The sequence below is a fragment of the Bacillus sp. FSL E2-8900 genome, assembly GCF_037966225.1.
In the GTDB taxonomy this organism is placed as follows: Bacteria; Bacillota; Bacilli; order Bacillales; family Bacillaceae_G; genus Bacillus_A; species Bacillus_A cereus.
In genome coordinates this window covers 360,172-417,842 of the sequence record NZ_CP150193.1, presented here as the reverse complement: position 1 = coordinate 417,842, position 57,671 = coordinate 360,172, and the positions used below count along the sequence as shown (strand labels likewise).

The following is a 57,671-nucleotide window of genomic DNA, read 5'->3' as shown; positions in this document are numbered from 1 at the left end:
TAAGTCTACACTGTAATTAAAATCACCAGTTTTCATGTATGTATCCCATTGATCTACCGCTAATTCTAACGGGATACCAATTGTAGAAATAAAATGGAATGTAGCACCTTTCTCCGCTAATGTTAGCATACGGCTAGTTCCTTGGACATTTATATTTTCAAATTGTTTTACATCTCCAAAATGTCTTACATCTGCACCGCAATGAATTATCGTATCCATCTTAGAACTGATGAACATAAATTCTTCTTCGCTCATCCCAAGATACTCTTCTCCCAGATCACCAGCTACGGCCTGTATACGCTGTAACCATTCTTCACATACATCATTAAAGTAGCCTGTTAATGTATCTATAATTCTTTGCTGCACATCTTTAGTTGGTCTTACTAAACAATAAATAGTAGCAGATGTATCTCTCAACAATTCATATAATATGTGTGATCCTAAATAACCAGTAGCTCCTGTTAAAAAGACATTTGAAATCTGGTTTTCTTCCAAAACGTTTGCATACGTGATAGTATCTGGTTCGTGAATCACTTTATATTCACGAAATACTTCTTCTTTCTCTACTTTTACTTCTCGCTCAATTCGAGCTAATCCATATATCGTTCTTTCTTTAAAGAAATCTTGAATTGTTAAATGTGAGAAATCTTCTTTTAACAATGTTAAGACTCGTAATACTTTTAATGAATGTCCACCAATTGTAAAGAAATCATCATGCACTCCAACTTTTGAAATTCCTAATACTTCCGCCCAGGCGTTCGCTATTTGTTTTTCTGCTTTATTAGAAGGTGCAACATATTCTTGTAGACGAACCGGTTCATACTTTTCTTCTAACTGAGCTAACTTCTTAACATCAATCTTTTTATTAGGTGTAAGTGGTAATTCATTAATATAAATTAGTTTAGATGGCACCATATAATCTGGTAATTGCTCTTGTAACTGATAAACTAATTCTGGTATTTCTTTTTTATTTAAAGTTGTATAGAACGCGATTAAATATTGGCTACCTTCCTTACTCTTCTTAGCAAAAACAGCATTTTCTTTTATATTATGATTTTGAGAAATTTTACTTTGGATTTCGCCTAGTTCAATACGATGTCCTCTAATTTTTACTTGATCATCTTTCCGATGTAAAAACTCTATATTTCCATCCTCTAGCAACTTAACGATATCACCTGTTTTATATATATTAACTATAGGATTAAACGGGTTCGGAATAAAAGCTTCAATTGTTTTATTAGGCTTATTAAAATACCCTTTTGCTAATCCCACTGAATCTATATATAATTCACCAGGTACACCAATTGGACAAAGATTCATATTCTCATCCAAAATCATAACTTGATAATTAGCACATGGTTTACCAATGGGAATACTCGCAACATCCTCATTTAACTGACTAGGTATTTTATAGGTTGTCGTCACTACAGTACATTCTGTCGGTCCGTATACATTATGAATTTCAACATTTGTACCTATTCTTTCTCTCCACAATTTAATAACCTCTACAGGCAACATTTCACCGCCAATCGCAATTCTTTTTAGGGAAGCTAGCTTATATATATCTTCTTCTGCTAAATAAGTTGCTACTTGTCGAACAAAAATTGTTGCTAATGCCAAGATCGAAGTTGCTTTCACTTTATAGATTGCATTTGCAAATGCTTCTACAGACAATCGCTCTTCCTCTAATAGTACATATAAGTTTCCTCCACAGAATAAAGAAGCAAATGACTCCCATACAGAAGCATCGAAACTAAAGGAAGGAAATTGGGCAAATACATCCTCTTCTGTCAATTCATATTGCTTTTTCATCCAAGTATACAGATTAACAACGCCTCTATGTGCTAACATCGTTCCCTTTGGATTCCCTGTTGAACCAGATGTATAAATCATATAAGCTACATCATCACAATGAATAGACAACTTTACATCTGTATCTTCATAAGTTTCACTATCATACATTGAAACTGTTTGAACCCCATCACATGTTATAGGCGTCTCTTTCATCAATATAACTTTCGCTTGGCTATCTTGAATAATGTACTGTATTCTACTTTCCGGATAATCTGGATCAATCGGAACATACGCTGCACCAGCTTTTAATATAGCTACCATACTTACTACTGTGTCTATGCTACGTTTCATAAATATTCCAACATAGTCTCCTAATTGGACGCCGTTTTTAATTAACATATGAGCTATTTGATTACTTTTTTTATTTAGCTCCTCATAAGTTAAAGTACCTTCCCTTGAAGATAAAGCTATACGATTTGGAAATTGAGTAACAGTATTATAGAACATATCGACGATACTTTTCTCAGGATATACTGCTGTCGTATCATTCACTTGACTATAAAGTGCCATCTCGGCCTCTGTAATAATATTAAAATCATTTATATGATTATTCTTATTTTGTGATTTATTAATTAAAACACCTTGTATTTGTTGTGCATAACGAGTAATTGTTGTCTCTTTCCAATTAACACTATTAAATATTATTTCTACACTTTGCATATTTTTACTAAATACAAATTGTAATGTATTCGTGTCTTGTAGCTCATAATATGTTTCGCCAATAATAATAGGTGACATTTCATATAATGTATTACCGTTTTGAAACTCTTCTATTTCTTCCTCATTCATTTCTTTAATTTGCTCCAGTTGCTCTTCAATCTGTAAATTCAAACTTTCATAGGAGAGAAAATTAGAAACTTCAATAATAATCGGAAATAAACTTCCTCTTACATGATAAAGCACGACAATATGTTTTTCTTTAGAAATATGATATAACCACGTTGCAGTCGCTCCTATTAAATCTACAATGTGAGTCAAATTTGGAAACAGTTCCGTTTTCCTTTTTACCCCAAGTTCTGTTCCTTGCACATCTTTAGGTATTTTAATACTCCCTTCTACTTTTCCTAAAAATTCTTTTACCATCTTATTATAAGAAATTGCTAATTTCATATTTATGTAAATTCCTCTCTTAAATATAATAAAGGTGTGAAAATTCACACCTTTTTCATCCCTTATTAACGGGCAGATTCGTTCAATTCTAATCAAGGGGGGATCCCCCTTGATTAGAATTGAACTTTCTCCTTATTCGCTTTTAAACTCACCAATAAGCTCTTGTAATTCCTGAGAAAGCCAACTTAAAGAAGTCGCTAATTCTGCAATATCTTGTACTGATATTTCTTGCTCTTTCATGCTTTCTTCAACATTACTACTGCTGTTGGCATAAGTGTTTGCAATATGTGATAATTCATTTACGACTTGAACGATATTCTGGCTATTTTGTAAAATGTCACTCGAATTACCCGAAACAGCTTTTACTTGATCTGTAACAGATTGCGCTGATTTGGAGATTTTTTCAAAGAAATTCCCACTACTTTGAACAAGTGAAATTCCAGTTTCTACTTCTTTTGAACCTTTTTGCATTGAAACTACAGCATCTTCTGTCTCAGCTTGTGTTTCACCAATTAATTTCGCTATATCTTTAGCAGACGCTTCCGTTTGTTCTGCTAATTTTCGTACTTCATCAGCAACAACTGCAAACCCTCTCCCCGCTGCTCCAGCACGTGAAGCCTCAATAGAAGCATTTAAAGCTAATAAATTTGTTTGATTTGAAATACCTGTAATTACAGTTACGATATCACTAATTTCTTTTGACCTTGTTTCTAACGAATAAATGATGGAAGATAAATCTTGTACTGCATTTTGAATTAAACTCATTTGATTAATAATTTGTCCAATCACTTCATTACCTTCAATTGAATGTTGCTCCATACCTTCAGAAGCAACCGCAACTTGTTTCGCAGCCCCAGTTATCTCTTCTACCTTATCTTCCATTCCATGTACAATCCCTAAACATTGTTGTACTGAAGTTTTTTGAGACTGTGCCCCCACTCTTAAACCTTCAATAGAACTTGCAATCTCTTGAACTGCCATGCTGTTTTCCTCTGTACTCGCCGACAATTCTTGTGAAGAAGAAGAAACTTGCTCAGCAGTTTGCCTTACTTTATCTATAATCCCTTTAAACTTTTCAATCGTGTTATTGAAATAAACATTAATAATTCCAATATCATCTGGTCTTTCTTTTAATTTAATACTCAAGTCACCTTCACCAATTTTACGTAACCCTTCTCGTAAATCTTTTAATGGCGCTAACGAGTGACGCACGATAAAGAATTGAGTAATAGTCGCAATCGCTAATGAAATAATGATAAAGAGTAAGCCCTGTATCATAAACTTCTCTTTTGTAATAGGAACAATGGAAGCATCTAAGTCAGCCGCAATAATTGCAACAATATTATTTTCTCCATCTGTAATTGGTTCTAATATTGTCACCCACGAACCTATTTCATCTTCATATACTTCTGTCATTTGGGCCTTTTTCGTATCAATGACTTTATCGTATGCCTTCATCCAATGAGCGGGTTGTTCATAATAATCTCCCGGCTTTATAGGGAACGCTTTTGTTAACTCTGTAGTCAAACCAACGAGTTGTAATTCTCGCTTTTCATTCGGCTTTGCTCCTGTAACATACGTTTGTCCAACGCTTTTCAATTCTTTTGATACTTCATCTAATTTCTCTGTTAACTTTTCTTTTTTCACTTTTTCGGCTGTAGGATCTTTCGCCATGTCTCTAACTAATTCTACATCCAGTTTTTTCAATACTATTTCTCCTGTTTCAATAGACTGCCTTTCAAATAAAGACATCATACTATTTTGAAACATATTGAAACTTAATGCACCCATACTTCCAACAAGTGTCAAAATAACTAATACGGTTAATAAGACGTTCTTTTGAAGGAACGATAACTTATGCCAATATTTTTTCATTAATATCCACCTTCCTTAATCAACACAAACAAAAAAACAAAATATATGGATATTTTGTTTGAAAATGTTTCTCAATATGTTCGAGAATAAAAAAAAGCCAATGTAAAAGCATTGGCCAAGACCAACCCTATCCGTCCGGTAACTGGCTAGCGTAGCCTTTCGACCTTAGCTCCTGTAGTTTTGCGTCCTCATGTTTCCATCAGTTTGCCTTTCTCGCTGAACGAGTTGAACGATATGGGAGTTCTATGAGAATTAATTTATTCTCTTTCAAAGATTACAACATATAAATCAAAATGTCTACTTATTTAGAGATATAAATACAAATTTTTAACGCATTGCTTTTTCGAAATAATTTCAAAAAGTACGTGAATGTTACTTTTTTTGTGTTATATAATAAAAAATGTATAAATAACAAGGATTTCTTCGGGTATTTATTTAATTTTCATTCAAATTAAACTATTCGAATATATCTTAACTAATGAATTTCGGAGGTAGTTTATCATGTTTTGGCTACAATTTCTTACCTTGTTACTCTGTATTTTTATTGGTGCACGCCTAGGCGGAGTTGGTTTAGGAGTAATGGGTGGAGTTGGTATGGCAATACTCGTTTTTGTCTTCCGCCTACAACCAACCGCGCCTCCTATCGATGTAATGCTTATGATTTTGGCAGTAATTACAGCTGCTGGTGCTTTGCAAGCTGCTGGAGGAATGGACTATCTTGTTCATCTAGCTGAAAAGGCATTACGAAAAAATCCAAAGCGTATTACTTTTTTTGCTCCAATTGTTACTTATTTATTCACACTATGTGCAGGTACTGGTCACGTTGCCTATTCTGTACTTCCTGTTATTGCAGAAGTCTCTCGTGAATCAGGGATTAGACCGGAACGCCCAATGTCGATTGCCGTAATCGCTTCTCAACAAGCAATTACAGCTAGTCCAATTTCAGCTGCCACAGTTGCTCTTTTAGCAATGTTAGCTGACTATAAAATCACTTTATTAGATATTTTAAAAGTGAGTATTCCTTCCACTTTCATTGCTTGTATGTTAGCAGCATTCGTTGCTAGTAAGATGGGAAAAGAATTAAATGAAGACCCTGAATACTTAAAACGATTAAAAGAAGGAATGATTCCTAAGCTTGAAGAGAAAAAAGAATTTGTAGGTGTAAAGGGCGCAAAATTATCAGTTATCCTTTTCCTTGTAGGAACCTTCCTTGTTGTACTTCTTGGTTCATTTGAAGCACTTCGTCCAGGATGGATAGTTGATGGGAAGTTAGCTCGTCTTTCCATGCCGAATACAATTGAGATGGTTATGTTAACTATCGCGGCTCTTATTATTATTTTCTGTAAACCAAATGTAGAAAGCATTGTGTCTGGTAACGTCTTTAAAGCGGGGGCAACAGCAGTTGTTGCTATTTTCGGTATCGCTTGGATGGGAGATACTTTCTTTAATGGAAACTTAAATATGATTCAAGGATCCATTCAGCATTTAGTAACAAGTGCACCTTGGCTATTTGCCATCGCACTATTCATTCTATCTATTTTACTGTACAGCCAAGCAGCAACTGTTCGTGCCTTAATGCCACTTGGACTATCTCTTGGCATTCCACCAGCGCTACTGATTGCTATGTTCCCTGCAGTAAATGGATATTTCTTCATTCCAAACTATGGAACAATCGTTGCTGCTATTAACTTTGACCGTACTGGTACAACAGGTATCGGTAAATACGTATTAAATCATAGTTTTATGATTCCTGGCCTAATTGCAACATTTACTTCTATCGGAATTGGAATGCTCTTAATTTCAATTATGTTTTAAAGAAAAAGCACAAACCTTTATTTAAAAAGGTTTGTGCTTTTTTAATCAAATGTTTGTTTAAATTTTGGGGCAGTCTATTTCTCCATGTAGCACTTAAAATACTACACGTCCTTCCCTACAAACTTCTCTTTACTTCTTCAGCTAATTTTCTCGTACTTTCATACGCAGATTCAGCTAAACTAATTGCTGAAATAACTGAAACACCGTCCGCACCCGCTTCTATAACTGCCGCTGTATTTTCAATTGTAATCCCACCAATACCAACGATTGGCACTGTAATTCCTTGTTCTCTAAAATAGGCTAATCCTTTCGTTCCTTGAACCGCTTTCGTATCTTTTTTCGTACTCGTTGGGAAAATAGGTCCAACGCCTAAATAATCTGCTCCATTTTCGATTGCAAAGCGTGCTTCTTCAATTGTATGAGCAGATACGCCGATAATTTTATCTCCCATTTTTTCACGAACAGATGTAATTCCTTCATCATCTTGTCCGACATGAACACCATCTGCATCTAATTCAATGGCTAATTCTACATCATCATTTACAATGAAAGGAACGCTATATTCCTTACAAAGCGTCTGCAATTCTTTTGCAAAGCGCACTCTATCTTCTCCGATTAAAGAACCTTCCCCCTTCTCGCGAAACTGAAAAATTGTCACTCCACCATCTAACGCCTCTTTCAATACAGCTAAAGGATCCCTCGTGCAGTTATTACTTCCCATAATAAAATACACTTGCAATAGCTTAGACATTTTATCTATTTCAATGCGTGCCATTTCTTTCACTCCCTCTTACTCTAACTCCTCAATCTTTCCATATTTCTCAATATCACTAGAAGTAGTATTCGCTAACTGATTTAAAAATTCAATTTGGAAACTACCAGGTCCTTTTTCTACCGTTTTAACCGCTGCTAGTTCCGCTGCTACTCCATAAAATGTTAATGCGGCTACTGCTGCTTTTACATAATCTTTTTCCACTGCTACAAATGCTCCTATTACAGAAGTTAGTAAACAACCTGTTCCCGTAACTTTCGTTAAAATAGGGTGACCGTTTCGAATAACAATAGTTCTCTCTCCATCTGTAACAACATCTTCTTTTCCAGTAATAACCGCAACTGTATTTAATTCGTCTGCTGCCTGCCTTGCAATACTTACAACATTGCCATTTCCAGTACCAGCGTCTACCCCTTTAATTTCCCATTTCTCATTAATAACGTTTGCTATTTCAGCCGCATTGCCGCGGATAATTGCTAAATCTATTTCGGCTGGAATATGTCTCGCAACTTCTGTTCGATACGAAGTTGCTCCTGCACCAACTGGATCAAATAGTACTGGCACATTGTTCACATTTGCTGATTTACCAGCAAGTAACATCGCTTCTACTTCCTCAGGACGAAGTGTTCCCATATTTAATACTAACGCTCCAGCAATGCTAGCCATTTCTGCTACTTCTTCTTTTGCATACGCCATTACAGGCGATGCCCCAAGTGCCAACAAACCGTTAGCAGTAAAATTTGTTACAACAACATTTGTAATATTATGAACGAGCGGATTAGATTCTCTCACCAAATCCACTACTTTACTAATTTCTTTCATATTCATCCTTTTCATCTCCTAACTATAATGATGGGAGATACACAAAAAGACACTTTGCGCGTACGCAAAGTGCCTGAATATGTGCTTTTACACTCTCCCTACGCTGGCATTATCCAACAGGTTCAAATGGTCAATGACGGACTAGTAGCCATACTCTCAGTTTGTATCCACAAACTCCCATGTGTTTCTTATTCATCTACTTCAAAGTCTACTCTTATTCTAGTAAAATAACAAGTTCTTTACTTTTTCTATTTAATATAGAAGCAACTGATAAAGTGAAACTTTAATTAGTTGGGATTTTGTTCCCTCCATTAAAAACCGATCAAATATGGAGCGAAACTGAATCTCAAGAAGATGTATGCTATAGTTAACGTATGGAAATTTGAAAGGATGTTTTTAATATGTCAAAAAGCGTTGTAATCGCTGAAAAACCTTCCGTTGCACGAGATATTGCTCGTGTACTGAAGTGTGATAAAAAAGGAAACGGCTATCTTGAGGGTAATAAATATATTGTAACTTGGGCTTTAGGTCATCTCGTTACATTAGCAGATCCAGAAAGTTATGATGTGAAATATAAAAAGTGGAATTTAGAAGATTTACCGATGCTACCTGAGCGTTTGAAATTAACGGTTATTAAACAAACTGGTAAACAATTTAATGCTGTAAAAAGTCAGCTACTTAGAAAAGATGTAAATGAAATTATTGTAGCAACAGACGCTGGACGTGAAGGGGAATTAGTCGCACGCTGGATTATCGATAAAGTTAAGCTAAATAAACCAATCAAACGTTTATGGATTTCTTCTGTAACCGATAAAGCAATTAAAGATGGTTTTGCAAATTTAAAACCAGGTAAAGCCTATGACAATTTATACGCTTCAGCAGTTGCACGTTCAGAAGCTGACTGGTATATCGGTCTTAATGCAACTCGCGCTTTAACAACTCGCTTTAATGCCCAGTTAAATTGCGGCCGTGTGCAAACTCCTACTGTTGCAATGATCGCTAGTCGTGAGGATGAAATAAAGAACTTCAAAGCACAAACTTACTACGGCATCGAAGCTCAAACAATGGAGAAACTCAAACTTACTTGGCAAGATACAAATGGCAATAGCCGTAGTTTTAATAAAGAAAAAATTGATGGTATTGTAAAAAGTTTAGATAAACAAAATGCTACCGTTGTGGAAATTGATAAGAAACAGAAGAAGTCATTCTCTCCTGGTCTTTATGATTTAACTGAATTGCAACGTGATGCAAATAAAAAGTTCGGTTACTCTGCTAAAGAAACATTAAATATTATGCAGAAATTGTATGAACAGCATAAAGTGCTAACGTACCCTCGTACAGATTCACGCTACATTTCATCTGATATCGTTGGAACACTTCCAGAACGTCTAAAAGCATGTGGTGTTGGAGAATACCGTCCCTTCGCACATAAAGTATTACAAAAGCCTATCAAACCTAACAAATCATTTGTTGATGATAGTAAAGTAAGCGATCATCATGCGATTATTCCAACAGAAGGATACGTTAACTTCTCAGCATTCACAGATAAAGAACGCAAAATTTATGATTTAGTTGTAAAACGTTTCTTAGCTGTTTTATTCCCAGCATTCGAATACGAGCAACTAACATTACGTACTAAAGTTGGTAGTGAAACGTTCATTGCACGCGGAAAAACGATTTTACATGCTGGTTGGAAGGAAGTATACGAAAATCGATTTGAAGACGATGATGTAACTGATGACGTAAAAGAGCAGCTTCTGCCTCACATTGAAAAGGGCGATACATTAACTGTAAAGTTACTTATGCAAACATCAGGCCAAACGAAAGCACCTGCACGCTTTAATGAAGCAACTTTACTTTCAGCAATGGAGAATCCTACAAAATATATGGATACGCAAAATAAACAACTTGCTGATACGTTAAAATCGACTGGTGGATTAGGTACTGTAGCGACACGTGCAGACATTATCGACAAGCTATTCAATTCATTCTTAATTGAAAAACGCGGTAAAGATATTCACATTACTTCAAAAGGTCGCCAGTTACTTGATTTAGTACCAGAAGAATTAAAATCTCCTACACTAACTGGTGAATGGGAACAAAAACTTGAGGCTATCGCAAAAGGTAAATTAAAAAAAGAAGTATTCATTTCTGAAATGAAGAACTATACGAAAGAAATTGTTTCTGAAATTAAATCGAGTGATAAAAAATATAAACATGACAACATTTCAACGAAGTCTTGTCCAGACTGCGGTAAACCAATGCTAGAAGTAAACGGCAAAAAGGGAAAAATGCTCGTATGCCAAGATCGTGAATGTGGTCATCGTAAAAATGTATCTCGTACAACAAACGCTCGCTGTCCGCAATGTAAGAAGAAACTAGAATTACGTGGTGAAGGCGCTGGCCAAATTTTCGCATGTAAATGTGGCTATCGCGAAAAACTTTCTACATTCCAAGAAAGACGTAAAAAAGAATCTGGAAACAAAGCTGATAAGCGCGACGTTCAAAAATATATGAAACAACAGAACAAAGAGGAAGAACCATTAAACAACCCATTTGCGGAAGCATTAAAAAAATTAAAATTTGATTAAACAAAAAGGTTCCTACCACTATCGGTAGGAACCTTTTATTTTAATGAATGATTTTACTTCCTTTTGCATTCTCAACAAATTTTTCACTTGATTTGTTAATTGGTGTTTTCAGTAATAACGCAGCAACAATCATAACTACTACGAAAGCACTTAACACAAGTAAATCTCGCGTTACGATATCCCATAGCATTCCGCCTACTGTTTCACGAATTGCGCTAATTGCATATGTGAACGGTAAGAACGGATAAATCGCTTGGAAGAACGCTGGTGTCATTTGGATTGGGAATGTTCCGCCCGATCCTGCTACTTGTAGTACAAGTAAAATGATCGCCATCGATTTCCCAACGTTTCCGAAAATAGAAACGAGTGAGTATACGATACAAACGAAGACTCCACCAATAAATAAACTAAATAACACAAACCAGAACTTATCGACTACGTACGTACCGAGTAAGAATATATCTCCCATCGATACGATAAACGCTTGTGAAAGACCTATCGTTAAGAATGTTAATAAACGTCCGAAGTAAATTTCATGGCTCTTATAATTTGCGCCCTCTTCATGTACTTCTACCGTTAATAATGAAACCATTAATAATGCGCCTACCCATAATGCAAGCACTGTATAGAATGGTGACATCGCTGAACCGTAGTTCGGCATCGCAAATAATTTATTCTCTTTTAAATTGACTGGATTCGCAAAGTAATCACTTTGCTTTTCAACATCGTTTTTCAATAAGCGTATGATGTCTTTTATATCTTCTTCAGATTCAAAATCACGAATTTTATTTGCTAAGTCTTTAATCTTTTTCTCAGTCTCCGGCATTTCAGCTTTAATGTCTACTAATTTCTTTCTACCGTCTACTAAGCCTTTTGATGAATCTTCTAGTAATTTTTTAACATCTGGAAGCTTTTTGTCTGCCTCTTTTAAAATTTGAGATGTGTTTTTAGACATACGTTTCGTACGTTCAATTGCTGTGTTAAAGTTTGGAACGATTTCTGAATCATATGTTGCTAAGAAATCGCCTAATTGAGCTGAAGCATTTTTAGTCGCTTCATTAATGCTTTCTACAACCTCTTTTGTAGGCTTCTGTCCATTATTAATTAGTGTAGTTGCTTTATTCGTTGCATCTATACCTTTTTGAACAGAATTTTGTATTTTGTTCAATTTTGCAATTCCGCCATTAAGGTTTTTTCCGCTATTTACATCTGCTAATACCTTATTTGTGCTTTCTAGAACCGGAATCGCATCACCAATTAGATTATTAGTAGCTTGTAGTTGACCATTTAAATCGTTTAAAGCCACTTTTGTACTATCTAATCCATTAACACCTCTATTATTTACGTCTGCTATAACACCTTCTAAATTATTTTTTGCCTTTTCATATTCATTTTTCACACTATCGTATGCTTCATTTGCATCAGCTTTAGCTTGATTGACTGTGCTGACTGCTTTTTTATAATCTGCTACAAACGTTTCATTATAATCTTTTTCCGCTTGATCAATTAATCCATTTGCTGCATCTAACTTTTGATTCGCTACATCTGTTACATCTTTCTTTACTTCTTGTCCTGTACCGATAACATTTACAATATCTTTAATACCCTTGTTTGCATTTTCCATACCGCTTTTTAGCTTAGTTAAGCGATCCACTCGCCCTTGGAAAAAGCTTTGACCAAAATCAGTCGTCGCTGACTTTTGAAGTTCAGTAAATACATTAATAAGATATGCAATACTATCTGTACGCCCTTGAAGATTTTCAGAAACCGCATTAAGGTCTTGTTTTGCCTTTTCTGGATCAAACTGACCATTTTGCAATCCATTCACAACACTTTTTCCGTATGCTGTTCCTGCACGTGCTGAGTTTAAAACGTTATTAACTGTTTGATTAATGTTTCTTGCAATGTTTTTATAACCTTCATCATTCATCTTTGAAAGATCAGGGCGTGCTGGGAACTCCGGTAATCCCTTCATACCAGAAAGGTCTATCCCTGGATTCATTAAAAAGTTCGTAAAAGCATTGGCCTTATCCATTACATCTTTTGCTACAGTTAAATTGTTTCTCATTGTTCCAGGTGCGTTCTTTAAAGTTTCATCATTATTTGCAAAGAACTTATCTAAATTCCCTAATGCTTCTTGCCCATCATTAATAACACTCTCTACAACCGGCAACTCTTTTTGCGCTACTTTTACAACATCTTCTGCTCGAGTTGCATCATCTAACGCCTTATCCATAAGTGTATTCATTTCTGGGAACTGCGCTTCTAACTTAAATACAAGATCTTTTACTTTTTCGATACTTGGTAAGTTTGTTTCTAAATCGATTCCAAGATCATTGAAAATTTTAAAAATCTCACCGTTTGCTGTTTTTACAAAGTTTTTACTAATTTCTTCTGTAATACCTGATGCACCTTTTGCTGTAATCTTCGGTGCAATCGCGTTTACTTTTTCATTCACATAGTAATCCAGTTCTGGTTTTTTAGGATTTTCATCCAGAACAGTTGCAATTTTTTCAGAGAAATCTTTTGGAATCGTAATACTTGCATAATAATCTCCACGCTCAACTCCGTAAATTGCTTGTTTTTCATCTACAAATTTCCAGCCAAGATTTTTGTTTTTCTTAAGGGAGTCTACAATCTCTTTCCCAATATTAATATCTTTCCCTCTTAAATTAGAACCTGCATCTTGGTTAGAAACTGCAATGGGAACCTCTTTTGTATTTCCATACGGATCCCAAGAAGCTTTAATGTTAAACCATGCATATAACGATGGTAAAATCATTAATCCTAAAACAATAACAATTGCAGCCCAATGTTTGGCTACATTCCGTAAATCTGTCTTATAAATACGCCAAATCTGTTTCATAGAAGTTATCACCTAATTATATATTTTTCCTTCTTTAGAAAATGATACATACATTTTGCAATTATATCACTTTCTACATCGTGTATTAACCAAAAACGTACTATTTTTTCCCATTAACTTTCACTTACTTCATTATATAACGAAGTGAGTCAAAGTATGAATACAAAATGACCAAATCGGTTTTACATTCAATAATAACAAATATATATGAAATGTCATAAAAAATACAAGTATTTTCTCTTGGAAATACTTGTATTCCTAAAAAAAATCCTCACAGCTTTTATTCTCTGTGAGGATTTCTTCTATTATATATCTAATTGAACCTCTACACCGAAATGATCTGAAATTACATTTCTGTTTGTACCATTAAAAATAACTTTTGAAGAATGAACTTTTTTACTTTGGTTACACAATATTAGATCGATTCGCAAATTATGTTTATTTTCATCCCAACCAGCAATCTCGCCTTGGACAGTCGTTCCTTCATCCTTCTCTATTGCTAATTCATATGTGTCATACAACCCTTTTTGCATCATATACTCATAACCTTCGCCTTCCAAGCGAGCATTGTTATTAAAATCTCCCATTAAGAAGGCGAGCTTATTACTATCTACACGCTCCATCAAACGATCGACTTGACCTTTGAATGACTCTTCTTCATCATTCCACCAACCGAGATGACAAGAGTAAAACGTTATATCCTTACCATTATAAGCAATTGTTGCACTTACAATTTTACGCGTTTTCCAATACGTTGTATCCTCGTTTTCTGAAATGAAGAACGTATCTTCTTTTATAATATTATGCTTCGTTATAATCGCTAATCCTTCTTCATACACGTCATAACCAATATGAGAGAAATCCCAAGTAATATTGTAATCTTTTACATGTAGCGCTTTTAACTCTTCAAATAGTAAAAGTCCAAAATTATCTTCTTTCTTGTTACCGCATACATTTTCAGCTTGTATGGACTGACTTACTTCTTGCAATGCGATGACATCGTACTCTTCTTCTTGAATTACTTTAGCAAGGTATTGTATCTTTTCTATTTGATTCTCTTCTTGCCAAGAATGACAGTTTAAAGTTAGCAATTTCATATTATTACGCACCTAACATATCTTGAATGTCTGACTTTAATACGTCAGCTTTCGGACCATATACCGCTTGTACACCTTTATCTTTTACAATAAGCCCTAAAGCACCATTTTGTTTCCACTGTGCTTCTGGTGCAACAACATCTAAATCTTTTACTGTTACACGTAAGCGTGTCATACAAGCATCTACGTCAGCAATATTTTCTTTTCCACCTAATAAATCGATAACTTTTGTTGCTAATGAACCGTCTTGTACATTTCCTGTTCCTTCTGATGCCTCATCTTCATTATCAATATAGTTACCTGCACGCCCTGGTGTTGGTAAATTGAATTTTTTAATTAAGAAATTAAATAGTGTAAAGTTAAGACCGAAGAACACTAATGAAACAATAACAAAGTTGATTAAGTCTCTTGTTAAACCTGCGTTAACCATCATTGGCGTACGAGTAATTAACTCAATAAATCCAAATGCATGAACACGTAAGTTAATTAAATCAGCTAGCGCGAATGCAAGTCCTGTTGTAATAGCATATACAACATATAATACTGGAGCAATAAACATGAACATGAATTCAATTGGTTCTGTTACACCTGTTAAGAATACTGCTAATGCTGCTGATAAAAACATTGGTTTATATTTTGCACGCTTTTCTTTATCAACGTTACGGAACATCGCAAATGCAATCCCCATTAACGCTGCTGTTGAGCCGATAACTTGTCCAGCTTTGAAACGAGCTGGTACAACGTTATTTAATAAATCGTTATATGCCTTCGTATCTCCATTTGCTAATAAATTATTTAAATCTGTAATCCATGCAAGCCATAATGGATCTTGTCCTGCTACAACTTGTCCAACTTTTGAACCAGTTAGCATCGTATATGTTCCGCCTAGCTCTGTATAGTTCATCGGAATCGTTAACATATGGTGTAAACCAAATGGTAATAATAAACGCTCTAACGTTCCATATACAAACGGTGCAACAACTGGTGCACTATCTTTTGAAGCTGCAATCCAGCGACCAAATTCATTTAACCCACTTTGGATGAATGGCCATAGAAGTGATAATACAATCGCAGTAACTGTAGACCAAAGAATTACAACGAATGGTACAAATCGTTTTCCATTAAAGAATGCTAATGCCTGTGGCAGTTTATTATAGTTATAATATTTGTTATATAAAGTAGCTCCTAAGAAACCTGTGATGATCCCTACGAACACTCCCATGTTTAATGCAGGTGCACCAAGTACAGAAGTAAAGTAATCTTTTACAATTAAATCTCCCGCTATTACTGAAGAAACTTTCGCTTTTGAATCCGCTAACATTTCAGCGTTTACCCCAAATATAGCTCCTGTAATTCGGTTTGTTAAGACGAATGCTAATAGCGCTGCAAATGCACCACCCGCGCGATCTTTCGCCCAAGATCCCCCAATTGCTACTGCGAATAAGATGTGTAGATTTGTAATGATTGCCCAACCGATGTCTTCCATTACGCGAGCGATTGTATGAACTGCGTTAACATCCCCAGCAGACATACCAATTAACTTACCGATGGAAATCATTAAACCAGCTGCTGGCATTACGGCTACAACAACTAATAACGCTTTCCCGAACTTTTGCCAAAAATCAAAAGACGTAATTTTCATCTGTTCTTCCTCCCCTTTATTTATAAAAACATAATGATTTAAATTATAATTTCTGTTCCCTTTATGAAAACGATTCCTTATGTTACTTTATTTTTATCCCCTTTACGCAACCGTTTTCATAAATCTATTTTAATAAAAGCGTTTTCACTTTGCAATAGAAATTTATTTTTTTTCATAAAAAAAGATGCTCAAAGAGCATCCTTTTTATTATGAAATGCGATAAACCCTTGTTTCATAAGGTTTTAAAGCAATTGTTGTTACTTCTTCATGTTCCGCAACTTCATAGTTACTTAAAAGCAAACGTTTGCGTTCTAGTGCAAATGAACCCTCATTATACACAGCTTCCTCTTTTGAGATATTACTAATTACAATGACTTTTTCATCCTGTAACGTACGTGTATATGCATAAATTTGTGGATCGTCTTCTAAAAGTAAATCGTACGTGCCATAGTTCAGTACATCGTGCTCTTTTTTCAGGGCAATCATTTTCTTATAGAAATTGAAAATAGACTTTTCTTCATTTTTTTGCTTCTCAACATTAATTTCTTTGTAATTTGGATTCATGCTAAACCAAGGTGTACTTGTTGTGAAACCAGCATTCATCTCATCATTCCACTGCATAGGTGTACGTGAATTATCGCGGCAAGAAGCCCATATAATCTCCATCATATCTTGATGTGGTACGCCCTCTGCAATTTTCTCGCGATATAAATTTTTAATTGCTACATCATCGTAATCTTCAATATTTGGTAACTGAACATTTGTCATACCAATTTCTTGGCCTTGATAAATAAACGGTGTACCATGCATAAAGAAATACATCGCCCCTAGAGCTGTTGCACTTTCACGCCAATATTGTTTATCATCTCCCCATGTTGAAACGATACGTGGTTTATCGTGATTCTCAATATATAAAGCGTTCCATCCTTTATTTTCTAATCCTTTTTGCCATTTCGTTAATACTTTTTTCAATCCTACAACATCAAGGTCTTTCTTCTTCTCTGCATCCCATAAACTTAAATGTTCAAATTGGAATACCATATTGAACTTACCTTGCTCTTCTCCAACCCAAAGCTCAGCATCTTCGATCTTAACACCATTTGCTTCACCAACAGTCATAATATCGTACTTAGAGAATGTATTTTCTTTTAGCTCTTCTAACAAAGGTTGAATACCTTTCACATTCATATGTTTATCAAAAGATGGCACATATTTTAACCCTTTTGGATTTGGCATATCCTTGAGGCCTTCTTCTTTTTTAATATGACTGATCGCATCAACGCGGAAACCATCAATACCTTTATCAAGCCACCAATTAACCGTATCGTATAGTACTTCGCGAACTTCTTTATTCTCCCAGTTTAAATCTGGTTGTTTACGTGAGAATAAATGTAAATAATATTGTTCTGTTTCTTCATCATATTCCCATGCCGAACCATTAAAAATACTTTCCCAGTTGTTTGGCTCCGCACCATCTTTACCATCATGCCAAATATACCAATCACGCTTCGGATTATCTTTAGATGAACGTGATTCAATAAACCATGGATGTTCATCACTCGTATGATTAATAACTAAATCAATAATAAGCTTCATATCACGCTTATGAACTTCATCTAGTAAAGCATCAAAGTCTGCCATTGTACCAAACTCATCCATAATATCTTGATAATCACTAATATCATAACCATTATCATCATTAGGCGACTTATACATTGGACAAATCCAAATTACATCTATACCTAAATCTTTTAAATAATCCAGTTTTGCAATAATACCTTGTAAATCTCCAATACCATCACCATTTGAATCCATAAAGCTTCGTGGATAAATTTGATAAGCAACCGCTTCTTTCCACCATGTCTTATTCATAGTCATTCTCTCCTTTTGCATCCCATCGGAAATTTTATGCAAACGTTTTCGTAACACTATCATAACAAAATATGAACAGTTTGCAACTGTTTTCATTGAACTCTATGTAGATTCTTTATTCTTATGCTTTATTTATTTCTCACAAAGGTAAATCTCATTCTTCACCTCTCCTTGAAACTGGTAGCCCCTCTCTCTTTATAGAAGAAGTTCCTTATATAAAGGCTGTTGAATTTTTTAATGGAGGTAACATCCCTGAAAATTTCAAGCGCTCTGGTTCCTATGTCTATAAACCTATTCCCCTTAAAGGCATTCAAATCATGCAATCCTTTCTTTCTCATGCACCAAATAAAGATGCTAGTATTTGGCATCAATCGCTCATAGGTGCTGTTGAAAATATTTCGCCGAATGAAACGGCTTATTTTCATCGTAAAGCAATTATTGCTCAAGAATACATTACCTCTTGGAAATGCGATGATGAAGAAAATCGAAATATACGCTGGGTTAAAGGTTTACGAGAAAGCTTAGATCCTTATACACTAGGTGACTATGTGAACTGGCCCGATATCGACATTAAAAATTGGCAAACTAGTTATTATGGCTCTAACTTTCACAGATTACGTAAAGTAAAAACCATGTATGATCCTTGTGATGTTTTTCATTTCCAACAAAGTATTCCTCCTTTTCATACGTGAAAAAAGGGGATAACATAAAAAATCATCCAATATACCGTTACCTCGCAGTATGTTGGATGATTCAAGTTGATTTTCTATATCGTTTCAAATTCTTGCTCCTACTCATAAACTTTTACTTACAGATTAATTGTATTTCGTATCATTTTCATGCAATGAATGTAATTTAATATTTGGTACTTTATCTTTTTCAATACCTCTATTATAAGAAACAGGAACTTGAAATTCAAATTGCTTTGTCTCATGTTTTTGTAAATAGACTGGTTTCGGTACTGGATAGCTTTTTGAATTCTCGTTTGCATTATCATATAAAACAACTTTTAATGCTTGTGAATGATTACGATAATTTTTTAAAGTAACAATGCACTTCGGTTGGATATTATCTCCATTTTTCTCCATTCTACACTGGCTATCTTCTTTTTTATATTCTATTGCTTCTACCCCTGTTTTTCCTGCGTAATACCATGTTTTATTCAATGTTTGAAGGATTGTATTTAAAATAAAAGGCATCATTACAATCAAAATACTAGTACCTACTACTTTTATCTTATTCATTTTTCTAAATGTACTAGATTCCTTTTTTCCTAGCCATTTTAAAAATAATATAAATGCAATTACATGTAGTATGAAAGAAACAATCAATATATTTGAGACTTTATAATCCATATAAACATACGTATGTATCGGAACCTTATAGACATTGAATAGTTTTTCCCCAATTAATTCATTATCATTTGGAATTTTTAATAATAACAAAACCCCTATACTGTAACAAATAGCTACTAATCGATCATACTCAATACGAATCATTCTTTCTCCCCTTCACTTTGTATTTTATTATCGATTTTAGCTATTATTACCATACTATACAATCTTTTTATAGAGGATAACGTAAAAAAGTTCCTTATAAATATATAAAGAACCTTATTAATATACACTATGAATTAAAAAATCAATATACAATTTTCACATAGAGATTTCTTCAAAATATGTTGGATCATGTATTGTAATTTTTTTATCTAAAATTGTAACAATGCTATCATTTTTTAATTGTTTTAATACGCTGCTAACTGTCTCTCGAGATGTTCCAGATATTTTGGATATTTCAATTGTTGTAAGTGGACATGAAATTACAATCTTTTCTCCACTCTGTTCTCCTAAATCCTGCATTAAATAATTTAACGTTTGGATAACACGATCTTGTGCATTAGGAATTGTAATATTTTGCACTCGATTTTCGTTCAATTTTAATATAGATGATAATTGCTGAACAACGTACATCAATTGCGTTCTGCTGGACTTTACCATATCTTCAAAGATTACCGTTGGAATATAATATACCTCCACATCCGTCATTGCTTCTGCTGTATAGTTATATCCTCTGTCTGTAAACATACCACCATAAGGAAAAATAGAATACCGCTTTACATAGTCATCGTATAATAAGTTCCCATTTTGATTAACCCGCTCTAACTTTACAAAACCATCTAACATGAAGTAAATTCTTTCCCTTGAATCCCCTTCTAAAAATAAAAATTGACCTTTTTTATAAGTTCGCCAATAAACAAACTCTGTTAAGCCTTTCAATTTTTTTTCTGTTAAATGAGCAAATAATTCGAACTGCTTTAAGTCTTTCACTACGTTCCGTCTATTCATAAAATTCCCTCTCTCTTGCTGTATGTTGGAGCGAAAAATCAAGAAAGCGTATTCAATTTGAATTTTATCATAATTAACTTGTATATTCAGATTTCATCATGAAAACTTTATGAACAATGAATACAAAAAATATTAATAAATAAAAAGAATGAAGTTACTAACTCCATTCTTTTTTACTACTAAGTAGCGTACATAATAATTTTAAACACACATGCATACATTCTGTTTTGAAATAATAGTACCGGCTTTTTCTTCTAGTGCTTCATATACTTTTTCTAAAGACGTAATAATTGTTTTTCTTTTTGGATTTGTATTAACAAAATTAATAGCAGCTTCGATTTTTGGAAGCATGCTTCCCGCAGCAAATTGTTGTTCTTCAATATATTCTTCTAATTGATTCACTGTGACATGCTCTAATTTTTTTTGATTCGGTTGATTATAATTTACATACACATAATCAACTGCAGTTAAAATAACGAGCGTATCGGCATCTACTAATTCTGCTAATTTCTGCGCAGCGAAATCTTTATCGATAACCGCTTCAGTTCCTTTTAACCCTTCTTCAGAATCAATTACTGGAATTCCACCTCCGCCCACAGCTATCACTATGTTTCCATCTTCGACCAAAGAATTAATCACTTTATGTTCATGAATACTTACAGGCTTCGGTGATGGAACAACACGTCTCCATCCTCTACCAGCATCTTCTTTAAACACTGCTTTTGTTTCATCCATTAATTTTCTGGCCTCTTCTTCTGTATAAAAAGGACCAATTGGTTTAGTTGGATTTTTAAATGCCTCATCTTTTTTATCCACAACAACACGTGTTATAACCGTTGCTACATCTTTGTTTATATTCCGTTTTTTCAATGCCTTTTCAATTGCATTTTCCATCCAATATCCAATCATCCCTTGGCTCATTGCCCCACAAGTATCTAATGGCATTGCAGGTGTCTTTTCCGTTTCTGCAGCTTTTTGCTGTAATAAAATATTCCCCACTTGTGGGCCATTTCCATGCGCAATTACTATATCCACATCATTTTCCATTATTTTCACAAGTTGTTCTGCCGTTTTTTCCAACGCTTCTTGCTGCGCTCCCGCAGTAGCTTCTCCAGACTGTATCGCATTTCCCCCTAGTGCAACTACAATTTTTCTTCGTGCCATATTCCAGCCCTCCAGTTGATTTCGCTTTCACAGCGCTTTATAAAGTAATACTGCCTGTAATTAATCCATAAATCGCAAAGAATGCTAAAGCACCAATTGCTACGGATGATGCTAATTCCACTCGAGTAAATATTTGCTTCGAACTCTTTTGCTTTTGAACATTGTAAAAAATAAAAATACCTGGCGCATATAAAGTCATTGTTAATAATAAATACTCTAAACCGGCTGCATAAACTAACCACACGCCATAAATACTTGCGATCAAGCCAATTATTATATTTTTATTTCGATCTGCTTCTTCAGACTTTAAGCTATGCTTCAGTTGATAAAATGCTGAAAAAGCATATGGGATTAAAATAGCTGAAGATGCTAAAGAGAATGCAAAGTTATACGCCTGATCAGAAACGACGAATGTTAACAAGAATATTTGTATTAAACCATTTGTTATCCATAATGAATTTACTGGAGCCTTATTTTTATTTTCTTTTGCGAACCATTTTGGAAATACTCCATCTTTAGCCGCTAAATATGGAATTTCAGAAGCGAGCAAAGTCCAACCTAACCAAGCACCTAATACAGAGATGACTAAACCTAAATTAATAAAGATAGCACCCCATTTTCCAACAACACTTTCAAACAAATAAGCCATAGCCGGATTTTTCAAACCTGCAATGTCTGCTTGCTGCATAAGTCCAAGAGACAATAATGTGATTAAAATGTAAATGATGAGTGTACCAATTAAGCCAATAACGGTTGCTTTCCCTACATCACTTCTATTTTTTGCTCGACTGGATAAAACAACAGCCCCTTCTACCCCAATAAATACCCATAAAGTTACAAGCATTGTACTTTTAACTTGGCTGCCAACTGCTCCCCATGAAAAAGAACCAGTTTGCCCCCAAAATCCATCTAAGAACGTATCAATATGAAACGCAAAGATTCCTATGACAATAAATACAAATACAGGTACTAATTTTGCGATTGTAGTTACTAAATTCACAAGGGCTGCTGATTGAACTCCACGTAAAATTAACATGTGAACACACCATAATAATACGCTTGCACCAATAATGGATTCTACATTTTGACCGCCTTCAAAGATCGGGAAGAAATATCCTAATGAAGAAAACAATAATGTACCGTAAGCTACATTCCCAAGCCAAGCAGATAGCCAGTATCCCCACGCACTATTAAACCCCATAAAATTACCAAACCCTGCTTTTGCATAGCTAAAAATACCACCATCTAAATCTGGCCGTTTTACAGTTAGATTTTGAAAAGATAATCCGAGTGCAATCATCCCAATTCCTGTTATAACCCAGCCAATAATAATGGCTCCAGCACCAGCACCTTTTGCCATATCACTCGCTAAATTAAAGGCTCCACCGCCAATCATAGACCCAACTACAAGAGCCGTTAGTGTAAACAACCCTAATTTCTTATCTTCACCCATTCCACTCACCTCTCTTAAATTGCAATAACAATACAAAAGCAATAGTGAATGATCGTGTCTAAAGGAGGAGAAAGAAGAAAGGAAGACTCCCTTTCTTCTTTACTCCATGTTTCCTAAAGTAGCTGCCATAACCGCTTTAATTGTATGCATTCTATTTTCAGCTTGATCAAATACTTTTGAATGTTTACTGCGGAATACTTCGTCAGTTACCTCCATTTCTTTCAACCCATATTTCTCATAAACTTCTTCGCCATACATCGTTTCAACATCATGAAATGCAGGTAAACAATGTAAGAAAATTACGTTTTCATTCCCTGTTGCTTTAATCATTTTCATATTTACTTGATAAGGTTTCAATAACTCAACACGTTCAGCAAATTTTTCTTCTTCCCCCATAGACACCCATACATCTGTATAAATTACATCTGCACTTGCAACAGCTTCTTCCACATTACTTGTTATCATTACTTGTTCATTATATTTTTTTGCTAAATCAATTACTTCTTGTGCAGGCCATAAAGATTCCGGTGTACAAATACGTACATCCATTCCAACGATTGCTCCACCAACTAGTAAGCTATTAGCAACATTATTTCGCCCATCGCCAACGTAAACGAGCTTCACATTTTTCAATTTCCCTATATGTTCTCTAATTGTTAATAAATCTGCTAGTGTTTGTGTTGGATGCCACATATCTGTTAATCCATTCCAAACTGGCACACCAGAATTTTGTGCTAAAGATTCTACAGTTTCATGATTAAATCCACGAAACTCAATTCCGTCAAACATACGCCCTAACACTTTTGCTGTATCCTCTACAGATTCTTTTTTCCCAAGTTGAATATCACCTTTCCCTAAATATTCAGGATTTGCCCCTAGATCTGTACATGCTACTGTAAATGCACAACGCGTACGAGTAGAAGTTTTTTCAAATAAGAGCGCTACATTTTTACCTTCTAAATAATGATGCGGGATACCATTTTTCTTTTTCTCTTTTAATTCTGCTGCCAAATCTAGAAAATATAACAATTCTTCTTGTGTAAAATCTTTTTCTGCTAGAAAGCTTCTTCCTTTTAAATTTGGTCTAGTCATTAACATAATTCATCCCTACTTTCTCCGTTATTTATACTAAATATCTTTACGAACAATTGGCATACTCATGCAACGTGGACCCCCACGACCACGAGATAATTCCGAACTTAGCACCTCAATCACTTCTATACCGTGTTCACGTAATAACGTATTAGATACATAGTTGCGATCATATGTAACAACTACACCTGGCGCAATTGCTAATGTGTTCGAGCCATCATTCCATTGTTCACGAGCAGAAGCAATTACATCTCCTCCTCCACATGGAATAAGAACTAATTCACTTAAGCCTAATACCTCTTTTAATGCTTCCATTAAAGAAGTACGATGTGTAATTTTAAGAGTTTCCTCATCTGATCCTTTTTCTAAAATATAAATATTCATATTCCCTTTTGGCCCTTGAATGGCTGGGTGAATTGTAAACTTGTCATAATCAACCATTGTAAATACTGTATCTAAATGCATAAATGCTCGACATTTTGGAATTTCTATTGCTAACACTTTCTTAATTTTATTTTGTCGGCTAAAGAGATTTTTAGCTAAACGTTCAATTGCTTTAGCTGAAGTACGAGCAGATACTCCAATCGCAATTGTTTCTTCATTTAAAATTAGCTCGTCGCCACCTTCAATTGGAAATTTATAATCACGATCTAACCAGATTGGTACATTATGCTTTGCAAATCTTGGATGATATTTAATGATGTACTCCATGAATAATGATTCACGTCTACGCGCTGGTTCTCTCATCTTATTTATCGTTAAGCCATCGCCCACGCTAGCTGCTGGATCACGAGTAAAATATAAATTAGGCATTGGATCTAAGTAAAACGGATAGTGATCTTCCATTAATTCATATAAATGTGTCTTCTTACTTGTTTCAATTTCGTTTTTCCGTACACCGCCCATAATTTTTTGAATTAATTCTTCATTTGAAAAAGAAAGTAAATATTCTTTTAAAGTTTGATGTGCAACATTTACGTCGGCCTGTCCTTCTTTTAAAATACGATCAACAAATTCTTCTCGAAGTTTTTTATCTACTAACGCCTCAGCGGCTAGTTTTTCTAAATAAAGAACTTCAACACCCCGATTGCGTAACGTTTGTGCAAAATAATCATGCTCTTTTTGAATAATTGGTAAGTATGGAATATCGTCAAATAATAATTGCTGCAAATAATCTGGCGTCAAGTTTTCCACTTCTTTACCCGGTCGTTTTAATAAAACCGTTTGTAATTCCCCAATTTCTGAAGTAACATGTATCGGATGTTTCATTTGTTGTACCTCCTTTTAAATATGTTTGATGTCTTACAAGTACATAATAAATGCTCTGTACTTTCATCTTTGTGAAAGCATCCACATTATCATTGTGAAATATTAAACAAGTTATTTTTTTAAAATCATACGAATATGTATTTTTATAACAAACTATCTTGCTTTCTCAATAAAAAATACATATATTACGCATATATGTTGAATATTTAACTTCCGTATTTAAACAAAAATCCTGTTTTTAATTTTATTAAAAACAGGATTTTTGCATCTAAATAATTAAATTTAATCTTTCTTCTATAATCTCCCTATCTGATTTCGACTGTGAAATTATAAGGCATGTATCATTTCCACATATACATCCTATTTTTTCTTTCCAATCTAACTCATCAAATAAAACACCAATAACATGTGCATTACCAGGTAATGTTTTAATAACCATTAATTGATCTACACAATCAATTTTTACAACAACTTCTCGTAATTTTTTCTTTAACTTTATATCAGTTTGTAAATGCTCTTCTGAGAAAACTTTATATATCATTAATCCTTCTTGAGAAGGTACCTTCGTTAAGTTTAACTCACGAATATCGCGAGAAACCGTAGCTTGTGTTACTAATACATCTTTTTTTGCTAACAATTCTACTAATCTTTCTTGCTTATCTATTTCATACTCCTTTACAAATTGTTTAATTAACCGTTGTCTTTTTTCTTTTTTCATAAAAGACACCCCTTTTAATATTATAGCTCGCTATAATTTTCATCTGAAAGGGACAGAAAAGAATGTTGCGGAAACGTTCATAGTTTAACTGTAAATATTAAATCAAGCTAAATAAAAAAGAGAAGAACAATATTCTGTTCTTCCTTTTACATTGAAAATCGTTCAATTGTTTGTTTCAAATCAGTTGCTTGCTTCTCTAAATCCTTTAATAATTGATCGATTACTATCATATTTTTAGACTGTTGTAGCGTCACACGTGCCACTTCTTGCGAACCAGCTGACGTTTCTTCAGCAATTGCTGCTACAGCTTTTGTTTGTGCTCCTGTTTGATGAATGTGGCTCACTTGTTCATTCATATAACTACTAATTTGCTGAGTTGCATCGGCTACTTCCATAACACTTGATGACATTTCTTTTAAAATTAATTCCGTAGCTTCCCCACGTTTCGCCTCTTCTTTAGCTATTTTCACTTGTTCTGTCATTTTCATTGCAACTTGTTGTACTTCATCTTGCATATTCCGTAATAACTGCGATATGTTTCTTGCAGAATGATCACTTTCATCAGCAAGTTTACGTACTTCTTCCGCAACAACCGCAAAGCCTCTTCCATGCTCTCCTGCGCGAGCTGCCTCAATAGAAGCATTTAGTGCTAATAAATTCGTTTGGCTAGCAATCGCACTCACAACAGACACAATATGTTCTACTTGTTTCATTCGTTCTTCTAACTTCTGTACATTTTGCATTGAATCTTCATTTTCTTTTGCCAATGTTTGAATACCTTGAATTAAAGACGTAAAGACACGAGTACTATGCCCTAAAGCTTGAACCATTTCTGAAGACAACGTATCAGACTGCTTCGCTTTTTCTTCTACTTCACTTGCAATAGAAGTCGTTGTATCAACAGCAGAAACAATTGCTTGAATTGATGCCGCTGATTGCTCAGCGCCTGAAGAAATCTCTGCAAGTGTCTCAGATACACCTTGCGCTTGTCTCGTTGCTTCGCCTGTTTGTTTTCTAATCTGCTGTACTTGATTATTTGCATACGAAAATGTTGTATCAATATTTTTTACCATGCCCCTTAAGTTTCCTAACATCATATTAAATGCAACACTTAAAGATTTAATTTCATCATCTGTCTTCGGTAATGGAACATCTTCACGAATATCACCCTCAGCTGCTTTTCTTGCCGCTTCCTCTAACTTGCGAAGCGGTTTAATTAAAAATACGGCTGCTCCATATGCTAAAATTCCAGACCATACTACCCCTAATAACATAACGATAATATTATATACTGTTTGACTTACATAACTTTGAAAATAATCGTATATCACGTAAATAAAAAATATACTTGTTGAATATGTAATGAAAGCTAAAACTGTAGTGAATAGCATAAGTTGTGTACGTAATCCAAAAGAAAATGTTTTTCTTTCTTTTTCCATCTTCCCTTTCCCCCTTTTTATAAGCAATATAAATACTACCTATATATTATTATCCATATTTTCATTATAGAAGGATATAGAGATTTTAAAAAAACATTATTTCTTTGAATATCAAATTGCACGAAAAAAATAAAGGATTCTGACAATTTATGACTAATAACAGAAATAAGGGGCAACATTTGTAAAATATATTTTAAACTGGGGGTTTTGTATGATTCAAGTTCGAAATCTAGTAAAATCATTCGGTTCACTTGATGTGTTAAAAGGAATTGATTTAGAAGTAAAAGAAAAAGAAGTTGTTGTTTTAATTGGTGCCAGTGGTTCTGGTAAAAGTACATTACTTCGCTGTCTTAACTTTTTAGAAATGTACGATGAAGGCGAAATTCACTTACAAGGTGAGCGAATTGACCCAAAGCATTCAAATTTAAATAAAGTCCGTGAAAATGTCGGTATGGTTTTTCAGCACTTTAACCTCTTTCCTCATATGACCTCACTAGAAAACATCATAGAAGCACCTATTCACGTAAAAAAATTAGAGAAAGCAAATGCAAAGGATATTGGAACTCAACTTCTCCAAAAAGTCGGCCTTCAAGATAAAGCGGATGTAACTCCTCATCTTCTTTCAGGTGGTCAAAAACAGCGCATTGCCATTGCACGAGCTCTTGCAATGAGCCCTAAGATTATGCTATTTGATGAGCCTACCTCAGCTTTAGACCCTGAACTTGTTGGAGAAGTATTGCAAGTTATGAAAGAACTTGCTGAAGAAGGGATGACAATGGTTATTGTTACTCATGAAATGAATTTCGCAAAAGATGTAGCTGATCGCGTCATCTTTATGGATGATGGAAAGATTGTAGAAGATGCTCCGCCAGCACAATTCTTTTCAGCTCCATCACATGAACGGGCAAAACAATTTTTACGCAACGTTTTATAATGTAACTTTTGTTTCAAACGAAAAGGAATACATTCATACGGTGCACAACTGATCATCCAAATAAAATATTTCAATAACATACTAAAAAACCATCCGTATGATCAATATATAGGAGGGGTTTTATGAAAAGAAAACTATTAACCATTGTTGCTAGCATTACACTATGCACATCTTTCATACTAGGAGCTTGTAGCAAAGAAAGCTCTACTACTTCATCAAATGGTGAAAAAGAATTTCGCTATGCGATGAGTGGATTATACAAACCTTTTAACTATAAAGAAAATGACGGCAAACTTGTCGGTTTTGATGTAGAAATCGGTGAAGCTCTTGCTAAAAAGATGAACATGAAGGCTACGCCAGTTACAAACCCATGGGAAACGCTGATTCAAGGTCTTCAAGCGAAGAAATATGATGTAATACTGGGTAGTATGGCAATTACAGAGGAGCGCTTAAAAGCTGTTAGTTTCTCAAATCCGTACTATCGCTCTGGCGCCCAAATTTTTGTAGCTAAAAAGAATAACGCTATCTCTTCTCCAGAAGATTTAAAAGGTAAGAAAATTGGTGTTGTAAAAGCTAGTACCTTTAAAAATCTTGTTGCAAAATATACGGATCAAATCACAGAATATGACAGCGATATTACTGCTCTTATGGATTTAGAGCCTGGGCGTGTTGACGCAGTAATTACGGATCAAATGGTTGGTCTACGTATGATAAAAGAAGGAAAATCGAATATAAAAGAAGCCGGAAAACCATTAAATCTTGATGAAATGGGAATTGCTATTCGCAAAGATGATAAAGAAATGGTTGAGAAAGTAAATAAAGCGTTAGATGAAATCATTAAAGATGGTACGTATGAAAAGATTAGTAAAAAATGGTTCGGGCGTAATATTCTCGGTGAAGAGGAAAAAACGAAGTAAGTTAGCCATTCAAAAGATTCATAAACAATGCCCCACTGATTAAATGTTCATTTTATGTGGGGCATTTCATTCTCTACTAAAATCTATACAATATGAGGTGAAACGCATGTTTGAAATTTTTATCTCTTCCTATCCCACACTCTTAAAGGCTACTATTGTCACATTACAATTAACATTAACTTCCCTAGTACTCGGTTCATTAATTGGATTATTATTCGCTTTCTTTCGAATCTCTAACAATAAAGTTTTAAATAGTATCGCTCATGTCTACATTGCTATTATTCGTGGTACACCTTTAATTGTTCAAATTGCCATTCTATATTTTGGAATTACATCCGTTGTTGTTTTCACCCCTTTTTGGGCAGGTGCAATCGCTTTAGCAATTCATAACGGTGCATATATTACGGAAATTTTCCGTGGATCTATTCAATCCGTTGACCGGGGACAATTAGAAGCAGCTCGCTCTTTAGGCATGCCTTATCCTTTAGCTATGCGACGAATTATATTACCACAAGCATTTCGTCTGTCTCTTCCTCCTCTAGGAAACCAATTTATTATCGGATTAAAAGATTCTTCACTTGTTGCTTATGTAGGAATGTCCGAATTATGGGGTTCAGGTTTATCAATTGCAGCAGGTAACTTCCAACAATTAGATACTTACATAATCGTTGGTGCATACTATCTCGTACTTGTTCTTCTATTTACTTATTTTGTTAATCTTTTAGAAAAACGATTACAACGAAAAGAAACTAACTCCGTCCAAGTCCATAAAAGGAACAAAAAGGAAGTTTCTTTATAAGAAAAAGCAAGCCTGAGATGGCTTGCTTTTTCATTGCAAAAATATATTAATTTTTACTGATTTACTTTTTTAATACTCTTTTCTTCTTCTATATGTTCCTCACGATATGAAATATTATGAGGATCTAGTCCATTTCCTAAAGAACCATAGAAATGCTCTCTATGCGGATCCACTAATTCACTTCCTTGATAATACACACGTGGTGTATTCCATAGCGCTGCCAAAGCTTTTGTCATCGGCATCTCATGATAGCGTTCCGGCCACATTTCTTTAATCTTCTCTTTTACTAACGGATAGTATTTAGAACTCATAGCAGGAAACAGATGATGTTCTGTATGATATGAGAAATTGAAATGTAAAACGTCTACCCAGCGCGGCACTGTTACTGACAAACAGTTTGCTAACGGATCATTTACTGGAACAATTGGATTTAAGCGGTGATTTGTTGCGATATATGCCATTACAATAAAGTTAGCAATTAACAACGGAATGACATATGCAAATAACCATTTTCCAGGTCCCATAATAAACAATAAACTAATCCAAACTGTCCAAGGCAAAAGAAGTTGAAGCCATACAGATTTTTGATTGGATGACTTGAACTCTTTTATAAAATGAAAGAACATTCGAGTCGAATGCAATGTAAATTGAATTGTTAGTGACAGAAAACTAAAGAATGAACGTACATGTAAAGGCATACGATATACCCAACTCAAAAACTTACTCTTCTTAAGTTTCTCAAGTGTCGGCCATGCATCTGGATCATTCTCTTCATGCTGTGTATGAACATGATGCGTTGCATTATGCCACTTTCTCCAAAGCTTTGGCCCTGTTGATAATGGCATAAATGCAATCGCGCCTAAGAAGTCACGAAGCCATGCCTTTCTTACAACAGTTCCATGTAAAATTTCATGCCCTAAAAATCCTAGTGAAGCAAAACATAATCCAAGAACAATCGCAATTCCTAGATTCGCCCACACATTCAATTCAAATACACCAATCGATATTAACCCCGCCAATGCCACAAGCAAATAAGCCAGTCCACCAAATAAACGAGTAGGCACTGGTTTAAATGCTTTTTTCGGCAAATGTGGTGATACACGTGCTGCATACCACCCAAACGTATGAAGCTCCTTCATCCTTTTGCTCCTTTCTTATGCCGCGCCTTGCGCAACTTACATATATCAATTCTTGCTTCCAGATTGATTTTACTAGATGATCCAAAAAGCATCTATTATAAGGAAAATATACTCACTCTATCGTCACTTATTTTTCGCTTTTATTATCAATGAAAAACATTTCTCTTTTTACTCTCTATCAACCTTTCCACATGATGAATCATAACAATAGAATTTCTATATTGTCAACACCTTTTATGACCTAGTAATAAAAGGTGGTTATATTTTTATAATCATACTTTATTTCACTAAAGAAAATGTATAGATTCCATAAGGATTTACCCACTATATATAGACATTTTCTTAAACGCCATAGACTCTATCTCATTCAATAACTCCCTATGTAATCAACAAACAGAATCCCTTGAATTTAGTTTTATATAAATCCTACCACTTCATAATGCCCCATCTAATTAATTATATTAAAATAATTTATAACCTCTTTTAATAAAAATAGACTACTTCTAAAACAACACACATGAATTTCATATAATATGGAAATATTAAAAGGAAAATTGTTCTAAAATCAGGAGGTTTCCGCAATGACAAGTGATACATTTCCACAACTGCCGCTATCTTATTGGATTGAATCTACTCAGTTTCCTACTTTCCCTCGTTTATCCGAAAATATAAAGACGAAAGTTGCTATTATCGGTGCTGGTATTACAGGTATTACTACCGCCTATTTACTTGCAAAAGAAGGCATCGATGTTGTTTTAATTGATTCTGGTCGTATTTTAAATGGAACAACTGGGCATACAACAGCGAAAGTAACAGCACAACATGATCTTATTTATGATGAATTAATAAATCATTTCGGTGTAGAAAAGGCCGGGCTTTACTATGAATCAAATAATCAGGCTCTACAATTCATAAATGAAACTGTTCAAACATATAAAATCGACTGTAATTTCTCAAATGAAGATTCATATTTATATACAACTACCGATAACGGATTAAGAAATTTAACGAAAGAATATGAAGCTTATCAAAAATTAAATATACCTTGTGACTATGTTCAATCTCTATCGATTCCTATTCCAGTACAATCTGCACTTGTAATGAAAAATCAAGCACAATTCCATCCCCTTCTTTATTTAAAAACACTTTTAGAAAAGTTTGTGGAGATGGGCGGAAAGCTCTACGAACAAACAACAGCTATGGATGTGGAAAAGGGAGATTATCCACAAATAATTACAAAAGAGGGCCATCATATCACTTGTGAATATGTCGTCTCTTGTTCACATTTTCCTTTTTATGATGCGAATAGCTTTTTCTTTACGCGAATGTACGCAGAACGCTCCTACGCTCTTGCAATAAAAGCAAAAACAGATTATCCAGGTGGCATGTATTTAAGTATTGATGATCCAAAGCGCTCCTTACGCTATATAACAAACAATGGAGAAAAATTAATTTTGATTGGCGGAGAGAGTCATAAAACAGGACAAGGAATAAATACGATGCTTCATTATGAAGCACTCTATTCTTTTGCTGAAGCAACTTTTGGAATAGACGAAGTTCCTTATAGATGGTCAGCACAAGATTTAATCACTCTAGATAAGCTTCCTTATATCGGACATATTAACGAAAGAAATCCAAATATATTTGTTGCAACTGGATATCGCAAATGGGGAATGACAACTGGAACTGCTGCCGCTCACCTACTGAAGGACTCCATCCTAAAAGTTCACAGTCCCTATAAAGAACTGTATGCACCATCACGCTTCCATGCAAATCCAGATATAAAAACGTTCCTCTCCCAAAACATTGATGTTGCGAAACATTTAATTGCAGGAAAGATTGAAACCGCATTACGTAAGCCAGAAGATCTCGAAGTTGGTGAAGGATCTGTCGTACATGTTAACGGTAAACGAGCAGGTGCTTATAAGGACAAAGAAGGAAAATTACATATCGTCGATACAACTTGTACACATCTCGGCTGTGAAGTTGAATGGAATAATGGTGATTGTACTTGGGATTGCCCTTGCCATGGTTCTCGTTTTTCAATTGAGGGAGACGTTCTTGAAGGCCCAGCAGATCAACCGTTAAAACGAGTTGATAATGAGTAAACAAATAAAGAAGTTCAACAAAATTACTGTTGAACTTCTTTATTTGTTATAAACCCTTTTCAGATAAAATTCGACACAAGGAGGAAAATATTAACATTAAATAAAATAATATATTCATCTACAAATTAAAAGGGGTGAATATTATGCAACCTTCAGCTCCACCTCATCTAGAATCTACAGAAACTATCTTTCCAAGCTCTATTACAAAACTTGTTGTTTTTATTTGTTGGCTAGCCATTTTAGCTGATGGATATGATTTAGGTATTTACGGTGCCGTTCTACCAAAGCTCCTAGAAGACAAAAGCTGGGCGCTATCACCAGCGCATGCTGGTACAATTGCAAGCTATGCTTTATTTGGGATGTTTATTGGAGCTATTCTAGTTGGAACGATTACAGATCTAATTGGGCGTAAATGGACGCTTATATGCTGTTTAGCACTTTTTTCTATCACAATGGGTTTAGCGGCTATCGCTCCTTCTCCTGAGTTATTTGGATTATCTCGATTTATAGGAGGAATCGGATTAGGCGGTGTTATCCCTACGGCTTCAGCACTCACTGTTGAATATTCACCCAAAAAAAGGAAATCTTTTATTTATGCTCTTATGTTTACTGGCTATCCTTTAGGTATCGTGTTAGGTGCTATTTTGTCCATGCTTATGTTAGAAGATTTCGGATGGAGAATTATGTTTGGTATCGGAATGATTCCACTACTCCTCATTCCTTTCATTATTCGCTATTTACCCGAGTCCATTCAATTTTTATTATCACGTAATCGCCAAGAAGAAGTGAACCAAATTCTTAATCGTTTTCAAATTGAATTTCATATAAAAAATAAAACTCATCAAGCTCCATCTACTATACGAAAGAAAAATGAATTTTTCACTTTATTCTCAAAAGAATATATAAAAGCAACACTACTTTTTTGGATCACTTATATAATGGGAATGTTTTTAATATATGGTTTAAACACTTGGTTACCACAGATGATGCGCCAGGCGGGATATCCTCTTGGATCTAGTCTGTCTTTTCTACTTATGCTAAATATTACCGCAGCTATCGGCGCATTATTTGCTGGAGCAATTGCTGATCGTATAGGCGCAAAAATTGTTATTAGCATCTCTTATCTTATGGCAGCCATATGTATCGGACTATTAACAATCAAACCATCTGTTACAATCATTTATCTTTTAATTGGCCTTGCTGGTATTGGATCAGTCGGTATTACTCAAATATTAAATGCATATGTAACACAATACTTCCCATCACATATCCGAGCTACCTCCTTAGGCTGGGGACTGGGGCTTGGCCGAGTTGGTGCAATTGCTGGCCCAATTCTCGTCGGTATTATTATGACAATGCAATATGACTTAGCATGGAATTTTTACTTATTCTCCTTTGCAGGTCTTATCGCAGCTATATCTGTTTTCTTCATTCCTACAAAATAAAAAGAGCACAAACTTACTTGTGCTCTTTTTCATATGCTTCAAACAACATATCTCGAAACAATGTATTTAAACTCTCAATATCGATTCCTGATCCCTTTTCAATTCCTTTTACATATTGCTGATAGTAATGAATTTGTTCTTCTAAAAATTGATTTAGCACCTTAATTTTCAATCCAACATCTAATTCAGTACCTGCTTTTTTCTTTATTAACAACTTTTCAATTTCATCTAATACGCTACGTTCTAATGATAATTCTGTAATTAATCGGTCAAACTCTACAGGAGGTAAAGTCGTTTTCTCTTCTAGCCACTTACAAGCTAAAATGGGACGTAATACATAAAAGTACTTTTTCAGCTTTACATTCTCACCTTGCAAAAATTCACGATAATTTTTCGACGCCATATGTAAATAATGATATATCGTTGCTTTTGGATCAAAATTCTTCTCACTCATCTGTTGAAGTAGTTCTGGAAAATTAGAGTTTTTCGAATAAAAAATTGGTGATCGAATCCACTCAAGTAAAGCTGGGTTCGACTTCGCGAATAGTTGCAACGCCTTTTTAATATCCCAACCACTTATATCTAAATCATCACTAATTGGATATTCAATTACATCTCGTTTGTCATGAATTGATAAATACCATTCTACCGGATGTATATAAACAAACCTAACATCATAATCGCTATCTTTCGATGGAAACCCCCAAGCACGACTCCCTGATTCCACCGCAAATAAAATTTTTACATCATTCTCTTTTTCAATTCTTTCTAACTCCAACTCGATTTTCTCTCTCATTTCATAACATCTCCATTTTTTGATTATTTCCTTGGAAATTCGACAATACACTATTAATTTTACTACATACTAAAAAAACTGTCAGAAATTACTGACAGCCTAATGAAACGTCTATTGTTGCTTTTCAATTACAGTAGCAGCAATTCGTTCAAACTCTTTTTGAATCTCCTCTTTATATGCATCTACTATTGAAAAATCCATAGCAGCAATATAAATTCGTTCTAATTTATCACGAATCGATTTTGCTTTCGCTAAGAAAGACATCGCCTCATTCATTTTTGCTTTATATTGAATGGAAACATCACGAATTTCCTTCGCATATTTCTCATCCGTCCCTGGCGTAACAATAAGGGCATACATATCAATAATTTCATCACCCTCGCGACTTGGAAAATATTCATGTGGTGCGGTGCTATCAAAAATTGCAAAACCTAATTCTCTTACGATAACCATATCAAGACTATTCGGGTCAAATCCGCAATGATATACTTCAACTTCAAACCCTTTTTCTTCAGCTGCCTTAGCTAACTTTTTGAGCATCGTTGATTTTCCAGAGCCTGGGCGCCCTTTTATAAAATAACGATGTGGTAACCCTTCTGTTAAATTAGGAACAAAATCAACTGCTCCTTTCGGTGTAGCAGCTCCTAAAAAACGATGTTTGACAAGCGATTGTCTCCCGCTTTTATCTGCAAATAATTTCTGGATTAGCTGATCGGTTAGTTCATTTGCTTTATTAAAATCTATATTATCAATATATATCTTCTCCCACTCATCATGTATAACCAATGCCTCTTTAAAACGTGCGTAAGCAGACTGAAAAGCTTTGCTTGCTTCTGAAACAAATCTTTCAATTTCTAACTTCTGCTTTCTTAGTTTATCTGAGTCCCAAGCAATTCCTAAATTTATATACTCTTCAACAACTCCTGGCATTTTTGGCTCAATAACATGCGGTGATGTCCCATCAACAATTCCTGCTTTTAATTGTGGGATAATTACACCATCAACCGATTTATTGTCAGAAGAACAATGTAAAAATTCAATATCATATCCTTTTCCAACCCATTCACGACCTATTGCCTTTATTAAAGAAGATTTTCCCGTTCCTGGGCCACCCTTTAAGATAAATAATCTGTCTAATCCTTTTAAATTCTCTTCGTATAAATTGTGAAATCCCCTAGCTGTATTACCACCAGCATAATAATTCAATACATTTCCTGTCACTGCACTCACTCCTTCGCAGCATTGTATTTACATAAGCTACAATATGCGAGCAGCTTTATTTGGGTGAATACCTATTTTGTATTGCACGCAAAAAGGAAATGAATTACAATTTAACTATCGGAAAATTCCGATTTTAAAACTGAATACTTCTTTATCAAGAGAGGCAGAGGGACCGGCCCTTTGAAGCCCAGCAACCTCAGTTTATACAAACTGAATAGGTGCTAATTCCTGCAAAATGCATTGCATTTTGGAAGATAAAACTCAACTAGCATGTAAAGCTCATCTTTCTTGATACTGAAGGATGAGCTTTTTATTATTTGAAAAACATATATTGGAGGTATGTAAAATGAAAGTAATTGATTTATCACAAACATTTGAAAATAATATGTCTCAATTTCCTGGAACACCTAAAATACAACTAGAAGCTGTTACAAGTGTTGAAGAATCAGGATATCAAGTTACAGATTTTCATTCTGTCGTTCATGTTGGCACGCATTGTGATGCTCCTGCGCATTTTATTTCAGGCGCAACGACCATCGATCAATTACCGCTGGATCAATTTGTAGGTGAAGCTGTTCTTATTGATGTAACTCATGTACAAGAACGAAAACTACCTAAAGAAGTACTGCACGATGCTGATATAAAAGAAGGAGATATTGTTATTTTCCATTCCAATCTATCTACTAAATGGAACACGGAGGCGTATGAGAAAGAAGCTTTTTATCTTTCTGAAGAATTAGCCGAGGAACTAGTACAATTAAAAGTAAAATCTGTCGGTTTAGATTTTATTTCTCCTGATGAGGTAACGACAGAAACATCACCAATTCATCACATACTACTTGGGAATAATATTTATTTAATCGAAAACTTAACAAACTTAGATGCCATTCACACGAAACGTTTCTTCTTCTCAGCAGCACCTTTAAAAATTAAAGATAGCGACGGTGCTTTTGCAAGAGCATTTGCTGTAATTTTTTAAACAAACTATACAAAAAAGCAAAGATCATCATTGACCTTTGCTTCTATTTTTTTTATTTAAATTAAGAAAGAATTGCTCAACATGAGGACGTAACCAAGCTAAATAATCCTTCTCTTTCTTCTTTGTACAAGCTATTTCTTCCCCATCTACCATTTCAACAAGTTCTAGTTCTAACAGTTGCTTCGTGAATGCTAACATATTCACTTCTTCGGATGGATACTCTTCTTTTAATTTCTCCTCAATTTCCCCCAATAAAAAACCGTCACGCATCATTGCCAATGCATCAATCCAAAGTGGCGGCATTTCATATTTTTCTCCTGTAATTGTGTCTTTTACAGTATAATTCTTTTGCTCTTTTCGAAATTGAATCGTGTGTAAACATACAGTCGAATTTAATGTTAATTCCATCATACCACCTCTTTCATAATATCTGCATAGAAAAAAGGATGCGTGTGCACCCCTTCTTATCTTTTCATAACACTACTGAACCGCTACATGAGCAATCAATCTCATGTCGATATTTTCCTCCATTATAAACGAAGTATTTTATAAAAAAAACCCTTCTTGAAACATTTTATAAAATGTTTATATTTACACAACAAGAACACTTTTCTGAAAAATCTTTTCTCCCAATACATTAAAAGGTAGGCAAAAAAATTTCTACTTTCGTTCCTACTCCTACACTACTTTGGATCGTGATACTCCCTTGATGTTCCTTAATAATTTTATATGTAATCATTAATCCAAGTCCTGTACCAGTCTCCTTTGTTGTGTAAAACGCCTTGCCGATTTTTTCTAACTTCTCATTCTCTATACCAAATCCTTGGTCTTCAACAGAAATACACAAATGTCCTTGCGTTTTTTGATATGCACGGATATGAATTTCTCCACCCTCTGGCATTGATTCTATTCCATTTTTAATGATATTTAATAACACTTGTTTTAATTGCTTATCATCACCGTTTATAGCCGGTAAATTCCCATCTACTTGTAAATGACATTTAACTCTATATTGCGTTGCATAACTTTCCATTAGATGCACAACATATAGAAGGATGTCTCGTATATTACACCTTTCATAATTTGTTGGCTTTGGTTTTCCTAACAACATCAATTCACTAACAAATCCATTGACTCTTTCAATTTCTTGTAGCATAATGTCGTAGCTCATCGTATCAGTTGGGTTTCTTTCTTTTTGCATTTGCGTAAACCCTTTTAACGCTGTTAACGGATTTCGAATTTCATGGGCAATTGTTGTAGACATAGTCCCAATCACAGCTAAATTTTCCGTCTCTTTCATATTGTTCATCATTTCAACCACTGTTCTTACATAAGATTGAAATCGTTTTAATAAAGAATGTGAAATAATGAAATAAAATACACATAAAACAAGTGGAATTATCACTTTTAAATCTTGTAATAGCAATGTGAAAAATACGTACTTTCCAATTACACTAAAGGACACTAAATAAAAGTATTTTTTATTCACGAAAACTGGGGCAAATAAAATTAATAACATTTCTACCATACTGCCATGTTCAAAAGGTCTATCCGTTCGCAAATAAATCATTAAATTATTCACAAGATTGATAAACATGTACCCAAATAAAAATAAATATTTTACAGAATATACATACCCTCTTTTTTGAAGATATATAGAAATAGGAAATAATGCTATTACAAATATAGGCACACCTACCCCAAGACCACCTTCTGGCCACCCTACCGCTGTTCCACTAATATTCATAGCAGGATATAAAAAATAATATATAGCGTCATATAAAAAGAATATAATATAAAATAATAATATAAATACCTTTAAGGCTCTTCTTTCTTCATAAATCAAGCTCTTGTATTTATTCATATAAAAACTCCCCTTGATCGATACAAAAAACTTTCATTGTTATCTCCTTAAAGTATAAGTATGAAATTGCTTTCAGGGCAATATTTAACCTTATAATACTGAAAGGAAGGAGATCTCTCCTTCCTTTTGGTAACAACTTACATCCATCTTACCCTGTCATGTAACAATCCATCCGTAAAATTATTATGCCCCATTACAAAATCCTTCATATATAAATTTAAATACTCACCGTACTTACTTTCTGTATTTAATAACAACTCCTCGACGTAATAAGCACCTTGTTCGAATTGATCTAAAAGTAAACTGGACAAGCCCGCATAAATCCCGCACCCTACCTGAAAATACGTTGCATTCGTTTTATATTTACGAAAAACTTGGCTACTATTCATCACATTATACATATATGTCTCACTATTTTCATAAACGAGTAACACACCGACCAAGTCCTCTCCAGCAACCTCTTCTTCCGCTGGATTAAACACTTTACGATTCCAGTTCCATAAATCTTCTACTTGATCTAAGTTCTGTCTAATTATATTTGTTGTATACTCATTAATTCGATAAAGAAAACCAACTTCCATATTGAAGTTTTTCCCTAAAATTAATACTTCCTCATGTGGCATTAAACAACCATAGAATTCTTTTTCTCCTAACTTCACTTTATACTCTGAAGAATATACATCTTCATAAAAGTAAAGAGGACGATGATGACTCATATACATCGGATAGCTCCAGATCGCTTCATCTAAAAATCGCTCTACTGCCCATGAAGCATAAAGTGTATGTGGCTTTATAAGTGCTGTATCATTCAAAAATGATGTGTCATGTTCTACAATATAACATGCTCTTGGCCTTTCATTTGGTCGTTCCTTCATAAGCTCAACAACCATCCATTGAACAACACCTGGATTCATACCTGAACCTATAATCGCTTTTGTATTTGTAAATTTCTCTTTCTCCTTCTCAAACCTTGTATATCTTTCCGTAAGCTGAAAACCGATTAAGCTATCGTCCTGATCTACTGCCTCATTTTCCAAGGCTGAATTAATATAACAAATTCCTAGTTCATTACAGCAGCTTAATACTCTAATTGTATCTGCCCCTGAAACATCAATCACAACACTCGTTCTTTTTTCTTTTAAATGTTTTTTAAATTCCACTACATTTTGAAGGTTTATTTCATATAAATATAATTGATCTTTCAAATTCGAAAACAACTCATCGTAATAATTCCTATCTTTTTGTTTTATATCCACCAAATGAAATTTAGCATTCTTTAATACTTCATAAATTGGATCTTTTTCATTTGCTATCGCTTGATTTAAAATTGCTAAAACTGCTTTTGCTGCTCCACCAGCACTACCAAGCAATGTAATTGATAACGAATTCGGAAACTGCTCCACAAACAAAACCCCTTTAATAAATTAGTTGAGCAGCTCCTCCTCAAAAAATAAATTGAATATATAATAAGATAGCTCGTACATATTTCTTTATAAATTAGTGCAAAATTCCCTCAAAAAAATCACACCATAATATATTTATATTCAATTCATTTTCCCCTCATATTCAAATCGAGCTAAACAAATAGGCTCGACCTTTTCTTCTGCATATAAAAGAAAAAGCCAGCCCTTTCAACTAGCTTACGGACAATGGACAGATTTTACATGTTGAATATTTACATACATTTTCGCATCACGTGCTTTTGATATTTCAATATGACCTTCATCAATTTTCGCCATTTTTCCAATTTTATTGGACTCCTCACCTAAATCGAACACCATAATTTTCCCAGCCATTTTAATAAGCTGTTCTTCAAACGTTCGAGCTAACGTAATATTTAACGGATTCACGGGGAGTTCATTTTTATTGAGGGCATAAGGCACTTGATTTTCTTTATACGGAATTAACCATTTCAAGTGTTTTAAAGATATATATACAGTTTTATAAACTGGACTATAAAAAACAATATAATCGTTCATCACACTTGTAACATAACCATGTATTGGAGCATTTCCGGCTACATAAATTTCCGTAAAAATCCCTTTAGATGTACTTAATACTTTCCTCAAAGAAATTGAAGGAGACTCTCTCTTAATTACAGAATCCACATCTGGTTTTGAGATTTCTTCATCATTTGATCTTAAAAACTTATAATATTGTACATGATATAAAGATATATATACGTAGTCTTGTCCATTGTAAAGAACAACGATATCATTTCCTACATCAATTAATACACCTTTAAATCTTTTTTCACCGATTAATTTAACATATATATTTTCTCCAATACTTTTGTTTAACTCATTCATCTATATCCTCCTTCCTATGAATTTCTTCTTATCTGTCTTCCATTTCTAAAAAAATAATCAGGGCAAAGTTCTGTTTTAATAGTAAGTAATTCCTTTTCATACTATCGAAATAAGAAATTGTTCTTCTCTTTCCCTCATAATGCCCCTCTTATTTATTAAACATTATTCATCTTCATTCTTTTTACATTTAACTACTTGACTCACACTCTTAATATGAGACTTAATTACATAAATAACTTCATCGCCGTTTACTAGTGTAATACAGCCATGGTGTACCTCACTTAATAAACCTTCCACACACTCTGGACCGCCACGATTAATTTTTACCCACTTATACTTCAAGTCTTTTAATATATCTAAAAAAGTATCCTCATCGGAGCAGAAACATGAACTATAGCAATCGCCACATTTACTTTCTTTCACTTTCTTCACTAGACTCTTCACATGTTTCAACTGATAATATACTAATTCACCATGAGGTAACTGTAACGTTAGATAATCTTTTCCTAACGATACGAGCTCACCAACTCGACTTTCTGGTCCACGAAGGTTTACTTTTACAGTCTCACCAACTAAACATTTAATTTGGTCACAGCATAATACATTCTCCAATTTCGTATCCCCCTTTCTTATTATCTTCCTCTACTTGATTGTCTTTGTGCACGAGCACGACCTGAATTATCGCTACTTTCCTTACTATCGTCGCTCTCATCACTCTCTCCGCATGCTAAAGCATTATAGTTAACACTTTTAATATGCTTTATTGCAATTAATATAATTTCTTCTTTTACGATTAATGTTACGAAGTCACAAGAAACATCTTGCAAAATGCCTTCCACTTTCTCTGGACCGCCGCGATTAATTTTCACCCAGCAATATTTGAAACTTTCAAGTAGTGCTTCAAAATCTTCTGCACAGGCGCAATCTTCCCACTCACAATCACTTGATCCACATTCTTTCGCATTTTTTGTAATACTTTTTAGATGTTTAAGTTGATAGTAATAAAGCTCACCTTTTTCATTCTTCAATACGAAGTAGTCCTGACATACTGATATTATTGTTCCTTTTTGAGATTCTGGACCACCCCTGTTTACTCTCACAAAAGATCCAATTAAGTCTTTCAGAAAATCACAATGAAATAAACTCACGAGAAAACCCCTTCCATTAATTTATAAGCTTTTGCACTGATAGTATATGTATCTGTACAGGTTACGTTCTCTATGTTTGTCCTAGCTAGAAAAAAATATGCTTTTAACATGGTAGACTACTACCTATCAAAATTTGAAGAAAGGCTAAGAACTCCTTATGTTTTTGATATCTTCAAACAAAAAATCCCTTATGAAGATACATTTCTGCATATCTTCATAAGGGATTTCCCATAGTTTAATCTTCGTCTTTAACATCCATATCTTCTGGAATTGGTTCGTTCAATATTTCTTCCACTAATTGCTTATATTTCTCCATTTGTTCTAAATGCGTATTGAATTGTTCTTTATTTACTAAATATTGCTCTCCATCGAATAGCGCACGAATTTTCTTTTGCTGAATTAACTCTTCAATATACGATTTTGGTAAATTCAAATACTCCGCAGTCTCTTCTATTGTTATATACAATGCGTTCATTCCTTTATTATTTTTTCATCTATACTGTATCTTACTTTACTTTATTTTTGTAAACAAATAAAAAAGATTTTGTAAATGCAGTTCAAAAAGCAGGTAGATGCATTCCATATATTGTATAGTATTATATAGTAAGAATTTTTTAAATATAGAATGGTATTACCCATTTACACAAAGGAGAGTTAACATATGGCTACTCGTCACATCATTACAATGTTAGAAAAAACACTACAAGTTGAAACAGAAAACACAATTTCTCATTTGAATGTATCTTTATCTGATCGTTTTCTTTCTCAAAGCACAGCAATACATGAAAACAATTGTTATCATACAATTGGTGAATGGTACAAAAATCATTTCTTATTCCAACAAGATGATTTCCTTTGGGCTAAATATGCCTTCTATGACGCATATTGTGAAGCCATCCAAAAACAAGGTCATCTTACAAAACGCGTCCGTCAAATATTAGAATCATTGGCTCGAAAACATGGAAAACAATATATTGCTTCTATACTAAATATGCCATTTCCTAATGAACGCGCTAAAGGGACAGCTTAATTTAGCCATGTTCTGCGTAAGCAAAACATAGCTAAATTGTTTTCTAAGATGCTTTACCAATAAAAATGTTCATATCATATGAACTGATGAAACCGGTGTCATTATAATGATTGAAAATATAGTAAACAGGAAAACCCCCACGTACATCTCTCATCCATTTGAATAGAGAAGTATGTGGGGGTATACTTGTTCCTTATTATTTTATCATCTGCTTAATCAGTTCGCGATTTCTCTTCTTAAATACTTCATTATGAGAAGAAACCATTCCGTACTCACTTGCATCTGGTTGGATAAATTGCTTTGCTTTATTCACAGCATTTCCAGCATCTTGGAATGCACCTGCAATTAAGTGTAGTTTCCCTTCGTGCTTTAAAATATCTCCAGCAGCATATAATCCATCTACTGAAGACTCACTATTTGCATTACCTGCAATATAATAATTATCTATAATTGCAACGTCTAACTCACTATTTTCTAATAATGTAATGTCGCGTTCATATCCATGATTAATAATAACTTCATCAATAGGTAAGTGAGAAACCTCACCTGTTTCATGATTTGTTAATTCTACATATTCGATCGCTTCATGATTATCACCAGCAATTAATTTTGTAATCGATGTATTAAAGAAACACTCCGCTGAGCTGTTCATAAGTTGTTTTACTTGTGCTTCATGACCAGATAATTCTTCTTTTCTATAAGTTACATACACTTTTTTCGCAATTGGTTCCAATTCATTTGCCCAATCAACAGCAGAATTGCCTCCACCGGAAATAATAACTGTTTTACCTTTGAAACGCTTTAAAGATTTAACTGTATAATTTAAATTCGATACTTCAAATCGCTCAGCACCTTCAATAGATAACTTTTGCGGTTTCAATATACCACTTCCTGTTGCGACGATAACTGTTTTTGAAAAGTGTTCTTCGCCAGTACTTGTTTTTAATGTAAAAGTACCATCTTGATTACGAATAATCGATTCTACTTTTGTATCTAATACAACTTCTGGCTTAAATGTTAACCCTTGCTGTACAAGTTGTTCAATTAACTTATCACCTGTAACTGGCAATAGTCCTCCTACATCCCAAATCATCTTTTCCGGATACACATGTATTTTTCCACCTAAATGTGGTTGAAATTCTATTATTTTCGTTTTCATTTCTCTGAGTCCACTATAAAAAGCTGAATAAAGCCCTGCAGGTCCTCCGCCTATCACGGTTACATCAAACAATTCTTCTCGATTCATTCGTGCTCACTCCTCAGCTATTAATCATTGATTATCATTCTCAATAAAATATAACCTGTTTCCGCAAAATTTACAATCAAAATTACTATTGACAATACACCTATATAAAATTATATTATTTAAAGAATCAATAGTGATAATCATTATCATTTTGTTAATAATTAGCAAATTTGAGATTACATCTTCTTTTATTAATATGGTTAATACTATATTATAAAATCTCATATTCAAGATTTTTAATAAATTATTTTGCTTTACCACTACTCTTTCAAAAAGATTGCAGTTAAACAAATTATTGTATACACATATCATCTATGTTAAAGGAGAAAGACGATGAAAAAGTTATTTATTTCACTAACAGTCCTTTTCGTTCTTGTTATGAGCGCTTGTAGCAATGGCTCTACAGACAAAAAGAACGATGCAAAAGGTAGTAAATCAGAAACAATTACATACCAATCTGAAAATGGTAAAGTAGAAGTTCCTGCAAATCCAAAACGCGTTGTTGTATTATCATCATTCGCTGGTAACGTAATGTCATTAGGTGTAAATCTTGTTGGGGTAGATTCATGGTCTAAACAAAACCCACGTTTTGATAGCAAACTTAAAGATGTTGCTGAAGTATCTGATGAAAATGTTGAAAAAATCGCTGAACTAAATCCAGATTTAATCATCGGTTTATCAAATGTTAAAAATGTCGATAAGTTAAAGAAAATCGCGCCTACTGTAACATACACTTACGGAAAAGTTGATTACTTAACACAGCATTTAGAAATCGGTAAGTTATTAAATAAAGAAAAAGAAGCAAAAACTTGGGTTGATGACTTCAAGAAACGTGCACAAGAAGCTGGTAAAGAAATTAAAGCAAAAATCGGTGAAGATGCAACAGTTTCTGTTGTAGAAAACTTCAACAAACAGCTTTATGTATACGGCGAGAACTGGGGCCGTGGAACAGAAATCCTGTACCAAGAAATGAAATTAAAAATGCCTGAAAAAGTAAAAGAAAAAGCATTAAAAGAAGGTTACTACGCATTATCTACTGAGGTATTACCTGAATTTGCTGGTGATTACTTAATCGTAAGTAAAAACAAAGATACTGATAACTCATTCCAAGAGACAGAATCATATAAAAACATCCCAGCAGTAAAAAATAATCGCGTATATGAAGCAAACATGATGGAATTCTATTTCAATGATCCACTTACATTAGATTTCCAACTAGACTTCTTCAAGAAGAGCTTTCTTGGTAAATAATACAAACATGAGGAATTCTTAATTTAAGAATTCCTCTTCCTTTATTCTATGAACAGAAAAGATGTGAAACGAATGACAAAAGATCATGACAATCCACGTTCTATAGCTTTTACATACAAACTAATTTTAAGCTTAATTGCATTCTTTCTTATTTTTATGGTTGCAATGGTATTAGGTGCTGCAGATACTTCGATAAAAGATGTATGGTTAGCACTCACTTCCTCCGCTAAAGGAGACAAAATATCTATTATTCGAGAAATACGTTTACCACGTGAAGTTGCTGCTATTTTTGTAGGAGCTGGATTAGCCGTTTCTGGGGCAATTATGCAAGGATTAACACGAAATCCACTTGCGGATCCTGGATTATTAGGGCTATCTGGTGGAGCAAATGCTGCGCTTGCACTGACACTTGCTTTCAACCCTTCCATCAGCTATCTTTACTTAACATTAGCTTGCTTTATCGGTGCGGCAATTGGCGCAATTATGGTATTTGGAATTGGTATGGTGAAAAAAGGCGGCCTTTCTCCTCTTCGAATTGTATTAGCAGGCGCTGCAGTTTCAGCATTTCTACTCGCAATTTCAGAAGGAATCGGCATTTACTTTAAAATTTCACAAGATGTATCACTTTGGACTGCTGGGGGCGTAATTGGAACAACTTGGAGCCAATTAAAAATTATTATTCCAGTCATTTCAATTAGTATCTTTATCGCTATCTTACTAGCAAAAAAATTGACAGTTCTTAGTTTCAGTGAGGAAGTGGCTATTGGACTAGGTCAAAAAATTATTGTTATTAAAACTATTTTATTTATCATTATTATCTTACTTGCAGGTGCATCTGTAGCGCTTGTTGGAAATATGGCATTTATCGGCTTAATGGTACCTCACATGGTACGCCCAATTGTCGGTCCAGATTACCGATTTGTTATACCGATGTCAGCAATTGCTGGAGCTTCCTTTATGCTACTTGCAGATACAATCGGACGTACTATTAACGCTCCATACGAAACACCAGTTGCGGCAATTGTTGCGATTGTAGGGTTACCATTCTTCCTATTCATTGTACGTAAAGGAGGAAAAACATTCTCATGATGCAATCTATTTTAAGAAAACAGCGTCTCATTATACTCGCTTTACTTATAGTAATCATCACAACCATTGTAGTTGGAATGGGACTTGGTTCAGCGTCTTTATCTTATGATCGACTACTCCCAACATTAATGGGGCAAGGGACTTTTAAAGAGGAGTTTGTTTTATACTCTTTAAGACTACCTAGAATTGTCATTACATTATTAGCTGGTATGGCTCTCGCTTTATCAGGGGCTATTCTGCAAGGAATTACCCGAAATGATTTAGCTGAACCTGGTATTCTTGGTATTAACTCTGGGGCCGGTGTTGCTGTTGCTATTTTCTTTTTATACTTTCCAATAGATGTAGGTTCATTTCTTTACTTACTACCTGTAGTTGGATTTATCGGAGCATTTCTGACAGCTGTTCTAATTTACGTATTTTCATATAGTAAATCAACTGGACTTCAACCAATCCGATTAACATTAACCGGTATCGGTTTTGCATTTGCACTATCTGGAACGATGATTGTCCTTATTTCATCCGCGGATCGTATGAAAGTAGACTTTATTTCAAAATGGATTGCCGGAAATATTTGGGGAGATGACTGGATCTTCGTTTTAGCAATGCTCCCATGGTTAATCGTATTCATTCCGTTTATTTTCTATAAAGCAAATCGATTAAACATTTTAGCATTAAACGAACCAGTCGCAATTGGCGTTGGAATTGAAATTGAAAAAGAACGCAGGTACTTATTAGTTGCAGCCGTTGCACTTGCAGCTGCAGCTGTTTCCGTAACAGGAGGAATTAGCTTTATCGGATTAATGGCTCCTCATATTGCGAAATCTTTAGTAGGTCCAAGACATCAAATTTTCATGCCTATCGCCCTTTTAATCGGCGGATGGCTATTATTATTAGCAGATACAATCGGACGAAATATCGTTGATCCTAATGGCATTCCAGCAGGTATTGTCGTTGCTTTAATTGGGGCTCCTTACTTTATGTATTTGTTGCTTAAGAAAGCGTAAAAGACACCCTCAAGATCTTTTCTTGAGGGTGTCTTTGTTTCATTCTACTGCTGCCCATACCCTTCAAACTTCTTCGCCAAATTCTCCATCTCATCTTCTGGCAATAGCTTTGGTTCCCCAATGCTTTTCGTTTGATAATAAATTTGAGCACAAAACTCAATCTCTTCTGCAACAGTAAACGCCATTTTTATATTATTTGCACCAGCAATTAAACCGTGATTTGCAAGTAGCACAGCTCGGCGATCAATCATGCCTTCAAAAGCAGCATCCGCTAATTGCTTCGTACCAAATGTTTCATACGGCGCACAGCGGACATTCGGGCCTGCAAAAGCAATTAAATATGACACAGCCGGAAGCTCCCATCCTAATGACGCAATCGTCTTCGCGTAAGGAGAATGTGTATGCACAAGCGCATTTATATCTTCACGCTTCCTATAGTAAATAAGGTGCATATCTAATTCACTTGATGGTTTTCTCTCTCCTTCTACTACTTCACCATCTAGGTTTAATATAACTACATCTTCAGGCTTTGTTTCATAATACTCTAAACCACTTGGGCTAATCGCAACAAGACCTTGTTCACGATTAAAGATACTAATATTACCGCCCGTTCCCTTTGTTAAACCACTAGAAATCATTTTCTTTCCATACGCTACAATTTCTTCTCTTTCTTTTTGTAATAACATATACATCCCCCTAAGTATGAAGCTTATGATGACTGACTTTTACATTTATCTACTTATTGAAATAGCTTTTTTAAATTCTCCGTAAACGGTGCCTTTACAATCCCTTTTTCTGTAATAATCGCTGTTACATTTTCATGTGGAGTAACATCAAATGCTGGATTATATACTTTACTTTCTGTCGGAGCTGAATATTGTCCGAAACGATTAATCACTTCAGAAGCATCTCTTTCTTCAATCGGAATTTCTTTTCCTGTCGATGTCTTTAAATCAATTGTCGGCGTTGGTGCCGCTACATAAAACGGAATGTTGTAGTATTTCGCTAAAATAGATACGCCTAATGTTCCAATTTTATTTGCTATATCACCGTTCGCTGCCACACGGTCGCATCCAACAATTACAGCGTCAATCTTCCCTTGTGACATGACCATAGCCGCCATATTATCCGTAATGACAGTAACATCAATTCCCGCTCGCTGTAGTTCTAATGCCGTTAACGTTGACCCTTGTAATCTTGGACGTGTTTCATCCGAAAAGATTTTTAAGTCCCATCCTTTTTCTTTCGCTAAGTACATTGGAGCCGTCGCAGTACCATACTTAGTCGTCGCTAACGCACCAGCATTACAATGTGTTAATACTCCCATTCCATCATGGAATAATGTTAATGCATGTTCTCCAATTTGACGGTTAATTTCTTCATCTTCTCTATGAATCTCTTTTGCCTCTTCTAGTAATCTATTTTTCAGCTGTGAGATTGATAAATGAATATTATCTGTCGCTACACTTTCCATTCTTTCAAGTGCCCAAAATAAATTTACGGCAGTCGGTCTTGATGTCGCCAAGTATGTACATACCTTTCTTACTTCATCCATAAATCCTTCTTCCGTACTTTCAGCAAATTCCTTTATCCCTAAATACACTCCATAAGCTGCTGAAACACCAATCGCTGGTGCACCTCGTACTTTCATTACTTGAATGGCATCCCACACACTTTCAGCTGTTTTAAAAGATTCATAAACAATTTCATTCGGTAATAACGTTTGATCTAATAAAACTAAAGAATCATCTTTCCACTGAATTGGTATTAATTGCTCTTCCATCATATTCTCCCCTTACTCCGCGTAGTGCATTGACTGTTCTTTTAACGTTTCTACAAAACTTGTACCCGTTCTATATTGATTCGCTCGTAAAATAAAACTCTTCGCTACTTTAAGACAAATTCGCTCCGCTCTAGCACGTGCTTCCTCATTCTCAATACAAGTAATATCTTTTACTTTCGCTAATCCAACAATACGGCGGATTAATTCAAGACCTGTCACTGCAGCTGTATCCTCTAATACAGATTGTAAATAGGCTTCGTTAAAGCCTTCTTCCTTCGCCATAATCTCGGTCACATGAATATCCCAAGCATCTAAAAACTTCTTCTTAAATAAATCAATTACCTCTACCATCGTAGTTTGTAACCAATCCATATACGTATCTTTCTCAGCTCCAGGTAGCATCGTTGCATCTGCATTCACCCAAGCAAACATTAAATTCGCCATTACATTCCCGACGTCATATCCCATAGGTCCATAAAAAGCAAACTCAGGATCAATAACCTTTGTAGAATCATCTCTTACAAAAACAGAACCAGTATGTAAATCACCATGAATAAGCGCCTGTGCATTCGTCATAAAAGAAAATTTACGTTTCGCTACTTCCATCCGAAGCTCTTTATCACTATAAATATGCTCCCTAATCCATCCCTCATTTAAAGGAAATAACTCATTACGCTTATTATGATTTGTAAATGGTTCTGAATATACGAGGTCCTCTGTAATCTCACATAATTCAGGATTTATATAATTCTTCACAAGTTCCTTCTTCTCTTTATGATTCATTACAACATCCGATGTTAATAAAAGTGTATTTACCATAAAAGTAGTTAAGTCGTCAGCAAGCCGCGGAAATATTTGATGATTTATAAGTGCTGTACGTAATATTGTGTGATTCGATAAATCTTCCATTACGCAACAGTTCATCACACTATCAAATAAATACACCTTAGGAACAAGTCCAGGTGCTAACTCATCCTCTAACTGCAAAACATCTGATTCTATGCGAATACGATTCGTCGACAACTTAAACTCATCTGAAATGCGAGCTGTATCCCCAGCTTGCTTTACGATGACAGACATGTTCTCTTTTTCATCCCAAACGCGGAACACATAATTTAAATTGCCATCACCTATTTCTTTACACTTTAGCCCCTTTGCATGTTCAAACTTAGATAATTTCTCTTTCACATATGCAATCACATCTTTAGCTTCCATTAAAAAATACTTCATGAACTTAGACATGGTTTCCCCTCCACACTAATTGTAAGCGTTTTCTAAAAGCTATAAAAAATAATAGGATTAAATCTTTCATCCTAAAATATATGATCTTCTTTTTGAAATGTATATCTAGGTTTTATTATATCTTGTTAGCACTTTGAGTCAATGTTTCTAACTATTATCGTAATATACTTCCTAATTATATATTTGAGATGACAAAAATTGTTCAAAAAATTTCCGATTCATTTTATTTTATTTATCACAAAATTCTTTGTAAAATAGAAGTAAGCAGTTCCTTTTCAAAACCACAACTTCTAAGAAATATCTCCTTCCTAAGAAATTAAACTTACACACTATCTCTAACATACACACTAAACTTTCAACTACTCATCTAAAATTTATAGACTTAAAATTACCTTTCCATTCCCTGTTAGTCTTAATTGAGAATAAATATTAATTAAATTGGTATAAAGTTGGTTTATTCTCTTGACAAAATAACCACTTCTATATGATAATTAATATCGAATTAGAATTATTATAGTTAATTAAAAAATATATTTTATGAGCACACTATTTTTTGATGCTCAAAACCAACATTTAGGAGGAATTTTAACATGTTATTAATCGGCACAGAAGTAAAACCGTTTAAAGCTAATGCTTACCATAATGGAGAATTTATCCAAGTTACTGACGAAAGTTTAAAAGGAAAATGGAGTGTAGTTTGTTTCTACCCAGCTGACTTCACATTCGTTTGCCCAACTGAACTTGAAGACTTACAAAACCAATACGCAACTCTAAAAGACTTAGGCGTTGAAGTATACTCTGTATCTACAGACACTCACTTCACTCACAAAGCATGGCATGATAGCTCAGAAACTATCGGCAAAATCGAGTACATCATGATTGGTGACCCAACTCGCACAATCACTACAAACTTCAACGTTTTAATGGAAGAAGAAGGTCTTGCTGCTCGTGGTACATTCATCATCGATCCAGACGGCGTTATCCAATCTATGGAAATCAATGCTGACGGTATCGGCCGTGACGCAAGCATTCTTGTTAACAAAATTAAAGCTGCTCAATACGTACGTAACAACCCAGGTGAAGTTTGCCCAGCTAAATGGCAAGAGGGTTCTGCAACACTTAAACCAAGCCTTGACCTTGTAGGCAAAATCTAAGGAGTTCGATCAAAATGATACTAGATGCAGATATAAAAACACAACTATCCCAATACCTTCAATTAATGGAGAACGATATTTTACTTAAGGTAAGCGCAGGAGACGATAACGTATCTAAAGATATGTTAGCTCTAGTAGACGAATTAGCTACTATGTCATCTAAGATTACAGTAGAAAAAGTTGAATTAGAGAGAACACCAAGCTTTAGCGTAAACCGCCCTGGTGAAGACACTGGTGTCGTATTCGCTGGTATTCCATTAGGACACGAATTTACATCATTAGTGTTAGCTTTACTACAAGTAAGTGGACGCGCTCCAAAAGTTGAACAAAAATTAATCGATCAAATTAAAAACATTCAAGGCGAATATCATTTTGAATCTTATATCAGCCTAAGTTGTCATAACTGTCCTGATGTTGTACAAGCTCTTAACGTAATGAGCGTTCTTAACCCTGGTATTACACATACTATGATTGATGGCGCTGCATTCAAAGAGGAAGTAGAAAGCAAAGACATCATGGCAGTACCAACTGTTTACCTAAACGGCGAATCTTTCGGAAGCGGTCGTATGACACTTGAAGAAATTTTAGCTAAAATGGGTAACGGTCCAGATGCATCAGAGCTTTCTGATAAAGATCCATACGATGTTCTTGTTGTTGGTGGCGGCCCTGCTGGTGCAAGTGCAGCAATTTACGCAGCACGTAAAGGCATCCGCACTGGTATCGTTGCTGAGCGCTTCGGTGGTCAAGTAATGGATACTATGGGCATTGAGAACTTCATCAGCGTGAAAAAGACTGAAGGTCCTAAGCTAGTAGCAAGCCTTGAAGAGCACGTAAAAGAATACGACATCGATGTAATGAATCTACAACGTGCGAAACGTTTAGAGAAAAAAGAACTTATTGAAGTGGAACTTGAAAACGGCGCTATTCTGAAAAGTAAGAGCGTAATCGTTTCTACAGGTGCTCGCTGGCGTAATGTTGGCGTACCAGGTGAAGCTGAGTTCAAAAATAAAGGTGTAGCATATTGCCCACACTGTGACGGTCCATTATTCACTGGAAAAGACGTAGCAGTTATCGGCGGAGGTAACTCTGGTATTGAAGCAGCTATCGACTTAGCAGGTATCGTTAAGCACGTAACTGTTCTTGAATTCATGCCAGAATTAAAAGCTGATGCTGTATTACAAGAGCGTCTTAACAGCTTACCAAACGTAACTGTTCTGAAAAACGTTCAAACGAAAGAAATCACTGGTACTGATAAAGTAAACGGTATTTCTTACATCGATCGTGAAACTGAAGAAGTTCATCACGTTGAATTACAAGGTGTATTCGTACAAATCGGTCTTGTGCCAAACACAGACTGGTTAGGCGAAACAGTTGAACGCGTTCGCGGTGAAATCGTAACAGACAAGCACGGCGCTACAAACGTACCAGGAGTGTTTGCTGCAGGTGACTGTACAAATAATCCGTACAAACAAATCATCATCTCTATGGGTTCAGGTGCAAACGCAGCTTTAGGTGCATTTGATTACTTAATCCGTAACTAATAAAAAAACAGGTGCCTTGGCACCTGTTTTTTTATTACCCTAATGTATAAACTAAAAACCTCTCATTCCCATTCTTCTCATAAGCACCTGACAATCTAACTTCTTTCTTCAGCTCAAACGCAGTCTGATTTTCTAAGAAGAAAATATAGTCCTCAGAAGGATAATATAAAATAATATCTACTTCTCTCCCCGTTTCTTCTACTGAAAGCAAAATGTTATTTACTACATTCATAAACACTTGCACAGAAAACGGATTAAAGAAATAAAACCTATTATCATGTGGATCAATCTCATATTCCTGCGCTAAACAACATTGGAATTGAATTTTCCCCTTACTGTTTCGTGCCTTTCGTGCATAACGATCTCGATTATCCATCGCTTCTTTATAAAACTCTTCATTCATTTCAATTCCAACTGCTGAAGCACCACATTTATGATGCATATAAAAGTTTAATCGCCCTTTTCCGCACCCAAAGTCTACAATTCGGTCGCTACTTCGTATTTCATATTGATTCAATAACTCATCTAACCCGCTATACGGTGTCGGTTCATAGCGATGATAATGCATAGACTTGTTAAACCCTTTTTGCTCACCGACTGTTTTTATATGTAAAACTGCATCGTAATATTGTTCGTTCATTCGTTTTCTCCTATTAAAAAATGATACTTATTATTATACACCATGTACTGGAGGCTCATTTTTCATCAAATTAATAGGTACGTGAAATTATATCAACGATTTTCTCAATATATCTATCGTAACTTCAAATATATCAACGATTTTCTCAATATATCTATCATAACTCAAAATATATCAACGGTTTTTCAAATATATCGATTTACCGACAATTCACGACAAAAAAACAGGAGCTCTCTAGCCCCTGTCTTCTAACACTTTCAATACAGTTTGTTTCAATATTTCTACCCCATCCATAATACAACTATGATCAAACCTCATATACGGATGGTGTAATCCAGGTTGTAGGTCTGCTCCTAATCCAAGCATGACAGCTTTTAAATGTGGTCTTTTCACTGTATAGTAATGGAAATCATCGCTTCCTGTCGTATAGAGAGGCCCTGTGCATCTCTCTTCCCCATACACTTCGAGAATACCTTTACGCATAAAGCGCTCTGCTTCTTCGGAAACCTCTGCTCCTGGTGCAAGATCCATCCATTCGTATGAAGTTTTTGATCCCATCGATGCAGCTGATTCTATTACATGCTCAATCTTTTTCTTTAATTCTTCTAATAGTATATTACTCTCTGCTCTTACATCTAAACTGAAATGACCATTTCCCGGAATAATATTTAAATTATCCCCACCAGCTTGGCATCTCGTCATTTTTACCGAATAAGAACTTTGCGGTGGCAGCCAGATATTTTTCAAACCGATATTAATCATGGAAATGACATCAATTGCATTCACACCTTGATGTGGTCTTGCCCCGTGTGCATCCTCCCCATGAATCATACCCTCTAAAAATCCTGCTGCTCCATGACGAATAGATGGGGCTGCTTGTTTCAAAGATAGTTCTTCAATTGGTCTTAGATGGACGCCAAATAAGAAATCAGCATCATCTACAGCACCTTTCTCCACCATCTTCAAAGCACCATTCCCCTTCTCTTCTGCTGGCTGAAAAATAAATCTAACCGTACCACTTTTCCATCTCATATTTTTCAATTGTAAAATAAGTCCCATTACAATGGTCATATGAGCATCATGGCCACATGAATGGTTCGCTTTAAATTCTCCATTTACTTCTTGCCAAAGTGCATCCATATCAGCACGAATCGCAATAACTGGATTCCCGCCTCCAATCTCAGCAATTACACCTGGACAATCATCAAATGTTCTATATGAAATTCCTTCTTCTTTTAAAAAGTCAGTAATATACGCTGTCGTTTCATATTCTTTCCAACTTACTTCAGGGTTTTCGTGTAAATGCTGAAAAATCTCCGTTAAGCGCTCTTGTAGTTCTAATGTTTTCAACGTTCCAGTCTCCTTCCCACATTACAAACGATTCGGGTTAATTATACTTATGAAAAACAGATGTTTTTATGAACATATTGAATTTTAAGAAAAAAGTCAATTATTTATTTTTAAATACTTAAAAAGCTTACTCTGCACTTATATTACAAACTAAACAAACAACTAGAACATTCCTTATTTTCTGTTTTTTATGTTGACGCTTACATAAACTTTTAGTTATCATAACCTAATAAACGTCTATTTTACGACGATTCTAAAAATACAAACAAACATACGTAACAAGGAGGAACTTTATGAAAAAAGAAATACCTTTTGGAATAGCGATTATCCCTATTATCATTACCGTTGCAGTTATGATGGTTACAATTGTTGTATTAAAACAAACCCCTCACGTTCCACTTATTATTGGTACAACCGTTGCTTCTATTGTCGCTTGGCGTTACGGTTACAAATGGAATGATCTTGAAGAAGCAATGTATAAAGGGATTCGTCTTGCATTACCCGCTATCGTCATTATTATTCTTGTTGGCTTAACAATTGGTGCTTGGATTGGCGGTGGAATCGTCGCAACGATGATTTATTACGGTTTAAAACTTTTAACTCCATCACTATTTTTAGTTTCCATTACCGTCATTTGTTCTATCGTAGCATTAGCAATTGGTAGCTCTTGGTCTACAATGGGCACAATTGGTGTTGCTGGAATGGGAATTGGCCTAAGTATGGGAATTCCAGCTCCAATGGTTGCTGGTGCCATTATTTCAGGCTCTTATTTTGGCGATAAAATGTCACCGCTTTCAGACACAACTAACTTAGCCGCAGGATTAACAAATACAGATTTATTCGCACACATTCGTCATATGTTATTTACTACAGTTCCAGGTTTAAT

47 protein-coding genes, 1 pseudogene and 3 riboswitches (2 of these 51 only partly in view) are annotated in these 57,671 nt (G+C 34.8%); of the genes and pseudogenes, 16 read left to right on the top strand and 32 right to left on the bottom strand.

From position 1 onward, the window contains the following. Both NST90_RS02145 and NST90_RS02140 read right to left on the bottom strand, forming a co-directional pair. On the bottom strand, window positions 1-2,964 hold the 5' portion of the coding sequence (locus NST90_RS02145) for a non-ribosomal peptide synthetase (protein WP_283748314.1). Its footprint begins 618 nt before the window's first position; only the first 2,964 of its 3,582 coding nucleotides appear in the window; it begins with the start codon at window positions 2,962-2,964; its stop codon lies beyond the left edge, outside the window. Between the two features lie 132 nt (window positions 2,965-3,096). Further along, window positions 3,097-4,839 carry a methyl-accepting chemotaxis protein gene (locus NST90_RS02140; RefSeq protein ID WP_000761077.1) on the bottom strand — a complete coding sequence of 581 codons (1,743 nt, stop codon included), beginning with the start codon at window positions 4,837-4,839 and terminating at the stop codon, window positions 3,097-3,099. 134 nt (window positions 4,840-4,973) lie between these two features. After that, window positions 4,974-5,058: riboswitch (cyclic di-GMP riboswitch) on the bottom strand. Between the two features lie 282 nt (window positions 5,059-5,340). On the opposite strand from NST90_RS02140, the gene NST90_RS02135 reads away from it, so the two are divergent. Next, on the top strand, window positions 5,341-6,654 hold the full coding sequence (locus NST90_RS02135) for an anaerobic C4-dicarboxylate transporter (protein ID WP_283748306.1): 1,314 nt from the start codon (window positions 5,341-5,343) through the stop codon (window positions 6,652-6,654). A 115-nt stretch (window positions 6,655-6,769) separates the two neighbouring features. Here the strand turns inward: NST90_RS02135 and thiE are convergent, their stop codons facing one another. Beyond that, window positions 6,770-7,429 (bottom strand): thiamine phosphate synthase, encoded by a 660-nt coding sequence (thiE, locus tag NST90_RS02130; protein ID WP_000090960.1) that lies wholly within the window; start codon window positions 7,427-7,429, stop codon window positions 6,770-6,772. Between the two features lie 15 nt (window positions 7,430-7,444). Further along, entirely contained in the window at window positions 7,445-8,254 is an 810-nt protein-coding gene (thiM, locus tag NST90_RS02125) for a hydroxyethylthiazole kinase (protein ID WP_046392323.1), read from the bottom strand. 72 nt (window positions 8,255-8,326) lie between these two features. Further along, window positions 8,327-8,439: riboswitch (TPP riboswitch) on the bottom strand. A gap of 210 nt (window positions 8,440-8,649) precedes the next feature. Here thiM and topB point away from each other — a divergent pair. After that, window positions 8,650-10,839 (top strand): DNA topoisomerase III, encoded by a 2,190-nt coding sequence (topB, locus tag NST90_RS02120; RefSeq protein ID WP_000047280.1) that lies wholly within the window; start codon window positions 8,650-8,652, stop codon window positions 10,837-10,839. A gap of 40 nt (window positions 10,840-10,879) precedes the next feature. Here topB and NST90_RS02115 read toward each other — a convergent pair whose 3' ends face one another. From NST90_RS02115 to NST90_RS02100, 4 genes are all read right to left on the bottom strand, one after another. After that, the gene (locus NST90_RS02115) at window positions 10,880-13,705 is read right to left on the bottom strand and encodes a YhgE/Pip domain-containing protein (RefSeq protein WP_098955596.1); all 2,826 of its coding nucleotides are present in this window, start codon (window positions 13,703-13,705) and stop codon (window positions 10,880-10,882) included. A gap of 305 nt (window positions 13,706-14,010) precedes the next feature. Continuing rightward, complete coding sequence (locus NST90_RS02110; RefSeq protein ID WP_283748307.1) at window positions 14,011-14,802, bottom strand: endonuclease/exonuclease/phosphatase family protein; 792 nt, start codon at window positions 14,800-14,802, stop codon at window positions 14,011-14,013. A 4-nt stretch (window positions 14,803-14,806) separates the two neighbouring features. Beyond that, window positions 14,807-16,444 (bottom strand): PTS transporter subunit IIBC, encoded by a 1,638-nt coding sequence (locus NST90_RS02105; protein WP_000705560.1) that lies wholly within the window; start codon window positions 16,442-16,444, stop codon window positions 14,807-14,809. A gap of 207 nt (window positions 16,445-16,651) precedes the next feature. Further along, on the bottom strand, window positions 16,652-18,316 hold the full coding sequence (locus NST90_RS02100; RefSeq protein ID WP_283748308.1) for an alpha-glucosidase: 1,665 nt from the start codon (window positions 18,314-18,316) through the stop codon (window positions 16,652-16,654). Between the two features lie 155 nt (window positions 18,317-18,471). On the opposite strand from NST90_RS02100, the pseudogene NST90_RS02095 reads away from it, so the two are divergent. After that, window positions 18,472-19,008, top strand: a pseudogene (locus NST90_RS02095) (BBE domain-containing protein); the annotation flags it as partial. A 123-nt stretch (window positions 19,009-19,131) separates the two neighbouring features. Here the strand turns inward: NST90_RS02095 and NST90_RS02090 are convergent. The 8 genes from NST90_RS02090 to NST90_RS02055 all read right to left on the bottom strand — a co-directional run bounded on the left by NST90_RS02090 (window position 19,132) and on the right by NST90_RS02055 (window position 27,796). Continuing rightward, window positions 19,132-19,815, bottom strand: coding sequence for an ABC transporter permease (locus NST90_RS02090; RefSeq protein ID WP_098955595.1), 684 nt, complete (start codon window positions 19,813-19,815; stop codon window positions 19,132-19,134). A 156-nt stretch (window positions 19,816-19,971) separates the two neighbouring features. Continuing rightward, complete coding sequence (locus tag NST90_RS02085; RefSeq protein WP_001081905.1) at window positions 19,972-20,661, bottom strand: Crp/Fnr family transcriptional regulator; 690 nt, start codon at window positions 20,659-20,661, stop codon at window positions 19,972-19,974. Between the two features lie 201 nt (window positions 20,662-20,862). Further along, the gene (arcC, locus tag NST90_RS02080) at window positions 20,863-21,825 is read right to left on the bottom strand and encodes a carbamate kinase (RefSeq protein ID WP_000113950.1); all 963 of its coding nucleotides are present in this window, start codon (window positions 21,823-21,825) and stop codon (window positions 20,863-20,865) included. Window positions 21,826-21,862: 37 nt separating this feature from the next. Next, window positions 21,863-23,278, bottom strand: coding sequence for an arginine-ornithine antiporter (arcD, locus tag NST90_RS02075; RefSeq protein WP_000503412.1), 1,416 nt, complete (start codon window positions 23,276-23,278; stop codon window positions 21,863-21,865). Window positions 23,279-23,377: 99 nt separating this feature from the next. Further along, window positions 23,378-24,376, bottom strand: a complete 999-nt coding sequence (argF, locus tag NST90_RS02070; RefSeq protein ID WP_000930291.1) for an ornithine carbamoyltransferase — start codon at window positions 24,374-24,376, stop codon at window positions 23,378-23,380. Window positions 24,377-24,406: 30 nt separating this feature from the next. After that, the gene (arcA, locus tag NST90_RS02065; protein ID WP_000682331.1) at window positions 24,407-25,639 is read right to left on the bottom strand and encodes an arginine deiminase; all 1,233 of its coding nucleotides are present in this window, start codon (window positions 25,637-25,639) and stop codon (window positions 24,407-24,409) included. A 268-nt stretch (window positions 25,640-25,907) separates the two neighbouring features. Continuing rightward, window positions 25,908-26,357, bottom strand: a complete 450-nt coding sequence (gene argR / locus NST90_RS02060; protein WP_000711826.1) for an arginine repressor — start codon at window positions 26,355-26,357, stop codon at window positions 25,908-25,910. A 146-nt stretch (window positions 26,358-26,503) separates the two neighbouring features. Then, the gene (locus tag NST90_RS02055) at window positions 26,504-27,796 is read right to left on the bottom strand and encodes a methyl-accepting chemotaxis protein (RefSeq protein ID WP_283748309.1); all 1,293 of its coding nucleotides are present in this window, start codon (window positions 27,794-27,796) and stop codon (window positions 26,504-26,506) included. 211 nt (window positions 27,797-28,007) lie between these two features. Here NST90_RS02055 and NST90_RS02050 point away from each other — a divergent pair, with 211 nt between their 5' ends. The 3 genes from NST90_RS02050 (at window position 28,008) to NST90_RS02040 (ending at window position 30,446) form a co-directional block, all read left to right on the top strand. Continuing rightward, a complete protein-coding gene (locus NST90_RS02050) occupies window positions 28,008-28,730 on the top strand; it encodes an amino acid ABC transporter ATP-binding protein (protein WP_000616923.1) in 723 nt (240 codons plus the stop codon). Between the two features lie 122 nt (window positions 28,731-28,852). Next, entirely contained in the window at window positions 28,853-29,647 is a 795-nt protein-coding gene (locus NST90_RS02045; protein WP_000823753.1) for an ABC transporter substrate-binding protein, read from the top strand. 43 nt (window positions 29,648-29,690) lie between these two features. After that, window positions 29,691-30,446 (top strand): amino acid ABC transporter permease, encoded by a 756-nt coding sequence (locus tag NST90_RS02040; RefSeq protein WP_116269189.1) that lies wholly within the window; start codon window positions 29,691-29,693, stop codon window positions 30,444-30,446. 53 nt (window positions 30,447-30,499) lie between these two features. Here the strand turns inward: NST90_RS02040 and NST90_RS02035 are convergent, their stop codons facing one another. Next, window positions 30,500-31,585: an acyl-CoA desaturase gene (locus tag NST90_RS02035; protein ID WP_000661226.1), complete on the bottom strand. Its 1,086-nt coding sequence runs from the start codon at window positions 31,583-31,585 to the stop codon at window positions 30,500-30,502. 581 nt (window positions 31,586-32,166) lie between these two features. Here NST90_RS02035 and NST90_RS02030 point away from each other — a divergent pair. Together NST90_RS02030 and NST90_RS02025 are read left to right on the top strand one after the other, a co-directional pair. Next, window positions 32,167-33,693 (top strand): FAD-dependent oxidoreductase, encoded by a 1,527-nt coding sequence (locus tag NST90_RS02030; protein WP_000199978.1) that lies wholly within the window; start codon window positions 32,167-32,169, stop codon window positions 33,691-33,693. 143 nt (window positions 33,694-33,836) lie between these two features. Further along, complete coding sequence (locus NST90_RS02025) at window positions 33,837-35,138, top strand: aromatic acid/H+ symport family MFS transporter (RefSeq protein ID WP_283748310.1); 1,302 nt, start codon at window positions 33,837-33,839, stop codon at window positions 35,136-35,138. A gap of 13 nt (window positions 35,139-35,151) precedes the next feature. On the opposite strand, the gene NST90_RS02020 is transcribed toward NST90_RS02025, so the two are convergent. Together NST90_RS02020 and NST90_RS02015 are read right to left on the bottom strand one after the other, a co-directional pair. Then, entirely contained in the window at window positions 35,152-35,934 is a 783-nt protein-coding gene (locus tag NST90_RS02020; protein WP_001208237.1) for a nucleotidyltransferase domain-containing protein, read from the bottom strand. Between the two features lie 111 nt (window positions 35,935-36,045). Further along, a complete protein-coding gene (locus tag NST90_RS02015; RefSeq protein ID WP_046392321.1) occupies window positions 36,046-37,155 on the bottom strand; it encodes a PRK06851 family protein in 1,110 nt (369 codons plus the stop codon). Window positions 37,156-37,303: 148 nt separating this feature from the next. Beyond that, window positions 37,304-37,416: riboswitch (SAM riboswitch) on the top strand. Between the two features lie 85 nt (window positions 37,417-37,501). Here NST90_RS02015 and NST90_RS02010 point away from each other — a divergent pair. Then, a complete protein-coding gene (locus NST90_RS02010; protein WP_000862983.1) occupies window positions 37,502-38,134 on the top strand; it encodes a cyclase family protein in 633 nt (210 codons plus the stop codon). 27 nt (window positions 38,135-38,161) lie between these two features. Here the strand turns inward: NST90_RS02010 and NST90_RS02005 are convergent, their stop codons facing one another. The 7 genes from NST90_RS02005 to NST90_RS01975 all read right to left on the bottom strand — a co-directional run bounded on the left by NST90_RS02005 (window position 38,162) and on the right by NST90_RS01975 (window position 43,930). Next, window positions 38,162-38,542, bottom strand: coding sequence for a hypothetical protein (locus tag NST90_RS02005; RefSeq protein WP_000424119.1), 381 nt, complete (start codon window positions 38,540-38,542; stop codon window positions 38,162-38,164). 229 nt (window positions 38,543-38,771) lie between these two features. Beyond that, window positions 38,772-39,998 (bottom strand): ATP-binding protein, encoded by a 1,227-nt coding sequence (locus tag NST90_RS02000; protein WP_046392320.1) that lies wholly within the window; start codon window positions 39,996-39,998, stop codon window positions 38,772-38,774. Window positions 39,999-40,135: 137 nt separating this feature from the next. Further along, the gene (locus NST90_RS01995; RefSeq protein WP_000434716.1) at window positions 40,136-41,401 is read right to left on the bottom strand and encodes a hypothetical protein; all 1,266 of its coding nucleotides are present in this window, start codon (window positions 41,399-41,401) and stop codon (window positions 40,136-40,138) included. Between the two features lie 237 nt (window positions 41,402-41,638). Further along, window positions 41,639-42,307 carry a hypothetical protein gene (locus NST90_RS01990; RefSeq protein WP_001004284.1) on the bottom strand — a complete coding sequence of 223 codons (669 nt, stop codon included), beginning with the start codon at window positions 42,305-42,307 and terminating at the stop codon, window positions 41,639-41,641. 162 nt (window positions 42,308-42,469) lie between these two features. Continuing rightward, window positions 42,470-42,919, bottom strand: a complete 450-nt coding sequence (locus tag NST90_RS01985) for a spore coat protein B (RefSeq protein WP_000432509.1) — start codon at window positions 42,917-42,919, stop codon at window positions 42,470-42,472. Between the two features lie 20 nt (window positions 42,920-42,939). Then, on the bottom strand, window positions 42,940-43,455 hold the full coding sequence (locus tag NST90_RS01980) for a spore coat protein B (protein ID WP_000051525.1): 516 nt from the start codon (window positions 43,453-43,455) through the stop codon (window positions 42,940-42,942). Window positions 43,456-43,690: 235 nt separating this feature from the next. Further along, on the bottom strand, window positions 43,691-43,930 hold the full coding sequence (locus tag NST90_RS01975) for a helix-turn-helix domain-containing protein (protein WP_002025240.1): 240 nt from the start codon (window positions 43,928-43,930) through the stop codon (window positions 43,691-43,693). A 186-nt stretch (window positions 43,931-44,116) separates the two neighbouring features. On the opposite strand from NST90_RS01975, the gene NST90_RS01970 reads away from it, so the two are divergent. Next, window positions 44,117-44,485, top strand: coding sequence for a hypothetical protein (locus tag NST90_RS01970; RefSeq protein ID WP_016121517.1), 369 nt, complete (start codon window positions 44,117-44,119; stop codon window positions 44,483-44,485). 196 nt (window positions 44,486-44,681) lie between these two features. Here the strand turns inward: NST90_RS01970 and NST90_RS01965 are convergent, their stop codons facing one another. After that, complete coding sequence (locus NST90_RS01965) at window positions 44,682-45,731, bottom strand: NAD(P)/FAD-dependent oxidoreductase (RefSeq protein ID WP_001078267.1); 1,050 nt, start codon at window positions 45,729-45,731, stop codon at window positions 44,682-44,684. A gap of 333 nt (window positions 45,732-46,064) precedes the next feature. Between NST90_RS01965 and NST90_RS01960 the strand changes: the two genes are divergently transcribed. The 3 genes from NST90_RS01960 to NST90_RS01950 are packed head-to-tail and all read left to right on the top strand — an operon-like array spanning window position 46,065 to window position 49,075. Then, window positions 46,065-46,982, top strand: a complete 918-nt coding sequence (locus NST90_RS01960; protein WP_000732579.1) for an iron-hydroxamate ABC transporter substrate-binding protein — start codon at window positions 46,065-46,067, stop codon at window positions 46,980-46,982. Between the two features lie 48 nt (window positions 46,983-47,030). Beyond that, window positions 47,031-48,071 carry an iron ABC transporter permease gene (locus NST90_RS01955; RefSeq protein ID WP_002025239.1) on the top strand — a complete coding sequence of 347 codons (1,041 nt, stop codon included), beginning with the start codon at window positions 47,031-47,033 and terminating at the stop codon, window positions 48,069-48,071. Continuing rightward, entirely contained in the window at window positions 48,068-49,075 is a 1,008-nt protein-coding gene (locus tag NST90_RS01950) for an iron ABC transporter permease (protein WP_000983753.1), read from the top strand. The genes NST90_RS01955 and NST90_RS01950 overlap by 4 nt, the downstream gene beginning before the upstream one ends. A 44-nt stretch (window positions 49,076-49,119) precedes the next feature. On the opposite strand, the gene NST90_RS01945 is transcribed toward NST90_RS01950, so the two are convergent. The 3 genes from NST90_RS01945 to mtnK are packed head-to-tail and all read right to left on the bottom strand — an operon-like array spanning window position 49,120 to window position 52,100. Next, on the bottom strand, window positions 49,120-49,761 hold the full coding sequence (locus tag NST90_RS01945; RefSeq protein WP_000926554.1) for an L-fuculose-phosphate aldolase: 642 nt from the start codon (window positions 49,759-49,761) through the stop codon (window positions 49,120-49,122). A 53-nt stretch (window positions 49,762-49,814) separates the two neighbouring features. Beyond that, window positions 49,815-50,861: an S-methyl-5-thioribose-1-phosphate isomerase gene (gene mtnA, locus NST90_RS01940; RefSeq protein WP_012593139.1), complete on the bottom strand. Its 1,047-nt coding sequence runs from the start codon at window positions 50,859-50,861 to the stop codon at window positions 49,815-49,817. 9 nt (window positions 50,862-50,870) lie between these two features. Next, window positions 50,871-52,100, bottom strand: coding sequence for an S-methyl-5-thioribose kinase (gene mtnK, locus NST90_RS01935; RefSeq protein ID WP_025710044.1), 1,230 nt, complete (start codon window positions 52,098-52,100; stop codon window positions 50,871-50,873). A gap of 590 nt (window positions 52,101-52,690) precedes the next feature. On the opposite strand from mtnK, the gene ahpC reads away from it, so the two are divergent. Then, on the top strand, window positions 52,691-53,254 hold the full coding sequence (ahpC, locus tag NST90_RS01930) for an alkyl hydroperoxide reductase subunit C (RefSeq protein ID WP_000924420.1): 564 nt from the start codon (window positions 52,691-52,693) through the stop codon (window positions 53,252-53,254). Window positions 53,255-53,268: 14 nt separating this feature from the next. Beyond that, window positions 53,269-54,795 (top strand): alkyl hydroperoxide reductase subunit F, encoded by a 1,527-nt coding sequence (gene ahpF / locus NST90_RS01925; protein WP_000599501.1) that lies wholly within the window; start codon window positions 53,269-53,271, stop codon window positions 54,793-54,795. A 34-nt stretch (window positions 54,796-54,829) separates the two neighbouring features. Here the strand turns inward: ahpF and NST90_RS01920 are convergent, their stop codons facing one another. Next, on the bottom strand, window positions 54,830-55,435 hold the full coding sequence (locus tag NST90_RS01920) for a class I SAM-dependent methyltransferase (RefSeq protein WP_001005627.1): 606 nt from the start codon (window positions 55,433-55,435) through the stop codon (window positions 54,830-54,832). 234 nt (window positions 55,436-55,669) lie between these two features. Then, complete coding sequence (locus tag NST90_RS01915) at window positions 55,670-56,785, bottom strand: M20 peptidase aminoacylase family protein (protein ID WP_000853516.1); 1,116 nt, start codon at window positions 56,783-56,785, stop codon at window positions 55,670-55,672. Between the two features lie 293 nt (window positions 56,786-57,078). On the opposite strand from NST90_RS01915, the gene nhaC reads away from it, so the two are divergent. Beyond that, window positions 57,079-57,671: the 5' end (the start) of a Na+/H+ antiporter NhaC gene (nhaC, locus tag NST90_RS01910; protein ID WP_025710046.1), read on the top strand. 829 nt of this gene lie beyond the right edge of the window; the window shows 593 of its 1,422 coding nt (coding positions 1-593); the start codon lies at window positions 57,079-57,081; its stop codon lies beyond the right edge, outside the window.

Coding starts and splice junctions, on each gene's coding strand:
- NST90_RS02040 (WP_116269189.1), top strand. CDS start 29,691: ATGTTCATTTTATGTGGGGCATTTCATTCTCTACTAAAATCTATACAA.
- NST90_RS02140 (WP_000761077.1), bottom strand. CDS start 4,839: ATGAAAAAATATTGGCATAAGTTATCGTTCCTTCAAAAGAACGTCTTA.
- NST90_RS02020 (WP_001208237.1), bottom strand. CDS start 35,934: ATGAGAGAGAAAATCGAGTTGGAGTTAGAAAGAATTGAAAAAGAGAAT.
- NST90_RS02090 (WP_098955595.1), bottom strand. CDS start 19,815: ATGATTCGTATTGAGTATGATCGATTAGTAGCTATTTGTTACAGTATA.
- NST90_RS02005 (WP_000424119.1), bottom strand. CDS start 38,542: ATGGAATTAACATTAAATTCGACTGTATGTTTACACACGATTCAATTT.
- NST90_RS01945 (WP_000926554.1), bottom strand. CDS start 49,761: ATGTTATTACAAAAAGAAAGAGAAGAAATTGTAGCGTATGGAAAGAAA.
- NST90_RS02030 (WP_000199978.1), top strand. CDS start 32,167: ATGACAAGTGATACATTTCCACAACTGCCGCTATCTTATTGGATTGAA.
- NST90_RS02025 (WP_283748310.1), top strand. CDS start 33,837: ATGCAACCTTCAGCTCCACCTCATCTAGAATCTACAGAAACTATCTTT.
- mtnK (WP_025710044.1), bottom strand. CDS start 52,100: ATGTCTAAGTTCATGAAGTATTTTTTAATGGAAGCTAAAGATGTGATT.
- NST90_RS01960 (WP_000732579.1), top strand. CDS start 46,065: ATGAAAAAGTTATTTATTTCACTAACAGTCCTTTTCGTTCTTGTTATG.
- ahpC (WP_000924420.1), top strand. CDS start 52,691: ATGTTATTAATCGGCACAGAAGTAAAACCGTTTAAAGCTAATGCTTAC.
- mtnA (WP_012593139.1), bottom strand. CDS start 50,861: ATGATGGAAGAGCAATTAATACCAATTCAGTGGAAAGATGATTCTTTA.
- NST90_RS02050 (WP_000616923.1), top strand. CDS start 28,008: ATGATTCAAGTTCGAAATCTAGTAAAATCATTCGGTTCACTTGATGTG.
- NST90_RS02110 (WP_283748307.1), bottom strand. CDS start 14,802: ATGAAATTGCTAACTTTAAACTGTCATTCTTGGCAAGAAGAGAATCAA.
- NST90_RS01920 (WP_001005627.1), bottom strand. CDS start 55,435: ATGAACGAACAATATTACGATGCAGTTTTACATATAAAAACAGTCGGT.
- NST90_RS02000 (WP_046392320.1), bottom strand. CDS start 39,998: ATGAATAAATACAAGAGCTTGATTTATGAAGAAAGAAGAGCCTTAAAG.
- NST90_RS01990 (WP_001004284.1), bottom strand. CDS start 42,307: ATGAATGAGTTAAACAAAAGTATTGGAGAAAATATATATGTTAAATTA.
- NST90_RS01975 (WP_002025240.1), bottom strand. CDS start 43,930: ATGAACGCATTGTATATAACAATAGAAGAGACTGCGGAGTATTTGAAT.
- NST90_RS02010 (WP_000862983.1), top strand. CDS start 37,502: ATGAAAGTAATTGATTTATCACAAACATTTGAAAATAATATGTCTCAA.
- NST90_RS02135 (WP_283748306.1), top strand. CDS start 5,341: ATGTTTTGGCTACAATTTCTTACCTTGTTACTCTGTATTTTTATTGGT.
- NST90_RS02115 (WP_098955596.1), bottom strand. CDS start 13,705: ATGAAACAGATTTGGCGTATTTATAAGACAGATTTACGGAATGTAGCC.
- NST90_RS02055 (WP_283748309.1), bottom strand. CDS start 27,796: ATGGAAAAAGAAAGAAAAACATTTTCTTTTGGATTACGTACACAACTT.
- argF (WP_000930291.1), bottom strand. CDS start 24,376: ATGTTAATGACTAGACCAAATTTAAAAGGAAGAAGCTTTCTAGCAGAA.
- arcA (WP_000682331.1), bottom strand. CDS start 25,639: ATGAAACATCCGATACATGTTACTTCAGAAATTGGGGAATTACAAACG.
- thiE (WP_000090960.1), bottom strand. CDS start 7,429: ATGGCACGCATTGAAATAGATAAAATGTCTAAGCTATTGCAAGTGTAT.
- topB (WP_000047280.1), top strand. CDS start 8,650: ATGTCAAAAAGCGTTGTAATCGCTGAAAAACCTTCCGTTGCACGAGAT.
- NST90_RS01955 (WP_002025239.1), top strand. CDS start 47,031: ATGAACAGAAAAGATGTGAAACGAATGACAAAAGATCATGACAATCCA.
- thiM (WP_046392323.1), bottom strand. CDS start 8,254: ATGAATATGAAAGAAATTAGTAAAGTAGTGGATTTGGTGAGAGAATCT.
- NST90_RS02035 (WP_000661226.1), bottom strand. CDS start 31,585: ATGAAGGAGCTTCATACGTTTGGGTGGTATGCAGCACGTGTATCACCA.
- arcC (WP_000113950.1), bottom strand. CDS start 21,825: ATGGCACGAAGAAAAATTGTAGTTGCACTAGGGGGAAATGCGATACAG.
- ahpF (WP_000599501.1), top strand. CDS start 53,269: ATGATACTAGATGCAGATATAAAAACACAACTATCCCAATACCTTCAA.
- NST90_RS02085 (WP_001081905.1), bottom strand. CDS start 20,661: ATGAATAGACGGAACGTAGTGAAAGACTTAAAGCAGTTCGAATTATTT.
- NST90_RS01965 (WP_001078267.1), bottom strand. CDS start 45,731: ATGAATCGAGAAGAATTGTTTGATGTAACCGTGATAGGCGGAGGACCT.
- NST90_RS01950 (WP_000983753.1), top strand. CDS start 48,068: ATGATGCAATCTATTTTAAGAAAACAGCGTCTCATTATACTCGCTTTA.
- NST90_RS02045 (WP_000823753.1), top strand. CDS start 28,853: ATGAAAAGAAAACTATTAACCATTGTTGCTAGCATTACACTATGCACA.
- NST90_RS02105 (WP_000705560.1), bottom strand. CDS start 16,444: ATGAAAATTACGTCTTTTGATTTTTGGCAAAAGTTCGGGAAAGCGTTA.
- NST90_RS01970 (WP_016121517.1), top strand. CDS start 44,117: ATGGCTACTCGTCACATCATTACAATGTTAGAAAAAACACTACAAGTT.
- NST90_RS02100 (WP_283748308.1), bottom strand. CDS start 18,316: ATGAATAAGACATGGTGGAAAGAAGCGGTTGCTTATCAAATTTATCCA.
- arcD (WP_000503412.1), bottom strand. CDS start 23,278: ATGGGTGAAGATAAGAAATTAGGGTTGTTTACACTAACGGCTCTTGTA.
- argR (WP_000711826.1), bottom strand. CDS start 26,357: ATGAAAAAAGAAAAAAGACAACGGTTAATTAAACAATTTGTAAAGGAG.